Source organism: Burkholderia sp. AU30280 (assembly GCF_020420125.1).
Classification (GTDB): domain Bacteria; phylum Pseudomonadota; class Gammaproteobacteria; order Burkholderiales; family Burkholderiaceae; genus Burkholderia.
This window is the reverse complement of sequence record NZ_JAIZRY010000015.1, coordinates 170,461-212,548: the sequence shown is the minus strand read 5'-3', so window position 1 is coordinate 212,548 and position 42,088 is coordinate 170,461. Positions and strand designations below refer to the sequence as shown.

At 70.3% G+C, this 42,088-nt stretch carries 35 protein-coding genes and 3 pseudogenes (1 of these 38 cut by a window edge); 16 read left to right on the top strand and 22 right to left on the bottom strand.

Annotated elements, in window-relative coordinates:
* Both LGN17_RS29700 and LGN17_RS29695 read right to left on the bottom strand, forming a co-directional pair.
* Nucleotides 1-516: pseudogene (locus tag LGN17_RS29700) on the bottom strand (RHS family protein); the annotation flags it as partial.
* Nucleotides 517-830: 314 nt separating this feature from the next.
* Nucleotides 831-980, bottom strand: a pseudogene (locus LGN17_RS29695) (Tn3 family transposase); the annotation flags it as partial.
* 213 nt (nucleotides 981-1,193) lie between these two features.
* Here LGN17_RS29695 and LGN17_RS29690 point away from each other — a divergent pair.
* Nucleotides 1,194-1,391, top strand: coding sequence for a hypothetical protein (locus LGN17_RS29690; protein WP_226200627.1), 198 nt, complete (start codon nucleotides 1,194-1,196; stop codon nucleotides 1,389-1,391).
* Between the two features lie 196 nt (nucleotides 1,392-1,587).
* Here LGN17_RS29690 and iaaH read toward each other — a convergent pair whose 3' ends face one another.
* The 3 genes from iaaH to LGN17_RS29675 form a co-directional block, all read right to left on the bottom strand.
* Nucleotides 1,588-3,072 carry an indoleacetamide hydrolase gene (gene iaaH / locus LGN17_RS29685; RefSeq protein WP_226200626.1) on the bottom strand — a complete coding sequence of 495 codons (1,485 nt, stop codon included), beginning with the start codon at nucleotides 3,070-3,072 and terminating at the stop codon, nucleotides 1,588-1,590.
* A 110-nt stretch (nucleotides 3,073-3,182) separates the two neighbouring features.
* The gene (locus LGN17_RS29680; protein WP_226200625.1) at nucleotides 3,183-3,896 is read right to left on the bottom strand and encodes a helix-turn-helix transcriptional regulator; all 714 of its coding nucleotides are present in this window, start codon (nucleotides 3,894-3,896) and stop codon (nucleotides 3,183-3,185) included.
* A 306-nt stretch (nucleotides 3,897-4,202) separates the two neighbouring features.
* Nucleotides 4,203-4,640, bottom strand: a complete 438-nt coding sequence (locus tag LGN17_RS29675) for a hypothetical protein (protein ID WP_226200624.1) — start codon at nucleotides 4,638-4,640, stop codon at nucleotides 4,203-4,205.
* Between the two features lie 66 nt (nucleotides 4,641-4,706).
* Between LGN17_RS29675 and LGN17_RS29670 the strand changes: the two are divergent.
* Nucleotides 4,707-4,973 (top strand): annotated as a pseudogene (locus LGN17_RS29670) (SDR family oxidoreductase); the annotation flags it as partial.
* A 98-nt stretch (nucleotides 4,974-5,071) separates the two neighbouring features.
* Here LGN17_RS29670 and LGN17_RS29665 read toward each other — a convergent pair.
* Nucleotides 5,072-6,256 carry a sugar transporter gene (locus tag LGN17_RS29665; RefSeq protein WP_226200623.1) on the bottom strand — a complete coding sequence of 395 codons (1,185 nt, stop codon included), beginning with the start codon at nucleotides 6,254-6,256 and terminating at the stop codon, nucleotides 5,072-5,074.
* A gap of 214 nt (nucleotides 6,257-6,470) precedes the next feature.
* On the opposite strand from LGN17_RS29665, the gene LGN17_RS29660 reads away from it, so the two are divergent.
* Nucleotides 6,471-7,145 carry an HAD family hydrolase gene (locus tag LGN17_RS29660; protein WP_226200622.1) on the top strand — a complete coding sequence of 225 codons (675 nt, stop codon included), beginning with the start codon at nucleotides 6,471-6,473 and terminating at the stop codon, nucleotides 7,143-7,145.
* Nucleotides 7,146-7,251: 106 nt separating this feature from the next.
* Here the strand turns inward: LGN17_RS29660 and LGN17_RS29655 are convergent, their stop codons facing one another.
* Nucleotides 7,252-7,494, bottom strand: coding sequence for a DUF6566 family protein (locus LGN17_RS29655; RefSeq protein ID WP_226200621.1), 243 nt, complete (start codon nucleotides 7,492-7,494; stop codon nucleotides 7,252-7,254).
* 325 nt (nucleotides 7,495-7,819) lie between these two features.
* Here LGN17_RS29655 and LGN17_RS29650 point away from each other — a divergent pair, with 325 nt between their 5' ends.
* From LGN17_RS29650 to treY, 8 genes are all read left to right on the top strand, one after another.
* Complete coding sequence (locus tag LGN17_RS29650) at nucleotides 7,820-8,104, top strand: hypothetical protein (protein WP_226200635.1); 285 nt, start codon at nucleotides 7,820-7,822, stop codon at nucleotides 8,102-8,104.
* Nucleotides 8,105-8,246: 142 nt separating this feature from the next.
* Nucleotides 8,247-11,639, top strand: a complete 3,393-nt coding sequence (locus tag LGN17_RS29645) for a maltotransferase domain-containing protein (protein ID WP_226200620.1) — start codon at nucleotides 8,247-8,249, stop codon at nucleotides 11,637-11,639.
* Complete coding sequence (gene treS / locus LGN17_RS29640; protein WP_226200634.1) at nucleotides 11,639-15,052, top strand: maltose alpha-D-glucosyltransferase; 3,414 nt, start codon at nucleotides 11,639-11,641, stop codon at nucleotides 15,050-15,052. The genes LGN17_RS29645 and treS overlap by 1 nt, the downstream gene beginning before the upstream one ends.
* On the top strand, nucleotides 15,049-17,256 hold the full coding sequence (glgB, locus tag LGN17_RS29635) for a 1,4-alpha-glucan branching protein GlgB (RefSeq protein WP_226200619.1): 2,208 nt from the start codon (nucleotides 15,049-15,051) through the stop codon (nucleotides 17,254-17,256). The genes treS and glgB overlap by 4 nt, the downstream gene beginning before the upstream one ends.
* A gap of 32 nt (nucleotides 17,257-17,288) precedes the next feature.
* Nucleotides 17,289-19,415, top strand: a complete 2,127-nt coding sequence (glgX, locus tag LGN17_RS29630; protein WP_226200618.1) for a glycogen debranching protein GlgX — start codon at nucleotides 17,289-17,291, stop codon at nucleotides 19,413-19,415.
* Entirely contained in the window at nucleotides 19,412-21,283 is a 1,872-nt protein-coding gene (gene treZ, locus LGN17_RS29625; protein ID WP_226200617.1) for a malto-oligosyltrehalose trehalohydrolase, read from the top strand. Before glgX ends, treZ begins: the two co-directional genes overlap by 4 nt.
* A complete protein-coding gene (malQ, locus tag LGN17_RS29620; RefSeq protein WP_226200616.1) occupies nucleotides 21,280-23,496 on the top strand; it encodes a 4-alpha-glucanotransferase in 2,217 nt (738 codons plus the stop codon). The genes treZ and malQ overlap by 4 nt, the downstream gene beginning before the upstream one ends.
* Complete coding sequence (treY, locus tag LGN17_RS29615) at nucleotides 23,493-26,267, top strand: malto-oligosyltrehalose synthase (RefSeq protein ID WP_226200615.1); 2,775 nt, start codon at nucleotides 23,493-23,495, stop codon at nucleotides 26,265-26,267. The genes malQ and treY overlap by 4 nt, the downstream gene beginning before the upstream one ends.
* Here the strand turns inward: treY and LGN17_RS29610 are convergent.
* From LGN17_RS29610 to LGN17_RS29595, 4 genes are all read right to left on the bottom strand, one after another.
* Nucleotides 26,254-26,481 carry a hypothetical protein gene (locus LGN17_RS29610; protein ID WP_226200614.1) on the bottom strand — a complete coding sequence of 76 codons (228 nt, stop codon included), beginning with the start codon at nucleotides 26,479-26,481 and terminating at the stop codon, nucleotides 26,254-26,256. The genes treY and LGN17_RS29610 overlap by 14 nt on opposite strands.
* A gap of 214 nt (nucleotides 26,482-26,695) precedes the next feature.
* Nucleotides 26,696-27,010 (bottom strand): DUF1488 domain-containing protein, encoded by a 315-nt coding sequence (locus LGN17_RS29605; protein ID WP_226200613.1) that lies wholly within the window; start codon nucleotides 27,008-27,010, stop codon nucleotides 26,696-26,698.
* A gap of 4 nt (nucleotides 27,011-27,014) precedes the next feature.
* Nucleotides 27,015-27,152, bottom strand: a complete 138-nt coding sequence (locus tag LGN17_RS29600; RefSeq protein ID WP_226200612.1) for a hypothetical protein — start codon at nucleotides 27,150-27,152, stop codon at nucleotides 27,015-27,017.
* Nucleotides 27,153-27,261: 109 nt separating this feature from the next.
* The gene (locus LGN17_RS29595; RefSeq protein WP_226200611.1) at nucleotides 27,262-27,612 is read right to left on the bottom strand and encodes a hypothetical protein; all 351 of its coding nucleotides are present in this window, start codon (nucleotides 27,610-27,612) and stop codon (nucleotides 27,262-27,264) included.
* Between the two features lie 265 nt (nucleotides 27,613-27,877).
* Here LGN17_RS29595 and LGN17_RS29590 point away from each other — a divergent pair, with 265 nt between their 5' ends.
* Both LGN17_RS29590 and LGN17_RS29585 read left to right on the top strand, forming a co-directional pair.
* Nucleotides 27,878-28,123 carry a DUF3175 domain-containing protein gene (locus tag LGN17_RS29590; protein ID WP_413227059.1) on the top strand — a complete coding sequence of 82 codons (246 nt, stop codon included), beginning with the start codon at nucleotides 27,878-27,880 and terminating at the stop codon, nucleotides 28,121-28,123.
* 40 nt (nucleotides 28,124-28,163) lie between these two features.
* Nucleotides 28,164-29,483: a cation:proton antiporter gene (locus tag LGN17_RS29585; RefSeq protein ID WP_226200610.1), complete on the top strand. Its 1,320-nt coding sequence runs from the start codon at nucleotides 28,164-28,166 to the stop codon at nucleotides 29,481-29,483.
* A gap of 160 nt (nucleotides 29,484-29,643) precedes the next feature.
* On the opposite strand, the gene LGN17_RS29580 is transcribed toward LGN17_RS29585, so the two are convergent.
* From LGN17_RS29580 to LGN17_RS29565, 4 genes are all read right to left on the bottom strand, one after another.
* On the bottom strand, nucleotides 29,644-30,030 hold the full coding sequence (locus LGN17_RS29580) for a DUF3022 domain-containing protein (protein ID WP_226200609.1): 387 nt from the start codon (nucleotides 30,028-30,030) through the stop codon (nucleotides 29,644-29,646).
* Complete coding sequence (locus LGN17_RS29575) at nucleotides 30,027-30,188, bottom strand: DUF1328 domain-containing protein (protein WP_011349711.1); 162 nt, start codon at nucleotides 30,186-30,188, stop codon at nucleotides 30,027-30,029. The genes LGN17_RS29580 and LGN17_RS29575 overlap by 4 nt, the downstream gene beginning before the upstream one ends.
* Nucleotides 30,189-30,234: 46 nt before the next feature.
* Nucleotides 30,235-30,423: a DUF3008 family protein gene (locus LGN17_RS29570; protein ID WP_226200633.1), complete on the bottom strand. Its 189-nt coding sequence runs from the start codon at nucleotides 30,421-30,423 to the stop codon at nucleotides 30,235-30,237.
* Between the two features lie 77 nt (nucleotides 30,424-30,500).
* Nucleotides 30,501-31,961 (bottom strand): RNA polymerase factor sigma-54, encoded by a 1,461-nt coding sequence (locus tag LGN17_RS29565; RefSeq protein WP_226200608.1) that lies wholly within the window; start codon nucleotides 31,959-31,961, stop codon nucleotides 30,501-30,503.
* Nucleotides 31,962-32,381: 420 nt separating this feature from the next.
* Here LGN17_RS29565 and LGN17_RS29560 point away from each other — a divergent pair, with 420 nt between their 5' ends.
* Nucleotides 32,382-32,813: a CBS domain-containing protein gene (locus tag LGN17_RS29560; protein WP_089429609.1), complete on the top strand. Its 432-nt coding sequence runs from the start codon at nucleotides 32,382-32,384 to the stop codon at nucleotides 32,811-32,813.
* 109 nt (nucleotides 32,814-32,922) lie between these two features.
* Here the strand turns inward: LGN17_RS29560 and LGN17_RS29555 are convergent, their stop codons facing one another.
* The 4 genes from LGN17_RS29555 to LGN17_RS29540 all read right to left on the bottom strand — a co-directional run bounded on the left by LGN17_RS29555 (nucleotide 32,923) and on the right by LGN17_RS29540 (nucleotide 38,251).
* Nucleotides 32,923-35,229, bottom strand: a complete 2,307-nt coding sequence (locus LGN17_RS29555) for an ATP-binding protein (protein WP_226200607.1) — start codon at nucleotides 35,227-35,229, stop codon at nucleotides 32,923-32,925.
* A 38-nt stretch (nucleotides 35,230-35,267) separates the two neighbouring features.
* The gene (locus tag LGN17_RS29550) at nucleotides 35,268-36,635 is read right to left on the bottom strand and encodes a sigma-54-dependent transcriptional regulator (protein WP_226200606.1); all 1,368 of its coding nucleotides are present in this window, start codon (nucleotides 36,633-36,635) and stop codon (nucleotides 35,268-35,270) included.
* A 467-nt stretch (nucleotides 36,636-37,102) separates the two neighbouring features.
* On the bottom strand, nucleotides 37,103-37,567 hold the full coding sequence (locus LGN17_RS29545; protein ID WP_226200605.1) for a DUF1269 domain-containing protein: 465 nt from the start codon (nucleotides 37,565-37,567) through the stop codon (nucleotides 37,103-37,105).
* A gap of 45 nt (nucleotides 37,568-37,612) precedes the next feature.
* Nucleotides 37,613-38,251: a MarC family protein gene (locus LGN17_RS29540; protein WP_226200604.1), complete on the bottom strand. Its 639-nt coding sequence runs from the start codon at nucleotides 38,249-38,251 to the stop codon at nucleotides 37,613-37,615.
* Nucleotides 38,252-38,397: 146 nt separating this feature from the next.
* On the opposite strand from LGN17_RS29540, the gene LGN17_RS29535 reads away from it, so the two are divergent.
* On the top strand, nucleotides 38,398-38,616 hold the full coding sequence (locus LGN17_RS29535) for a DUF6566 family protein (RefSeq protein WP_175970559.1): 219 nt from the start codon (nucleotides 38,398-38,400) through the stop codon (nucleotides 38,614-38,616).
* Nucleotides 38,617-38,654: 38 nt separating this feature from the next.
* On the opposite strand, the gene LGN17_RS29530 is transcribed toward LGN17_RS29535, so the two are convergent.
* Together LGN17_RS29530 and LGN17_RS29525 are read right to left on the bottom strand one after the other, a co-directional pair.
* The gene (locus LGN17_RS29530; protein ID WP_226200603.1) at nucleotides 38,655-39,032 is read right to left on the bottom strand and encodes a DUF5594 family protein; all 378 of its coding nucleotides are present in this window, start codon (nucleotides 39,030-39,032) and stop codon (nucleotides 38,655-38,657) included.
* A 37-nt stretch (nucleotides 39,033-39,069) separates the two neighbouring features.
* Nucleotides 39,070-40,602 (bottom strand): FAD-dependent oxidoreductase, encoded by a 1,533-nt coding sequence (locus LGN17_RS29525; RefSeq protein WP_226200602.1) that lies wholly within the window; start codon nucleotides 40,600-40,602, stop codon nucleotides 39,070-39,072.
* A gap of 242 nt (nucleotides 40,603-40,844) precedes the next feature.
* Here LGN17_RS29525 and LGN17_RS29520 point away from each other — a divergent pair, with 242 nt between their 5' ends.
* Nucleotides 40,845-42,005, top strand: a complete 1,161-nt coding sequence (locus LGN17_RS29520; RefSeq protein WP_226200601.1) for an NAD-dependent formate dehydrogenase — start codon at nucleotides 40,845-40,847, stop codon at nucleotides 42,003-42,005.
* A 34-nt stretch (nucleotides 42,006-42,039) separates the two neighbouring features.
* Here the strand turns inward: LGN17_RS29520 and LGN17_RS29515 are convergent, their stop codons facing one another.
* Nucleotides 42,040-42,088, bottom strand: partial view of a PLP-dependent aminotransferase family protein gene (locus LGN17_RS29515; protein WP_226200600.1) — the 3' portion only. The gene runs 1,376 nt beyond the window's last position; 49 of the gene's 1,425 nt are visible here — the last part of the coding sequence; its start codon lies beyond the right edge, outside the window — the gene reads right to left on this strand; the stop codon is at nucleotides 42,040-42,042.

The following is a 42,088-nucleotide window of genomic DNA, read 5'->3' as shown; positions in this document are numbered from 1 at the left end:
GCTTTCCTTCAGAAACTCTTCGAGCCGCGCGATCGCGCCATCGGCGAAATTGCTCAGCTCGCCCATCAAGGTGGAACTGAAGTTGGCCGCCAGCACGTCCGCGACAGCCGCCGGAATCTCCTTGATTTCGTGCTTGACCGCCTGCCGGATCACCGCGAGCGTCGGGCGCAACGCCATGCGGGCAGGTCCCGTTCCCGGCGCCGGCAGCGAGCCGATCAGGTCGATGCCGAGCTCGGCCCAGGCGAGCGTCGATTCGAGCGGCGATCGCTGGCGGTTCCGCTCCTCGTACATCGTGACGACGTCGCCGCACAAGTCGACCGCGGCCATGATGTTGCCGAGCACGGGAAGCGAACCCGCCACCTGCTGCAGTCGGGCCAGCGTGACCCAGCCCCCTGAGATGTCCCGCAGCCACGCATCGAACCGGGCCGCTCCGGCGTGAAGATCGGCAACACCGATCTGATCAATCGGTACGATGGCGGTGTCGATAAAAGACTGGAGTGACTGCGGACTTGCCATGGCGGTGAACTTTTTTGTATTTCGGATCGGAAAGGGGCTGGTCAGTCGCCCTGGATTGTCTTCAGCGGATGTATCCGCGAAGGGGATGTCACACCCCTCCAGACGCACATCGGTGCATGCCCCCTTGATCGCAGTCTATCGGAGCACTCACAATCCCTTTCTCAAAAATAGTCAGACCGACACGGCTACTTCCGGCCCGCTGTCCGCCGCAACGACATACCTCCACGTTTTAAAGGCTCGGAGCATCCCGGTCAGGCTTCCGGTTGCGGGCGCAACGGTCTGAAGTTTCCCGCCTGAAGCTTCTGATTCTGCCGTCACACGTAGTCGCCGGTCAGATTGATGCGCTCCCGCCCCAGGGGCGACAGACACGGCAGCAGTGCGGTGTCGGCGGGTACGCCCCGGGCGTGCTTGGCGTGGACAGTCCGCTCGAGGTATACGGTGTTCCACAGGATGGTCGCGGCGGTGTTTTCCGGATGTGTTTCTCGTTGTATGTGTCGCCAATCATTGCCGAAAGCGCTGGATAGCTCTTCACGCTGCAGGGCACATAGAGCTTCACGTCGTATGCCTGCAACACGCTCAAGTATCAGGCGGTTTCCGGATATCAAGGGCTGAATTCGGCGATCGGCTCGGCCTGGAACAAGCTCACGAGCTATCCGAATGGTTCTCGGTTCCCGCTTTTGGCCGCGACCGTTTTCATTGCCGACGAAATGGCGATCAATCCGACAACGGAAGCACTAACCGCGGCCTGGTACTACGACAGCGTGGTCCCGGCAGCCGAAATCGACTGGGACATGCAATACGTATCGGATCCGAAGGCCAACCAGATCCCACATTCGCAAATGCAGTCCAACTACACGCGGGTGTTGTACCCGTGAGGCCATATGGCGTACGCAGACGACGCCAGCCGTCAACAGATGCACGACACGCTGGTCGGCTTCTGTGCGAAGGCCACCACCAGATCCATTCCGTTGATGCCCCGTCAGCCGCACCCGCGCGCGGCCACGAACGCGACAGCCGAGTCGATCGCATCCGGTCGCGATCGACTCGCCGAGCGTCCTGGCCGATCACGCGTCACGACGCGCCGTCACCGCCCGGGTAGCCGGCCAGCCGCCCCTCCACCCCGTACCCGTCGTCCGGCGCCGGCAACCGCCCGAGCACCCGCTCGACCTCCAGCGCGACCGCGATGAGTTCGCGATCGGTGCCGGCCGCCCCATCCAGTGCGAGACCGACCGGCAGCCCGGCCGCCGTCAGGCCGGCCGGCACGGTCATGCCCGGTACGCCGGCATTGCTTCCCGGCTCGGTATTCCGGATGTAAGTCGAGAACACCGAAGCGGTTTCGCCGTTGAGGATCATCGCGTCGCCCGACGGAATCGGGCAGGCCGCGGCGATCGTGGTCGGAAAGACCAGCGCATCGGCCCCGCTGTCGGCGAGGCACTGCCGATACGCGGCACGCGATCGCGTCCGGCGGTCGAGCGCGGTGCGATAAGCCGCTTCGCCAATACCGTCCGGGCCAGTGATATGACGGGCGATCTTCGCGACGTCCGGGCTCCCCACGTTCGCGACGATATCGTCGACCGACAGGTCGTAGCCGTTCTCGACCAGGTACGCGTGCATCGACGAACGGAATTCATACATCGCGATGACGGCCGGTTCGTCGTCGAAGAACCCCGGATAGTCGTTCAGGTCGAGGTCGACGCACTCGAATCCCGCCTGCGCCAGCTTCGCCACCGCGGCATTCGCCACCGCGTCGACATCCGGCGCGAGGCCGCGCCAGAACGTCGTGCGCGGGACCGCCAGGCGCACCGGGCGCGTCGCGCTGCGCGTCGGCATCGACGTCGGCGCGCCGGTGCCGGTGCCGGTGCCCGACAGAATCGCGTCGAGCAGCGCGATGTCCTCGACCGACCGCGCGATCGGCCCGACGGTGTCGCGCGTGCGCGAAATCGGCGCCACGCCGGCCGACGGGTAGCGCCCCACGGTCGGGCGAAGGCCGACGGCGCCGCACAGCGCCGCCGGAATCCGGACCGAGCCGCCGGTGTCCGTCCCGAGTGCGGCAGGCACCACGCCCGCGCCGACCAGTGCGCCCGAGCCGCTGCTGCTGCCGCCCGGGATCCGGTTGAAGTCGTACGGGTTGCGTACCGCGCCCGTCACGCGGTTGTTGCCCGATACGCCGAAGGCCAGCTCGTGCAGGTTCGCCTTGCCCGCGATCAGCGCCCCGTGCGCCAGCAGCCGCGCGACGACCGGCGCGTGCTGCGGCGCCACGCGGTTGTGCAGCGCCAGCGTGCCGTTGCCGGTCGGCAGGCAGGCGGTGTCGATGTTGTCCTTGATCGCGATCGGCAGGCCCAGCAGCGCGTGCGGGGCGGCCGACGTCGCGAGGTCGCGGTCGCAGCGGGCCGCTTCGGCGAGCAGCCGCGCGTCGTCGACGCAGGTAAAGCCGTTCAGGTAGCGCCAGCGTGCGTGCCGCTCGATCAACGCGTACGCGTACTCGACACAGGAAAACTCCCGGCGCAGGATCGCGTTCCGGGCTTCGGTGAGCGTCAGGGTTCCCACGGTGGGCATCGTCGTCGTTCCTCGTCACGGGGGATCGACACACGGTAGGGCGAACCGATTTTGACGCCCATCATCACAATGGATGACCCCGGCCGACGGCCGCGCGGCCACGCTGCCGCTTACGCCAGCGCGGCCGCTAGGCTCGCGCGGTTGGCGACGCCCTTCTTCGCCATCACGCGCCGCAGATGCGTGCGAACCGTCGACAGCCCGATGCCGAGCGTGCGCGCGACGTCCTTGTCGGGATAGCCGGCGGCGACGAGCCGCGCGACGTCGCTCTCGCGCTCGGTCAGCCCCGCGCACGCATGGCGCCGGCGCAGCAGCGCGCGCCGGAAAAACGGCTCGATGCCGTTCAGCAGCAGCTTGTCGCGCTCGGTGAAATCGGGCCGCCCCTGCGCCCGCCAGATCCGCAGGTCACCCACGTGGGTCGCGCCGTCGAACGCGTAGACGTTGATGCCGTGGTGCATGCCGTCGCGGCACAGGAAATCGTTGTAGAACTCGGTCTGCTCCAGCTCGCGCCGGCTCACCACTTCGTCGACGCAGGTCGCCACGCGGCGCGCGCACAGTTGCGACGTGACCGGATCGATATGCTGGAACCACGCTTCGTACCGGGCGATCTGCAACGGATCGACGTTGTACGAGAACCCGTTGCGCCACAGGCCGGTTTGTTCGTCGCAGTCGAACGACGCGGCGAAATCGGCGCGCAGCAGCTGCGTGATCGCGGGCAGCACGACCGTCCTCACGTCGACGATCGGCCCCAGCGCTTCCAGGCGGGCGACGATGTCGCCAAACAGCCGGAGTTCCTCCGGCGTGATATCGGACGCGGAAAGGTTCATGACGGACGGTTCCTCGGTAAGCCGGTGGAGAACACCTGCATCGAGCGCTTCGACGGGCGCTGTCGCGACGAAGGCCCGAGCGGGCACGGGTTCGTCACGATGCGCCATGTTACTCGGCAGATCGATGCAACGCGTATCTCGCATCGAATCCGACAGCGAGCGGGCTCATGCTTGGCACGGCCTGCCGACACCCGGGCAGTTCGCTCCGGCGCACGAGGCACGGCAGCCGGTTTCCCGGGAAGAACCACGGCCGGCCAACTGCGGCACGGCGGGCCGCGGCGTCATGGCGCAGACGTGAAGGCCCGCTCAGCGGCCGGCAGCCGTCATCGACGCCTGCCATTGCGCGGCCACGCCGGCGTAATCCCTGACCTTGAAAGCCGAGCCGTCCTGGACGTGAACCCAGCCGAGCGTGCGCTCGGCGAGCGGCTTGTCGAGGTCGTCCGGCGCGATCTTGACGATTGCCTGCGCACGTATGTGAACGAGACCGTCCGGATAGTCGGACGACGGGTTCGCCAGCGTCACCGTCACGAACGGCCCGAGATCCTGCAGTAGCCGAGCGGGCGGCGGATTGTCGGCCATCAACAACGCACCGCCCTTCACGCGGTCGTCCACGCGAATGGCCGTGCCGCCCGGCCGGCGCTGCGCCGCGGTCGGTTGCGACATCCACAGCACGTGATCCGGGTTGAGATAGACCACATCGGGGTCGCCCATCGCGTCGCGGGTTTCAATCCGGGGTATCGGCATACACGGTCTCCAGTCGAATATCGGGCACCGAATGTGGGTGCGTCGGCAACATGATGATGCCGCATTATGTCGGCTTGCCGCGTGTCTTGCGGCGATTCGAAGACCGCTTCGGTCGAACGGTTCAAGCGACGCGTGCGCGTGAACGCACAGTGCCCGGGGTGGATCGAAACGCCGTTCCCGCCTCGCGGCATCCGGCCGTCGGAAGACGCGCAACCGGCCTTTGCCGCATCGACACCGGCAGGACGCCGAGGCGCCGCCGAGGAGAGGCCAACGATCGTCGCGTTCCTCGCGTCGGACGATCCCAGCTATGTGTCAGGGCATGCGCTCGTCGCCGACGGCGGCTACCCGGTTGCAGGACCGGCGACGCGCGAGGCCGGGCCGTGGCCGCCTGCGCCACATGCCACATGCCGCACGCCGCAACCCGGCATCGGCTACGCCACCGCCTGCCTCGCATGCAGCCGCAACGCGAGCCACGCGATCCCGACCGCAACCGCGCCGACCACGCCGCCGAACGTGCCGACCCACGCCAGCCCGAAGTCGCTGGCGATATGGTTGCCGATCAGCGCGCCGGCGCCGATGCCGACGTTGTACAGCCCGGAGAAGATCGACACCGCGAGGTCGGTTCCCTCCGGCGCCAGCTTCAGCACCCATGCCTGCATGGCCAGCCCGAAGCAGACGATCGCCCCGCCCCAGACCAGCGTATGCACGGACAGCGTGACGATATTGAGCGCGCACGGGAACAGGATCAGCAGGCATCCCGCCAGCGCGACGATCGACCCGAGCAGGAAATCGTCCGGCCGGTGCGGATAGATACGGTTGAAGCAGATCGCGGCCGGTATGCCGGCGATGCCGAACAGGATCAGCACATACGTGATCCGGCTGCTGCTCGCATGGTTGACTCGCTGGACGAAGGGCTCGATGTACGTATACGACGTGAAATGCGCGGACACGACGAGCACGGTGATCGCGTACAGCGCCACCAGCGCGGGCTTGCGCAGGAACACGCCGACGCTGCCGAGCGACCCTGCGCCCTGGCTCGGCGATACCGGCAACGTCGCGCGCAGCAGCAGCAACGCGACGCCCGCCGCGCCGGCGATGATCAGGAACGTGACCCGCCAGCCGAACGTCTCGCCGACCACCCGCCCGAGCGGAATGCCGGCCACCATCGCGATTGCCGTGCCCATCGCCAGCAGGCTGAGCGCGCGGCTTTTCCGGTCGCTCGGCGCGAGCCGCACGGCCAGCGGCACGGAAATCGACCAGAACACCGCATGCGCGCACGCGATGCCCAGCCGGCCGACCATCAGCACCGCGAAATTCCATGCGACGCCGGTCACCACATGACTGCCGATGAACACCAGCAGCGCCCAGGACAGCAGCTTGCGACGCTCGACGTGACGCGTGACCAGCGTCAGCGGCAGCGACACGACGGCCACGGCCCACGCGTAGATCGTCAGCATCAGCCCGACGTCGGTCGGCTGCATGTGCAGGCTGTCGCCGATCGCGCTGAGCAGCGCGACGGGCACGAACTCGGTGGTATTGAAGATGAAGGCGGTGAGTGCCAGGGCCAATACGCCCCACCACGCATGCTTGGAACTGACGGCGTCCGGTGTGGCCATACCTGGAATCGACGAGACGAGGGTTGGGGGCGCGCGGCGCGGAGAACCCGGCCCGGCGATCGCGGCGATTGTACCAGCGGCGCATGACACGGCGCGGCGCGAGGTGGTGCGGGGCGGCCGCGGGACATGGTCATGACATGGCCGTGCGCCGATAATGTGCCGACACGCTTCTCGCGACCCGTTCGCCCGAACCCTTTTGAGCCAGGAGATTCCCATGCGCATTGAAACGTCTTTTCTGTTCGATCTCGACGGTACGCTCGTCGACAGCGTCTATCAGCACGTGCTCGCGTGGAAGGAAGCGCTCGATGCCGAGGGCATCGAACTGTCGGTGTGGCGCATCCACCGCAAGATCGGCATGAGCGGCGGCCTGTTCCTGAACCAGTTGCTGCGCGAGACGTCGGGCGATCTCGACGCCGAGCGCGTCGAGCGGCTCGCGCGGCTGCATGCGGCCGCCTATCAGCGGCTGCGCGCGCAGGTGCGGCCGCTGCCGGGTGCCCGCGAACTGCTGGCCGCGCTGTCGTCGGCGGGCATTCGCTGGGCGATCGCGACCAGCGGGCGGATGGAAACGGCCGCCATCAATCTCGCGGCGCTCGGCGTCGATCCGGCGAAGAGCGTCGTGGTCACGCGCGACCAGGTCAAGTATGCGAAGCCGGACCCCGACCTGTTCCTGACGGCCGCCGCGCAATTGAACGTGCCGATCGAACACACGGTCGTGGTCGGCGACAGCATCTGGGACATGCTGGCCGCTGCCCGCTGCCGCTCGCTCGGCGTCGGGCTGCTGTCGGGCGGATACGGCAGCGACGAACTCGAACGAGCGGGCGCGCTGCGCGTGTACGACGATCCGGCCGATCTGCTGCGGCATCTCGACGAGATTGCGGCGCGGCCCTGAAACGCCTGCTCCGCCGGCGGCGCCTGCGCCGGATCGCCGTCGGTTTCGTCAGGCCGCGAACGACCGGCCGCGCCCCCGCCATACCGGCGCGCGGCGGCCGCGCGGCTCAATCGTCATCGATGTGCTTGTCGACCAGATAGCGGCCGCGCTCGACGCCCGCGCGCAGCGCTTCGCTCTCGGTCATCCAGTCGGGGCCGTCGGCCGCCGGCACGAGCAGCTCGCGGCGCTCGTCGCCGACATACACCTGCACCTCGCCGCGCCACGTGCCGCTGTCGTTGCGCCGCGCCCACACGCGTATCTCATGCCCGCGATACGGGTCGCGGATCTGGGCATCCTGTCGATTTTGCACGGCGGCCTCCTGTGCCTGTCTGCGCTGACGATGCAAAAAATGCGCGCCGCGTGATCGCCGCGCACCCGTCGGCCCGGTGCGCATGCGCCGTGCCCGGTACCCGCCAGCCGGCACGCCGCTTGCGCGACGATAGCGCGTCGAACCGCCGCCGGCACGCGCCGCGAGCCGGAGAAGCGGTTCACGACCCTGCGACCGGACGACGATCGGCGCACCGGCGCCTTCCCGTCTCGCGGATCGAACGTCCCGACCCTTCGCCAAGGAGCCTCGTGTGAATCAAACGACCGATCTGCTCTCCTATCTCGTCACGAACCAGCTGGCCGCGCGCATGCGTTCCGGCGCATGGCCCACGACCGATCAGGTCGTCGATGCGCAGCGCGCCTGGCTCGCGTGCCATCACGCCGAATGCGGATGGCTTGCGCGGGTCAGGATCGCGGACGCGTCCGCGACGATCGCGCAAGGAATCTACGACATCGCGGTCGCGAACCGCGATCCCGACAGCGGCAAGCACGAGCGGCTCGACGCCGATTCGCCGGAACTGCACGCGCTGCGCGAACGCTGCGATGCGCTGTTGCAACGCATCGACGACGACCGTGACATCGGCCCGCCGTGACCGCGCGCTACCCGATCGTGTAAAAACGACAGTCCGTTGTCGTCGGCATCCCGCGCAGGCCCTGCCGCACGGGAATCCACCCGGCAGGCACGTGCGTTGCGGCGAACCGGTGTCACCGACCGCCGCCCCTGTGCCCCGTGCCATGAACGCCACGCCGATCTTCGCTCCGCATATCCAGTTCTGCGACGCCCGCCTCGTCGGGCCGCTCGACGCATGGCCGCAGACGTTCGCGCATGCCGCGGGCATGGGCTTCGATCACGTGCTGGTCGGCGCCTTCTGGGCCGCGAGCGTCGCCGGCTTTCCGCGCCACGTGGCCGATTTTCGGCGTCCGGCCCAATCGTTCGCGACACGCGCGGGCGCGCTCGAAACCTTCTCGCGGCTCGCGCAGCTCGCACAGGGCCACGGGCTGCGCCTGCTGCTCGAAGTCGTGCCGGACCGCATCGCGCGCGAGAATCCGCTGCGCACCGAGCACCCGGACTGGTACGTCGAGCGCACGCACGACGATGCGCTGATCGATCCGCGCGGCGCCGCGCACGCGCAGGATGTCGCTCACGCGAACCTCGGCGACGACGCGGCGCGCGACGCGCTGTCCGCGTGGTGGTGCACGCACCTCGCCGCATTCGCCGATGCGGGCGCGGCCGGGTTCCTCATCGACGCGCCGCATCATTTGCCGGCCGGCTGGTGGCCCGGCTGGCGCGCGGCGCTGCGTCGCGCGCGGCCTGACGTCGCGGTGCTCGCCGGCGTGCCCGGCCATGCGCGCGACGCGCTCGCGCGGCTCGAAGGCGCCGGGTTCGACGCGGTGTTTTCATCGGTGCGCTGGTGGGACCTGCGCGCCCCGTGGTTCGTCGACGAACATCGGCTGCTGCGGCGCATCGGCTCGCCGATCGCGTTTCCGGACGCGTTCGACGGCGCGCGCCTCGCCGACGACTGGCCCGACGCGCCGGATGACACCGTCGCTCGCGCGTATCGCCGTGCACTGTGGACGGCCGCGGCCGTCGGCACCGGCTGGCTCGTGCCGATGGGCTTCGAGCGTGGCATCACGGTGCCGCTGATGGCGCGCGACGCCGATGCGGCGCGCTTCCACGCCGCGTGCGACGGCGCGCGCTTCGACCTGTCGGGCGCGATTGCCGATGCGAACGCGTGGCGCCGCGCCACGCCCGTCGCGGCCGCGCGCGGCGAGATCATCCAGTTGAGCGCGCCCGGCGCACCGGCGACCGCGCTGCTGCGCGGCGCCGGCCCGTCGCTCGAACACGACGAAGCGGCGCTGCTGATCGCGTTGAATCCCGATCTCGACGCGGCGGTGACGGTCGATCCCGCGACGATCCTGCCCGGCGTGCCGGGCGGATTCACGCGCGTCGTCACACACGGCGGCGCGCAAACCCGCCCGCCGGCCGCACTCCAGCCGTTCACGCTCGCACCCGGCGCCTGCGCGCTGCTGCATGCGTGGCAGGCGCCGCCTGTCACGACACGCCAGGACGCCGCACTCGAGCGCGCGGCGCTGTCCGCCGCGCTCGCGGCCGACCGGATCGCGATCGAGCGCGTCGAACCGTCGGTCGACGGCGGCCGCTTCGCGGTCAAGCGCGTGATCGGCGAAACGCTCGTCGTCCACGCATCGATCTTCACCGACGGGCACGCGCATCTCGCGGCCGCGCTGCAGTGGCGCGCCGCCGGCGACGACGACTGGCGCGAAATCCCGTTCGAAGCCGAACCGAACGACGGCTGGCACGCGCGCGTCTCGCTCGACCGGCTCGGCCGCCATGAATTTCGCGTGCTCGCGTGGCGCGACGACTGGGCGTCGCTCGTCGACGATGTCGCGAAGAAACACGCGGCCGGCCAGGACGTGACGCTCGAACTGCGCGAAGCGCAGCTGCTGCTCGCCACCGCGCTCAAGCTCGCCGACCCGCTCGATGCGCGCGCGCTCACGCGGATGGAACGGCTCGCCGCCGAATTCAGGGACGCGCCGGCCGACGCGCGGCTCGCGCAGCTCGGCGCGGCGCCGCTCGCCGACGCGTTCGCGGCGCTGCGCTACCGTCCGTTCGTCACGCACGACACGACGACCTTCCCGGTCGACGTCGAGCGCCGCGCGGCGCGCTTCTCCAGCTGGTACGAGATGTTTCCCCGCTCGGCGAGCGACGATCCGCATCGGCACGGCACGTTCGACGACGTGATCGCGCATCTGCCGCGCATCCGCGACATGGGCTTCGACGTGCTGTATTTCCCGCCGATCCACCCGATCGGCACGACCGCGCGCAAGGGACGCAACAACAGCCTGAAGGCCGGCCCCGACGACGTCGGCAGCCCTTACGCGATCGGCTCGCCGGACGGCGGCCACACGGCCGTGCATCCGCAGCTCGGCACGCTCGACGCGTTCCGCGCGCTGGTCGATGCCGCGCGCGGCCACGGGCTCGAGATCGCGCTCGATTTCGCGATCCAGTGCTCGCCCGACCATCCGTGGCTCGCCGCGCATCCGGGCTGGTTCGCGTGGCGGCCGGACGGCTCGTTGCGCTTCGCGGAGAATCCGCCGAAGCGCTACCAGGACATCGTGAACCCCGATTTCTACGCGCCGGACGCGCTGCCCGACCTGTGGCTCGCGCTGCGCGACGCGGTGCAGTTCTGGGTCGACGCGGGCGTGCGGATCTTCCGCGTCGACAATCCGCACACGAAGCCGCTGCCGTTCTGGGCGTGGATGATCGGCGACGTGCGCGGCCGGCACCCGGACGTCGTGTTCCTGTCCGAAGCGTTCACGCGGCCGGCGATGATGTATCGGCTCGCGAAAATCGGCTTCTCGCAGTCGTACACGTACTTCACGTGGCGCGAGTCGAAGCGCGAATTCATCGACTACCTGACCGAGCTGACGACCGGCCCCGCGCGCGAATTCTTCCGGCCGAACTTCTTCGTCAACACGCCCGACATCAACCCGCGCCACCTGCAGAACGCGCCGCGCACGCAGTTCGTGATCCGCGCGGCGCTCGCGGCGACGCTGGCCGGATCGTGGGGCCTGTACTCGGGCTTCGAGCTCGGCGAATCGGCGCCGCTGCCGGACAGCGAGGAATACGCGAACGCGGAGAAATACGAGCTGCGCGCACGCGACTGGAGCAAGGCCGCGCATATCGGCGCCGAGGTCGCGCGGCTGAACCGCGCGCGGCGCGCCCACCCTGCGCTGCAGACACATCTCGGCCTCACGTTCGCCGACGCGGACAACGACTCGGTGCTCGTGTTCGTGAAGGCGACGCCCGCATTCGACAGCGTGGTCGTCGTCGCGATCAGCATCGACCCGTGGCATCCGCAGGTCGCGAACTTCACGCTCGATGCGTCGCTGTGGCGCGGCTTCGGGCTCGTCGACGGCGAACCGCTCGACGCGCTCGAGCAGGACGCCGCGCATGCGGAAAGCTGGCGCGGGCATCGCCAGTACGTGTCGCTCGATCCGCACGTGCGGCCGTATGCGATCTGGCGGCTCACGCCGTCTCCAGGCGCCGCGCGGGCGGCGGCGCGCGAACCGGGCGAGGCCCGGCCACCTTCGGGAGGGCACGGATGATGAAACGCGAAGATTCCCTCGACGACGTACGCCGCGCGCAATTCCCGTCGCTCGCGCCGGCCGGCACGCCGCGCCGGCGCCGTGCGCGCCGCCGCGCGCCGGCGCTCTGCGCGGACGATCCGCTGTGGTACAAGGACGCGATCATCTACCAGGTGCACGTGAAGTCGTTCTACGACTCGAACAACGACGGCATCGGCGATTTCCCCGGCCTGATCGCGAAGCTCGACTACATTGCCGAACTCGGCGTCGACACGGTCTGGCTGCTGCCGTTCTACCCGTCGCCGCGCCGCGATGACGGCTACGACATCGCCGACTACCGCGACGTGCATCCGGACTACGGCACGCTCGCCGACGTGCGGCGCTTCATCCGCGAAGCGCATGCGCGCGGCATTCGCGTGATCACCGAGCTCGTGATCAACCACACGTCGGACCAGCATCCATGGTTCCAGCGCGCGCGCCGCGCGAAACCGGGCTCGAATCACCGCGACTACTACATGTGGTCCGACACCGACACGAAATACGCGGGCACGCGGATCATCTTCCTCGATACGGAAACGTCGAACTGGACGTACGACCCGGTCGCCGGCCAGTACTACTGGCACCGCTTCTATTCGCACCAGCCCGACCTGAATTTCGACAACCCGTCCGTCGTGCGCGAGGTGATGCAGGTGATGCGCTTCTGGCTCGACCTCGGCATCGACGGTCTGCGGCTCGACGCGGTGCCTTATCTCGTCGCGCGCGAGGGCACCAACAACGAAAACCTGCCCGAGACGCACGCGATCCTGAAACGGATCCGCGCGACGATCGACGCCGAGTATCCGAACCGGATGCTGCTCGCCGAAGCGAACCAGTGGCCGGAAGACGTGCAGGAATATTTCGGCGACGAGGACGAATGCCACATGGCGTTCCATTTCCCGCTGATGCCGCGCATCTACATGTCGATCGCGAGCGAGGACCGCTTCCCGATCGTCGACATCATGCGGCAGACGCCGGAACTCGCACCGAGCAACCAGTGGGCCGTGTTCCTGCGCAATCACGACGAGCTGACGCTCGAGATGGTCACCGACTCCGAGCGCGACCTGCTGTGGCAGACCTATGCGAGCGACCGGCGCGCGCGGCTGAACCTCGGCATCCGGCGCCGGCTCGCCCCGTTGATGGAACGCGACCGGCGCCGCATCGAGCTGATCAACTCGCTGCTGCTGTCGATGCCGGGCACGCCGGTGATCTATTACGGCGACGAGCTCGGGATGGGCGACAACATCCACCTCGGCGACCGCGACGGCGTGCGCACGCCGATGCAGTGGTCGTCCGACCGCAACGGCGGCTTCTCGCGCGCCGACCCCGAACTGCTCGTGCTGCCGCCGGTGATGGGGCCGCTGTACGGCTATGACGCGGTCAACGTCGAGGCGCAGACGCGCGACCCGCATTCGCTGCTGAACTGGACGCGCCGCATCCTGTCGACCCGCCGCGCGTCGCAGGCGTTCGGGCGCGGCACGATCCGCTTCCTGCGCCCGGAGAACCGCAAGGTGCTCGCGTACCTGCGCGAGCTGGACGGGCACGATCCGGTGCTGTGCGTCGCGAACCTGTCGCGCGCGTCGCAGGCCGTCGAGCTCGACCTGTCTGAATTCGCGGGGCGCGTGCCGATCGAGATGACGTCGGATTCGCCGTTTCCGCCGATCGGCCAGCTCCCGTATCTCCTCACCTTCCCGCCGTATGGCTTCCTGTGGTTCGTACTCGCCGAGCACGGCCGCGAGCCGTCGTGGCGGCACCCCCAGGCGGAGCCGTTGCCCGAATACGTGACGCTCGTGATGCGGCGCGGCGATGCGCGGCCGGACGTCGAACAGCTGCCCGTGCTCGCGCACGATGCGCTGCCGTCGTGGCTCGCGCGGCGGCGCTGGTTCGCCTCGAAGGATCGCGCGGTCGGCACGGCCCGGCTGAAGGTCGTCACGCCGGTGCCGGGCGAACCGTTCCAGTATGCGGAGGCCTGGGTCGAATCCGGCGAGCCGGGTGACGTCGAACGCTACGTCGTGCCGCTCGCGACCGCGTGGGGGGGTGAAACCTCGCAGCCGCTGTTCGCGCAGCTCGCGCTGGCGCGCGTGCGGCGCGGCCATACGGTCGGCTACCTGACCGACGCGTTCGCGCTGCCGGCGTTCGCGCGCGGCATGCTGCGCAAGCTGCGCGACGCTGCGGTGGTGCCGACCTCCGACGGCGGCCGGCTCGCGTTCCTGCCGGAAGACGCGCTCGCCGCACTCGATCCCGGCGACGACGCCGAAGTGCGCTGGCTCGCGGCCGAGCAGAGCAACAGCTCGCTCGTGATCGGCGACGCGATCGTGCTGAAGCTGGTACGCAAGGTCGCGCACGGCGTGCATCCGGAAGCGGAAATGAGCCGGCACCTGACGCGGATCGGCTACCCGAACACCGCGACGCTCGCGGGCGAAGTCGTGCACGTCGATCCGGACGGCGCGCCGCACACGGTCGCGATCCTGCAGCGCTATGTCGACAACCAGGGCGACGCGTGGACGCGTTCGTTCGACTTCCTGCGGCGCGCGGTGGACGAGCTCGCGCTGCCGGCCGCGGACGACGACGAGACCGCCGAAGCGGACGAGGAACCCGATGCGCTGCTCGGCTATGCGGCCTTCGCGGGGATCATCGGCACGCGGCTCGGCCAGCTGCACGTCGCGCTCGCGCAGCCCTCGGACGATCCCGCGTTCGCGCCGGAGCATGCGACGCCGGAACACGTCGAAGGCTGGCGCGCGGACGCGATCGCGTCGTTCGAGCACGCGCTCGACGTGCTGCACACGCGGCTCGATGCGCTCGATCCCGCGATGCGCGCGGCGGCCGACACGCTGCTCGCATCGCGCGACGCGGCCGTGCGCGCGCTCGGCGAACTCGTGCCGCGCACGCTCGATGCGCAATGCATGCGGATCCACGGCGATTTCCATCTGGGCCAGGTGCTCGACGTGCAAGGCGACGCGCTGCTGATCGACTTCGAAGGCGAGCCGGCGCGCTCGCTCGAGCGCCGCCGCGCGAAATCGCATCCGCTGCGCGACGTGGCCGGCCTGCTGCGTTCGCTATCGTACGTGAGCGCGATCGCGCAGTTCGCGATCGAGAAGGCGCCGCCGCAGGCGGCCGGCCGCAAGCGCGCGCTGTTCGACCGCTTCGGGCAGGCCGCCACCGACCGCTTCGTCGAATGCTATCGCGCGGCCGCCGAACGGGCGCCCGCGCGTTTCGTCGACCCGCGCTACGCCGATCGCCTGCTCGCGCTGTTCCTGATCGACAAGGCGTCGTACGAGCTGTGCTACGAAGCCGCGAACCGGCCCGACTGGCTGAGCGTGCCGGTCGGCGGGCTCGCCGCGCTGGTCGAACGGCTGCTCGACGACGGCGCCGCATCCGACGACGGAGGCGCGTCATGACCGAGACGCTGTTCGAACGATCCGATATCGATGCGCTGCTCGCCGGCCGCCATCCCGATCCGTTCGCGTGCCTCGGCCCGCACGGGCAAACCGGCCGGGTCGTCGTGCGCGCGCTGCTGCCCGGCGCGAAAAGCGTGCTTGCGCTGTCGCCGGAAGGCGCCGAACTCGGCACGCTCGCGTGCGTCGATCGCGCCGGCTGCTTCGCGGGGACGATCCCGCGCAACGGCGGCGCGCCCCACTACCGGCTCGCGATCGAGTGGCCTGGCGCACGGCAGGTGATCGACGATGCATATGCGTTCGGCACGCTGCTCGACGACGCGGTGCTCGCGCGCTTCTCGGCCGGCGACCCGGCCGCCGTGCTCGACTGCCTCGGCGCGACGCCCGCGCGCATCGGCGACACCGACGGCGTGCGCTTCGCGGTCTGGGCGCCGAACGCGCAGCGCGTGTCGGTGGTCGGCGATTTCAACGGATGGGACGGCCGCCGCCATCCGATGCGGCTGCGGCGGCCGTCGGGCGTGTGGGAGCTGTTCGTGCCGGGCATCGGCGCGGGCGAGCGCTACAAGTACGAGCTGCGCGCGGCCGACGGGCGCGTGCTGCCGCACAAGGCCGATCCCTGTGCGCGCGCGACCGAAGCGCCGCCGCGCACGGCGTCGGTCGTCGCCGACGTCGCGGCGCTCGATGCGTTCGCCTGGCACGACGACGGCTGGATGCGCGCGCGGCCGCACGCCGACCGCTACCGCGTGCCGTGGTCGATCTACGAGGTGCATCCGGAGTCGTGGCAGCGCGTGCCCGAGGAGATGAACCGCAGCGCGACGTGGGACGAGCTCGCCGAGCGGCTGATTCCGTACGTGCAGGGGATGGGCTTCACACACGTCGAGTTCATGCCGATCGCCGAATACCCGTTCGGCGGCTCGTGGGGCTACCAGCCGCTTGCGCAGTTCGCGCCGTCCGCGCGTTTCGGGCCGGTCGACGGCTTCGCGCGCTTCGTCGACCGCGCGCATGCGGCCGGCATCGGCGTGCTGGTCGACTGGGTGCCCGCGCATTTCCCCGACGATCCGCACGGCCTCGCGCAATTCGACGGCACGGCGCTGTACGAACATGCCGACCCGCGCGAAGGGCTGCATCCCGACTGGCACACCTGCGTGTTCAACGTCGGACGCACGGAAGTCGGCGCGTTCCTCGCCGCGTCGGCGCTCGCCTGGGCGCGCCGGTATCACGTCGACGGCATCCGCGTCGACGCGGTCGCGTCGATGCTGTACCGCGACTATTCGCGCGCCGAGGGCGAATGGGTGCCGAACGTGCACGGCGGCCGCGAGAACCTCGAATCGGTCGCATTCCTGCGCATGCTGAACGACACGCTGCACGGTGCGGCCGCACCGGCCGGCGTCGTCACCGTCGCGGAGGAATCGACCGCGTGGCCCGGCGTCACGGCGCCGACCGTCAATGGCGGGCTCGGCTTCGACTTCAAGTGGAACATGGGCTGGATGCACGACACGCTCGCGTATCTGCGCGAGGACCCGATCCACCGCCGCTATCACCACGACCGGATGACGTTCGGGCTGATCTACGCGTTCTCCGAGCGCTTCGTGCTGCCGCTGTCGCACGACGAGGTCGTGCACGGCAAGGGCTCGCTCGTCGCGAAGATGCCCGGCGACGCGTGGCAGCGGCTCGCGACGCTGCGCGCGTACTTCGGCTTCATGTGGGCGCATCCCGGCAAGAAGCTGCTGTTCATGGGCAGCGAGTTCGCGCAATGGGCCGAATTCGCGCACGACGCGACGCCGCACTGGGATCTGCTCGACGCGCCCGCGCATCGCGGCGTGCAGCGGCTCGTGCGCGACCTGAACCGCGCGTATGCGGCCGAACCCGCGCTGCATGCGCTCGACTGCTACGCAGCCGGCTTCGCGTGGCTGATCGGCGACGACCGCGACAACAGCGTGTTCGCGTTCGTGCGCCGCGACGACGCGGGACACGTCGTGGTCGCCGTCTGCAATTTCACGCCGGTGCCGCGCGCAAGCTACCGCATCGGCCTGCCCGCGCCCGGACAGTGGCGCGAACTGATGAACACCGATGCCGCGCCGTACGGCGGCACCAACGCCGGCAACGACGGCGCCGTGTGGGCCGAAGCCGTGCCCGCGCACGGCGAAGCGTGGTCGGCGACCCTGCGCCTGCCGCCGCTCGCGACGCTGTGGCTGCGCCCTGCCTGATTGCCCGCGCCCCCGACACGGAGATCCGCCTCATGCCGACCGCCCTGCCCGCCCGTCTCGAATCCGGCCGCAGCTACCCGCTCGGCGCGACCTGGGACGGCCTCGGGACCAACTTCGCGGTGTTTTCCGCGCACGCGCAGCGCATCCAGCTGTGCGTGTTCGATCCGACCGGTCGCAAGGAGCTCGCGCGCCTCGACCTGCCCGAATGCACCGACGAGGTGTGGCACGGCTACCTGCCCAACGCGCATCCGGGCACCGTGTACGGGTTCCGCGCGGACGGCCCGTACCAGCCGCAGCACGGCCATCGCTTCAACCCGACCAAGCTGCTGCTCGACCCGTACGCGCGCAAGCTGGTCGGCCAGTTCCGCTGGTCGGACGCGCTGTTCGGCTATCGGGTCCATTCGAACCGCGCGGACCTGTCGGTGGACCGCCGCGACTCGGCGCCCGCGATGCCGAAGTGCGTGGTGGTCGACGAGGCGTTCGACTGGCGCGACGACCGGCGCCCGCGCGTGTCGTGGCGCAACACGGTGATCTACGAAACCCACGTGCGCGGCGCGTCGATGCGCCGCGCCGGGTTGCGCCCGCCCGAACGCGGCACGTTCGCGGCGCTCGCGCATCCGGCGTTCATCGATCACCTGCTGTCGATCGGCGTGACGACGGTGGAGCTGCTGCCCGTCCACGCATTCCTGCAGCAACGCGCGCTCGTGAACCGCGGGCTGCGCAACTACTGGGGCTACGACACGGCCGCGTTCTTCGCGCCGGAGCCCGCGTATCTCGCGACGCGGCGGCTCGACGAGATGCGCATCGCGATCCGCCAGCTGCATGCGGCCGGCATCGAGGTCGTGCTCGACGTCGTCTACAACCATACCTGCGAGGGCAACGAGCTCGGCCCGACGCTGTCGTGGCGCGGCCTCGACAACGCGAGCTACTACCGGCTGATGCCGGACGACCGCCGCTTCCATGTCGACGAGACCGGCTGCGGCAACACGCTGAACCTGTCGCATCCGCGCGTCGTGCAGATGGTGATGGATTCGCTGCGCTACTGGGCCACCGCGTTCAACATCGACGGCTTCCGCTTCGACCTCGGCGTGACGCTCGGCCGCGAGGAACACGGCTTCGATCCCGGCGCGGGGTTTTTCGATGCGTTGCGGCAGGACCCGGTGCTCGCGCAGCGCAAGCTGATCACGGAGCCGTGGGATCTCGGCCCCGGCGGCTACCAGCTCGGCCGCCACCCGCCCGGCTTCGCCGAATGGAACGACCGCTTTCGCGACACCGTGCGGCGCTTCTGGCGCGGCGACGCGGGCCAGCGGCCGGAGCTCGCCGCGCGGCTCGCGGGCTCGGCCGACCTGTTCAACCGCCAGCGGCGCCACACGTGGGCCTCGGTCAATTTCATCACCGCGCACGACGGCTTCACGCTCGCCGATCTCGTGTCGTATTCGGCGAAACACAACGATGCGAACGGCGAGGACAACCGCGACGGCCGCGACGACAACTGCAGCGCGAACTGGGGGGCCGAAGGGCCGACCGACGACGCGGCGATCCGCGACTTGCGCGCGCGCGTCGCGCGCTCGATGCTCGCGACGCTGTTCACCGCGCTCGGCACGCCGATGCTGGTGGCCGGCGACGAATTCGGCCGCACGCAGCACGGCAACAACAACGCGTACTGCCAGGACAACGAGCTGTCGTGGCTCGACTGGGATCTGGCGCGCAGCGACGAAGCCGTGACGCTGATGCGCTTCGTGTCGCGGCTCGCCGCGCTGCGGCGCATGTACCCGGTGATGTCCGCGCCGCGCTATCCGTCGGGCGACCACGACGCCGCGCCGGGCATGGCGGAGATCGACTGGTTCGACGAGCGCGGCGTCGCGATGACCGTGCCCGCGTGGCAGGACCGCGAGCGCCGCGCGTTGACGATGCGGCGCGTCGGCACGGGCCGCACCGGGCGCACCGAGGCGCTGCTCGTGATGCTGAACGCGTCGTCCGAGACGGTCGTGTTCGCGCCACCCGCACCGGCGCTCGACTATCGCGTGCTGGTCGACACGGCCACGCCGGACGCCGGCCCGCGCACGTGGCCGGCCGACGGGCTCGACGTCGCCGCGCACGCGGCCGCGATCGCGGTGGCCGCCGTGCCGCCCGACCTGTCCTCGGGAGACTCGCCATGAGATCACGCTCCGCCCGTCCATCCGGCCCGCACGCGTTCGACATGTCGTTCGGCGCGACCTGCGTCGATGGCGGCCGCACGCGCTTCCGGCTGTGGGCGCCCGCGAGCCGCACGGCCGCCGTCGAGATCGAGGGTGAACACACGCCCGCGATCGCGATGACCGCGGTCGGCGACGGCTGGTTCGAGGTCGTCGCGCCCTGCGGCCCCGGCACGCTGTATCGCTACCGGGTCGACGGCGATCTCGCGGTGCCCGATCCCGCGTCGCGCTTCCAGCCGGGCGGCGTGGCAGGCCCGAGCCAGGTCGTCGATCCGGCTGCGTACCGCTGGCGCCACGACGCGTGGCGCGGCCGCCCGTGGCACGAGACGGTGCTGTACGAGCTGCATGTCGGCGCATGCGGCGGCTACGCGAGCGTCGAGCGGCGCCTGCCGGAGATCGCCGCGCTCGGCGTGACCGCGGTCGAGCTGATGCCCGTCAACGCGTTCCCCGGCATGCGCAACTGGGGCTACGACGGCGTGCTGCCGTTCGCGCCCGATGCGTCGTACGGGCGGCCCGACGAACTGAAGGCGCTGGTCGATGCCGCGCACGGGCTCGAGTTGCAGGTGTTCCTCGACGTCGTCTACAACCACTTCGGCCCGGAAGGCAACCTGCTGCCGCGCTATGCGCCCGCGTTCTTCCGCACCGACCGGCAGACCGCCTGGGGGCCGGCCATCGACTTTTCGTGCGCGCAAACGAGCGCGTTCTTCATCGAGAACGCGCTGTACTGGCTCGACGAATTCCGTTTCGACGGATTGCGCATCGACGCCGCGCACGCGATCGACGACGACACATGGCTGCGCGAACTCGCGCGCCGCGTGCGCGCGTACGCGGGCGACACGCGTCATGTGCACCTCGTGCTCGAGAACGAACGCAACGCGGCCAGCCTGCTCGGGCCCGGCGGTTTCGACGCGCAATGGAACGACGACTTCCACAACAGCGCGCACGTGCTGCTGACCGGCGAGCGCGACGGCTACTACCGCGCGTACGCCGACGCGCCGCTGCGCCATCTCGCGCGCACGCTCGGCGAAGGCTTCGCGTACCAGGGCGAACCGTCGCCGCTGCACGACGGCGCCGCGCGCGGCGAACCGAGCGCCCACCTGCCTCCGACCGCGTTCGTCGCCTTCCTGCAGAACCACGACCAGGTCGGCAATCGCGCGTTCGGCGAACGGCTGCGCACGCTCGCGAACGAAGACGCGGTGCGCGCGGCGACCGCGCTGCTGCTGCTCGCGCCGTCGATCCCGCTGCTGTTCATGGGCGAGGAGGACGGCAGCACGCAGCCGTTCCAGTTCTTCACCGACTATCGCGGCGCGCTCGCCGACGCGGTGCGCGAAGGCCGGCGCCGCGAATTCGCGGCTTTTCCGGCCTTCGCCGACGCCGCGCATCGCAGCGCGATTCCCGATCCGAACGACATCGCGACGTTCGTGCGTTCGACGCTGCACGGCAGTCGCGACGAAACCACGCCCGACGCCGACGCATGGCGGCGCTTCTACCGCAGCGCGCTGGCCGTGCGCGCGGCGCTCGTGACGCCGAACCTGCCCGGCGCACGCGCGCTCGGCGTCGAGTTGCTCGCGGGCGACGGCGACCCGCAGGCGCTCGTCGCGCGCTGGCGCCTCGGCGACGGCAGCACGCTGACGATCGCGTTGAACCTCGGCTCGCACGACGCGGTGCTGCCCGCGCTGCCGGTCGGCAAGATCGTGTTCGAGACGCCGCCGCGCGCACGCGACCGGCTGCGCGACCTGCGGCTGCCGCCGCGCGCGGGCATCGCGTGGCGCGACGGCAACGTCAACCACGATGCGCGGCAGCACCGCGCGAACGGACAGGGCCGATCATGACGACCGACGTGTCGATCGCCGAACTCGCGCGCGCGGCCGGCCTGGAATCCGACTGGACCGATGCGGGCGGCATCGCGCGGCGGGTGGACGACGGCGCGCTCGCCGCGCTCGTCGACGCGCTCGGCTGGCCGTGCGGCACGGCGAGCCAGCGGGTGGCGAGCGCCGCCGCGCTCGCCAACGCGAACGCGGCACCGCCGCGCGTCGTCACCGGCGACGCGGGCCGGCCGCTGACCCTGCCGGCCACGATCGCGCCGCCGGGCGCGCGCTTCCGGATCACGCTCGAAACGGGCGGGCATGTCGACGGGCGCGTCGGCGGCGCGTGCGAACACGGCACGCTGCCGCCGCTGGCGATACCCGGCTATCACGCGCTCGACGTCGGCGACCAGCGCATCGGGCTCACGATCGCGCCACCGCGCCCGCAACCGTTCGACCCGCGCGCGGCGGACGCGGGCGGCCACTGGGGCATCGCGGCACAGCTCTACAGCCTGCGCCGCGCCGGCGACGACGGCGCGGGCGACTACACCGCGCTGGCGCGGCTGGCCGCGCATGCCGCACGGCACGGCGCGCAGGCGGTGGCGATCAGCCCGACACACGCCGGCTTTCCGGCGCTGCCCGCGCACGACAGCCCGTATTCGCCGTCGTCACGGCGCTGGCACAACGTCGCGTATCTCGATTGCGACGCGGTGCCGGGCGCCGCGGCCGCGCATCGCGCGCCCGGTGCGGCGGCCGACGCGCCGCTGATCGACTGGCCGCGGGTGCTGCCGCTGAAGCTGCGCCACCTGCGTGCGTGCTTCGACGCGTGGCGAGCCAGCGACGACCCGTCACGCGGCGCGTTCCAGCGGTTTCGCGCGGCGGGCGGCGCGGCACTCGAGGCGCATGCGCGTTTCGACGCGCTGCAGGCGTTCTGCATCGAACGCGGCGTCGGCGCGGACTGGCGGCATTGGCCCGCGCCATGGCGCGAGCCGGGATCGGCTGAAGTCGACGCGTTCGCGCACACCCACGCCGACACGGTCGCGTTCCACACGTTCCTGCAATGGTGCGCGTCGCGCGCGCTCCGCGACGCGCAGCACGCGGCACGCGGCGCGGGCATGGCCGTCGGGCTGATCGCCGATCTCGCGGTGGGCTCCGACCGCGCGGGCAGCGACGCGTGGGCGCATGGCGCGACGCTGCTGCGCGGCGTGTCGCTCGGTGCACCGCCCGATTTGTTCAACGCGGCCGGCCAGGCGTGGGGCGTGACGACCTGGACGCCCGCCGCATTGCGCGCGGACGGCTTCGCGCCGTTCGTCGAGCTGTTGCGCGCGGCGTTCGCGCATGCGGGCGGCATCCGCATCGATCACGTGCTCGGCTTCGCGCGGATGTGGATCGTGCCGAACGGCGGCTCGCCGCGCGACGGCGCGTACCTGCGCTATCCGGTCGACGATCTCGTGCGGCTCGTCGCGCTCGAGGCGGCGCGTCATCGCGCGCTCGCGATCGGCGAGGATCTCGGCACGGTGCCGGCAGGCTTGCGCGAGCGGCTCGGCGCACAGGGCATCGCCGGGATGCGCGTGCTGTGGTTCGAGCGCGATGCCGGCGGCGCGTTCCGGCCGCCGGCGGAATGGGATCGCGACGCGATCGCGATGTCGTCGACGCACGATCTGCCGACCGTGGCCGGCTGGTGGCGCGGCGTCGATCTGGCATGGCGCCGGATCGCGGCCGAGGCCGCGGAGCAGTCCGGCGATGTGGAGGCGCGCAACGCGGCGCCGCCCGCGCCGGACGAGGCAAGCACGCACGATCCGCACCACATCGCGCCCCGCCCGGCCACCGCGCCCGACCCTGCGCCGCGTCCGGAACCCCGCCCTGCCGCGCCACCGCCCGCCGTCGATCCCGACGTCCTCGCCGCGCATGCGGCGCGCGCCACCGAACGCGCGGCGCTGTGGCGCGCGCTGCAGCAGGCAGGCTGTGCGCCGGCCCGCGCCGCCGCCCCGCGCGCCGACGCGCCACCCGTCGCCGCGATACTCGCGTACGTCGCGCGCAGCCCGTCGCCGCTCGCGATCGTGCCGCTCGAGGATCTGCTCGCGCTGGACATGCAGCCAAACCTGCCGGGGCCGCCCTGCGGGCACCCGAACTGGCGGCAGCGCCTGCCACGCGCGATCGACACGCTGTTCGACGCCGACGTGCGCGAGCGCATCGCGGCCGTCGTGCGTGCGCGCCGTACGCGGGAGCCCGGCCGATGACACCACGCGCGACGCTGCGCCTGCAGTTGCATGCGGGCTTCACGTTCGACGACGCGGCCGCGCACGCCGGCTACTTCGCGCGGCTCGGCGTGAGCCACCTGTACCTGTCGCCGGTCGCGACGGCCGAACCCGGTTCGCGACACGGCTACGACACCGTGGATTACGGCACGCTCAACGCCGAACTCGGCGGCGAAGCCGGTTTCGTCCGGCTCGTCGCCGCGCTGCGCGCGCACGGGCTGGGCGTGATCGTCGACATCGTGCCGAACCACATGGGCGTCGGCGGCTCGTCGAACGGCTGGTGGAACGACGTGCTCGAATGGGGGCCCGCGAGCCCGTACGCACGCCACTTCGACATCGACTGGCATCCACCCGACGCAGCGCTCGACGGCAAGGTCCTGTTGCCCTGCCTCGGCACGCCGTACGGCGAGGCACTCGCGGCCGGCGACATCACGCTCGACGTCGATCCGGCCGCCGGACGCTTCTTCGTGTCGTGCCCCGGGCGACGGCTGCCGGTGGCCGCCACCACCTATGCGGACATCCTGCGCATCGCGAATCGCGCGGACCTGAACGCGCTCGCCGAACGCTTCGACGCCGCGCCGCACCGCGACAGCGCACGACTGGCCGCCGCGCACGCGGCGCTGCGCGATCACGCGGCCGCGCACGGCCCGCATGCGCTCGACGCGGTGCTGCGCGGCGCCGATCCGCGCCGTGCGCGCTCGCGCGCGTGCCTGCACCGACTGCTCGAACGCCAGCACTACCGGCTCGCCTGGTGGCGCACGGCCGCCGACGAGCTGAACTGGCGGCGCTTCTTCGACATCGCGACGCTCGCGGCCGTCCGTGTCGACGACGACGCGGTGTTCGATGCCGTCCATGCGCTTCCGCTCCGGCTTCATGCGGCCGGCTGCATCGACGGCCTGCGCGTCGATCACGTCGACGGCCTCGCCGATCCGCGCGCGTATTGCCGGCGGCTGCATGAGCGACTTGCCGCGCAACGCGGCGCGCGGCCGTACGTCGTCGTCGAGAAGATCCTCGCGCCCTGCGAGACGCTGCGCGCCGACTGGGCCGTCGACGGCACGACCGGCTACGACTTCATGAACGACGTCGGCGCGCTGCTGCACGATCCGGCCGGCGCCGCGCCGCTGGCCGCGCACTGGGCGCACGTGTCGGGTTCGTCGCGCACCTTCGCGCAGGAAGCGCTCGACGGCAAGCGGCGCGTGCTGATGCGGCAGCTCGCCGTCGAGCATGTGCGCGCCGCGCGGGCGTTGCATGGCATTGCACGCGCGGCGCCCGCGACGCGCGACGTCAGCCTGATCGCGATTCGGCGCGTACTGGGCGAACTCGCGGTGCAACTGCCGGTGTACCGGATGTATCCGGCGCGCGACGAAGCGCCCGCCGACGCCGATCGCCGCGTGCTCGGGCATGCGTACGAACGCGCATGCACGGCCGTCGATCCGGCCGACCGGTTCGCGCTCGATCACGTCGCCACCTGGCTCGGGTTGCCGGTCGCACGCGTGCCGCGCGCGGACCCCGCCGCGCTGCACGCGGCACGCGTCGCATTCGCGCAGCTCACCGCGCCGCTCGCCGCGAAGGGTGTCGAGGATACGGCCCACTATCGTTACGGCCGGCTGCTGTCGCGCAACGAGGTCGGCGCCGACGCCGGTGACTTCAGCCTGTCGCGCGGCGCGTTCCATGCGCGCAACCGGCACCGCGCGCGCACCGTGCCGCACGGGCTTGTCGCCACCGCCACGCACGACCACAAGCGCGGCGAGGATGCACGTGCGCGGCTGGCCGTGCTCAGCGAATTGCCCGACGCGTGGCGCGCGGCGTCGCTCGACTGGTCCGCGCTCAACCGGCCGCATCGCGGCGGCGCGCATCGCGATCTCGCATGGACGCCGGGGCCGGCCGCCGAGGCGATGCTGTATCAGACGCTCGTCGGCTGCTGGCCGCCCGGACTCGCGCCCGACGATGCGGCGGGGCTCGCGGCGCTGGCCGAACGCGTCGCGCAGTGGCAGACGAAGGCGCTGCGCGAGGCCAAGCGGCACACCGACTGGCTCGCGCCCGATATGCGCTACGAGCGCGATTGCGCGGCATTCGTCCACGCGATCCTGACGCCGAGCGGCGCCGGCGATTTCGCGCACCGGCTGCATGCGTTCGTCGCGCGGATCGCGCCGGCCGGCGTCGTCAACAGCCTGACTCAGGCCGTGCTGCGGATGGCGTCGCCCGGCGTGCCCGACCTGTATCAAGGGACCGAATCATGGGATCACTCGCTCGTCGATCCGGACAACCGGCGCGACGTGCCGTTCGCGGCGCTCGCGGCCGAACGGGTCGACGGGCCGGTCGCGTCGTACCTGCCGGCATGGCCCGACGCGCGCGTGAAGCGGGCGCTGGTCGAGCGCATGCTCGCGCTGCGCGCGCGGTGGCCGGCGGCATTCGCGGACGGCGCGTATGTGCCGCTGCGCGTGCGCGGCCCGCTCGGGCGTCATGCGGTGGCGTTCGCGCGGTGCAACGATGAGGCCGCCGTGGTGGTGGTCGCGACGCGGCTCGCGTGCCCGCTGCTTGGCGAAACGCCGGAATTGCCGCGTGTGGCGCCCGCGCAATGGGGCGATACGGCGGTCGTGCTGCCACGCGATATCGACGGGCCATGGACGGATTGCCTGAATACGCGGGACGCGATCGACCTGTCGGGATGCACGCTGCCACTCGGCCGCTGCCTGGCTGCGTTGCCCGTCGCGGTGCTCGTCGCCGCGCGCCCGCCCGTCACGCATCGGTGACGTCGGGCTCGCTCGCGTCGTTGCGCTGCACGCACCGCACGACCGACAGCCCCTCGGCGGTCAGCGCCGGCCGACGCTCGCCCGACGCGTCGTCGTACTGCATCACGACCAGGCGCCGTGCGACCAGCGCGACGACCTCCTCGCGGTCGGTCTGGATTTGCTCCGGTGCACGATGCACCAGTAACAGCGTGGCGAATTCATGGGCGGACAGCATGCTCGTTCCCCGTTGGCGGCTGCGCGCGGTGCGCGCGGGCACGAAAACACTCATGCAGGGACCGTGCCGGTTTGCACAGCACGCCCGCCGCTCGAGCCACCTGCGCGCGCCGCGATGCGGCACCGGGCGGCAGCCAGCGGCCGGTGCAAAGTTTTCAATGTCGTGTAACGCCGAACGCGGGTCGGAGCACCGCGCGCCGGGAACGCGAGTCGGGTCAGGACCGCCGCGCCCCGGACAGGCCCGCCGGCGCGCGGAAATCGCCGCTGTGCAGCACCACGCCGCTGTTGCCGTCGGCCAGTACTTCCGCGCAGACGGCTTCGATCCGCGCGCGGCCATGCTCGAACGCATCGCGCAGATCGGCCTCCAGCGCGGACTGCGCGCCGAAATGGTCTTCCAGCGCTTCGACCGTGATCGCGCAGGTTTGCGGTTCGCCATCGATGTCGACGACGAAGCACACTTGCAGCGCCGCACCGTCGAACACGGGCGGCTCGTCGACCAGCGTCACGCGACGGGTGGAATCGGCCGGCATCGTCTCAGGCGCCCCGTGCCGCGACACGATCGGCCCGCGCGCCTTCGGCCGCGAGCACGCGCCGCGGCGCACCGCGTTCGGCTTCGTCGAAGCCGTCGACCGCGAGGATCGCGGCCTTGCAATGATCCAACCTGCCGCTCATGAGCGCCTCCTTCAGCGTGGCGGCACGCATCGTGCCGTACCGGTCGTGCCGCAAGCGGCGTGCCTGCCAATCCGTCCGCGCGCAAGTCTCGGCAGGCCGATCGACGCGGTTACTGCAGACGACACGCGGCGTCGAGCATCGCGTCGGTCAGTTCGATCGTCAGCGTCGCGTGTTCGCCGGGCACGCGGTCGAGCAGGTCCTGCACCGTGTCGTGCAGGATCGCGTGCACGCGCATCCGCGTACCTTCGTCGAGATTCGCGTAGCGCTCCATCGTGTCGCAGTCGAGCACAAGCACGACCGAATGCCCGTCGGTCTCGGGTGGCGGGTCGGCCGCCGGCGCCCACGCCGCCTGAAACATGATGCTGCCGGTTGCGACGTCGACATGGACTGTCGTATCGAGATCGTCGGCGTCGTTGTCGATCTCGTCGTTCTCCAGCCAGATCCTGGAATGCGATTGCATGATGTCCTCCTGCGTGATGGCGAGATGGCGGGATGGCATGTCCTGCCCGTGTTCTCCAGCAACGCCCGTGCCGCCCTCGGCACGGGTTCATCGCATGGGTGAAATGCGTCGCGCGGCACGCGGTTTGCGGCGCCAACGCCCGTATTACGTCCCCGCGAACCCCATGGAGCCCACGCAATGTCTTCTGCCATCGCTTCCCGCACGCACGGCAAGCGCCTGACGCGGCATCGCCCCGCGACACCGCAAGCGCGAGTTCAACGGCGTCATGCAAAAAAGCACAGTGCTCGACGTCGAGCCTGGCATCCTCAAGTCCGGCGATCCGGCCGCGATCGCTGCGTCGCTGAAGCATTCGGCCGAACACGGCCGCCGCCGCGCGTCGCCGTTCCAGTCGGCGATATCGATGCCGAACGTCGACATGAATCGCGCGGGCCGAAACCTGCCGAAAACGCGCCGCACGACACGCGAACGCGCAAGGCGGCAACCGCGCGAAGCGTTCGGCCTCGAGCCCTGACGGCGCGCGGGCACGCAATCGGCCTGCCGGGACGGCGCACATGCACGAGACGCTCTGGTACCTGATCGTCGGCGCGGTGCTGATGGGCATGGGCGTCGCGACGTCCGCGCTGCGCCATCTGCCGTGCAGCGCCGCGATGATCTACCTGGCGCTCGGCGTCGCACTCGGCCCGTCGGGCGCCGGCCTGCTGCAGCTCGACATCGGCCGCGATGCACGGCTGCTGCGCGAGATCGTCGAGATCGCGCTGCTCGTTTCGCTGTTCGCGATCGGGCTGCGGCTGCGCGTGCCGCTCACCGACCGGCTGTGGCACGTGCCGTGCCGCCTCGGCCTGCTCGCGATGGGCGTCACCGTGCCGCTGCTCGCCGCGTGCGCGATGCTCGCATTCGGGCTCGACTGGGGCCCCGCGCTGCTGCTCGCGGCGATCCTCGCGCCGACCGACCCCGTGCTCGCGCACGACGTGCAGGTGCACGACCCGGGCGATCGCGACCTCGTGCGCTTCGCGCTGTCCGGCGAAGGCGGCCTGAATGACGGCATCGCGCTGCCGTTCGCGCTGGCCGGGCTCGCGCTGTGCGGCGCACCCGACGCGACGCACGGATGGCCGCCGCTATCGGGCGCGTTCGCGCTCGCCGCGCTATGGGGCATCGCCGGTGCGGCCGCGATCGGCGGCGGCCTCGGCTGGATCACGACGAAGACGATCGGCTGGCTGCGCACGCGCCACGCCCAGGCGCTCGGCCTCGAAGGCTTCTTCGCGCTCGCGCTGATCGTGCTGTCGTTCGGCGCCGCGCAATTCGCGCATGCGTTCGGGTTCATCGCGGCGTTCGCGGCCGGGGTCGCGATGCGTCGTGTCGAACATCGCGCGAGCGGCAACCGCGCGCCGCGCGAAGTGATCGGCCAGATCGATTCGGCCGACGTCGTCGCCACCGAGAAGCATCCGGAGAAAGCGCATGCGTACATGGCCGAATCGGTGCTCGGCTTCACGGTCGAACTCGAACGGATCGCGGAGGCCGTCGTGATGACGATGATCGGCAGCGTGCTCACGACGCTGCCGGGCCCGCTGCTCACGTGGGGCGCGGCCGCGCTGGCCGTCTTGCTGTTCGTCGCCGTGCGGCCGCTCGCGGTGCTCGTCACGCTCGCCGGTTCGCGCGCAACGCATGCCCAGCGGCGGCTGATGGCGTGGTTCGGCATCCGGGGAATCGGCTCGTTCTACTACCTGTTGTTCGCGCTCGAACACGGGCCCGCCGACACGGTGCGCCCGCTCGCGGCACCCGTGCTGGCCGTCGTGTCGGCCTCGGTGATCGCGCACGGGATCACCGCCACGCCGCTGATGAACTGGTATCACCGTCTGCAACATCGGCGCTGACGGGTTCGTGACGATGCGCGCGGCCACGCAATCGGACCGCCACGCGGGTGGCGGCGCCGGCGTATTTGAGCGAAGAATCGGCATCGACATGCGCTCGCCGCGTTCGGGATGCAACGGTCAGGCGGATCGCCCCGCCGCCCTCTCGCATGCGGCTCTCGTGTCAGGGCGCGCGCAGCGCCGCGTCGAGTTCGGCGCGTGTCACGTCAAGCGCGACGTTGCATTCGATCGCCGCATCCTCGACGCACGGCTTGCGCTCGTCCACCGCGCGCCGCGCGCTGTCGCACAGATGCGTGCGCACGCGCAGCCGGTCGGCCGCGCCAAGCGAGGCATAGCGCGTGATCACGTCCGGATCGAACCGCAGATCGACCGCGCAACGCCATTCGCGCGCACGCTCGTCGGCCGGCGCGCGCACCCACGACACCTGGATCGTCAGCCGCCCGGACACGTCGTCCGCATGCACGACGACGGCCGACTCCGACGGGAAACCGTTCGCGAGCGCGTGCTCGAGTTCCGCGATGCGCTGCGACCGGTTGGGCGCGCCGCTCATCGTCGCACGACGCCCAGCAGCAGCGTGACGAGGAAGATCACGACGAAGATGTAGAACAGGATCTTCGCGATCTCGGCCGCGCCGGCCGCGATACCGCCGAAGCCGAACACGGCAGCCACGATCGCGATGATGAAGAAGATGACGGCATATCGAAGCATGGAGACCTCCTGGATGGCTGCAGTTGTCAGTACACGTCGTCGCCGTTCACGCATCGCGCTGGTGCTCCGGTTTGCCGTGTCTCGGCGTCGACGCCATTTTTTCGAGTTCCTTTTCGCGCATCGACCTGGCCATCGATTTCGCCGGCGGCTTGAGGTCCTTCATTTTCGTCTTGCCGCGTTTGGCCGACAGCGCGGCCCCCGCGGCACGCTGCCGAGCTTGCGATTTTGCTGGCATGGTTGCGCTCCTGTCGTGGGCGCGCGCGTCGACGCGACGGTCGGCACGCGCACGCGATGGGCCCGCCCGGGCAGCCGTCATGCGGCATCGCGGCGGCGCAGGTCGGCCGGTGGAATCTTCATCGCCTGGCGATACTTCGTCACCGTGCGACGCGCAAGCAGGATGCCGCGACCCGCGAGGTTGTGCGTGAGCGCGACATCGGACAGCGGATCGGTGTGCCGCTCGGCCGCGATCATGTCGCGGATCAGGACCTTCGCGGCCGCCGCCGAGCACACGCCCTTGCCGGCCGCCTCGAGCTTGCGCGGGAAGAAATGCTTGAACTCGAACGTGCCGTGCGGCGTGGCCATGTACTTGTTGCCCGTCGCGCGCGACACGGTCGATTCGTGCAGGTCGAGTTCCTCGGCGATGTCGCGCAGCACGAGCGGCTTCATCGCGATCTCGCCATAGCGGAAGAAATCGCGCTGTCGCGCGACGATGCATTCGCCGACGCGCTGGATCGTGTCGAAGCGCTTCTGCACGTTGCGGATCAGCCAGCGCGCTTCCTGCAACTGCTGGCCGAGCGGCGAATCGCGCTCGCCGCTCGACTGCGCGAACAGCGTCGCATAGCGTTCGTGCAGCCGCGCGCGCGGCAGCACGGCCGGGTTGATCGTCACGATCCAGTCGTCGCGCACCTGGCGCACGATCACGTCGGGCACCACGTAGTCGCCGCGCGTGCTGCCGTAATGATTGCCGGGGCGCGGGTCGAGCCCGCGCACCAGCGCACAGGCCGCCTGCAGCGTCTGCGGGTTGCAGCCGATCCGCCGCTGGATCTCGGCCGTCTCGCGGCGCGCCAGCCGCTCGAGATGCTCGCGCGCGATCGCTTTCGCTTCCGCGAGCGCCGGCGTGCCGGCCGGGATCGCGTCGAGCTGCAGCACGAGACACTCGGACAGCGAGCGCGCGGCGATGCCGGGCCGGTCGAGCATCTGCACGAGCCGCAGCGCGACCGCGAGATCCTGCTCCGACAACAGCAGCGCGGGGTCCGCCGCGACCAGCAGCTCGGCCAGCTCCTGGCGCAGGTAGCCGTCGTCGTCGAGCGCGTCGATCACGATGCGCGCGGCTTCGCGGTCACGCCGGTTCAGCGGATAGAGCCGCAACGCATCATGCAGCTGCTGATGCAGCGACGGTTCCGCGGCCAGCCATTCACCGGGCGACAGGCCGCCCGACTCGTCGCCCTGCCGGCTCGTGCCGCGCATCGTGGGCGCGGCCGTCAACGACACTTCGGACACCTCGGGCACTTCGGGTGCCTCGCCGTCCGGCTGGCGAGCATCGTCAGCCTGGGGCGCCGCTTCGGGCGCGGCGGCTTCGGCCTGCGGCCCCGGTGCGTCGGCGGCAGGCTCCTCGTCGCCCTGGCCATCCTCGAGAAACGGATTCTGATCGAGCGCCTGCCGCAGTTCCTGTTGAAATTCGAGCGAGGACAACTGCAGCAACCGCAGCGACTGCTGAAGCCTCGGCGTAAGTGCCAGATGCTGTCGCATCTGCAGCGCGAGCGAGACGGACATCGATGATCCTCCTGACGTTTAGCGGGTTTCGTTTCGTATTCAGCCAGGATTCACGCAGTATCCGTGCCAGGCGGGCCGATCGCCTCACGTCGCGGTTCGCGCGGGTTCATACCCCGTCTTGCATCCCGTCAAGGCGGCTTTTTTACAAGCCGGCGGCAAGTTTTGGGCACGCATTTCGCGCACCTCGCCGCCATGCGCAAGCCGTGAGCCGAATCGGTACGGCATCGGCGGCGGGTCGCCCTGCGTGCCTTTCGGGCCCGGTGGCGGCACATCGGCCGGCTCGCCGCCCGATACGCATGACGAAAGGCCGCGGCGAGAACCGCGCGGGCACAGCGGCGAATGACCGGCCGCGCGTACCGGACGGCATGCGGCTTGCTGAATCCGCGGAAGAACCACCCATCCACCCGCAAGGAGAACGTCATGCATCGCGTCAACGAAATCATGTCGCAGGACGTCGTGCGCATCGCGCCGACCGATTCCATCCGCCATGCCGCGCAACTGATGGAGCGCTACGACATCGGCGCCCTCCCGGTGTGCGACAACAACCGGCTGGTCGGGATGGTGACGGACCGCGACCTCGCGGTGCGCGCGATCTCGGTCGGCAAGCCGCCGGAGACGCGGATTCAGGAGGTCGCGTCGGGCCCGATCGAATGGTGTTTCGAAGACGATTCGCTGGACGAGATCCAGCATTACATGGCCGACGCGCAGTTGCGGCGCCTGCCGGTCGTCGATCACGACAAGCGTCTGGTCGGCATGCTGTCGCTCGCGGACATCGCGACGCGCTCGGCCGGCCCGGCGCGCGACGACGTCGCGAACACGCTCGAAGGCGTGTCGCAGCCGAAGCGGACGTGACGGAGCATCGATGGCCGCGCGCGATGCGGCCTGCACGCGTCCGGTCGAGGTCAGCCCCGCATCGCGGGCACGGGCCGTCGCGACAGCGGAAGAATGAATGGCCGCAGCGTCAGACGTCGTGCTTCGTCACGCGCACGATCTTGTCCGCCAGTTCGCGCACGTCGACCGGCTTGCACAGATAGCCGTCGAACCCGGCCTCGAGCGCCCGGCGTTCGTCGGCCAGGCCCGCATGCGCGGTCACGGCCAGCACCCGCACCGTGGGCGGCGCGCCGCCGCCGTTCATGCCGGCGTGCCGCAACGCGTCGAGCAGCCAGAAGCCGTCGCCGTCGGGCATCGCGAGATCGGACAGCACGACGGTCGGCCGCAGGTCGGCGGCCACCGCGAGCGCTTCGCGGCCTGTCGATGCGATCGCGACGGCCGCGCCGAACGTCGTCAGCGCGGCGGTGAGGCTCTCGCGCGTGGTCGCATCGTCGTCGACGATCAGGATGCGTTGCGTATCGAGCATCGGCGGGTCGCGATGATCGTCCGCGCGCGCATTCCCCCACGCCATCGCGCCGATCGGCTGCCAGCCGACCGGTAGCGTCACCGTAAACGTCGCGCCGCGATTGCGGCCTGCACTCTTGACCGTCACGCTGCCACCGTGCAGCTCGGCGATATGCCGCACGATCGACAGGCCCAGGCCGAGCCCGCGCCGCGACGACGCGGGCGAATCGTCCGCGCGGCGGAACATGTCGAACACGTTGGGCAGGAACGCCGGCACGATGCCCTGCCCCGTGTCGGAGACGGTCAGCACCACCCGGGCGTCGTCGCGCACGAGCCCGACCGTCACGCTGCCGCCGGCCGGCGTGAACTTGAGCGCGTTCGACACGAGGTTCGACAGCATCTGCCGCAATCGCTCGGCATCGCCCGACACGACGCAGGTCGATGCCGCACAGTCGAATTCGAGCATGATGCCGGCCGCCGACGCGGCCGTCTGGAACGCGCCGACCGAATCGGAGAACAGCCGCACGACGTCCACCGGCATCGCGTCGAGCTGCAGCTTGCCGGTCGCGAGCGACGACGCGTCGAGGATGTCGCCGACCATGCGCGTGAGCGAGCGCGCGCTGCGGTCGATCGCATCGATCGCCTGCCGCTGCAGCGCGTTGTCGCCCGCATTGCGCAGCACCTCGACCCAGCCGTAGATCACGTTCAGCGGCGTGCGCAGTTCGTGCGACACCGTCGCGAGCAATTCGTCCTTCAGGCGGTTCGATGTCGCGGCCTGGTCGCGCGCCACGCGCGCGCCCTGCAGCGACCGTTGCGCGCGCAAGTCGCGACGGCGCTGCGCGCCGGCTTCGCGCAGCGTCAGCGAAAACGCGACGCAGGCGCGCGCGTCGCCGCGCACCGGGCACGCCGACACGGTCGCACGAAAGCGCCGGCCGTCACGCCGGACGCACAGCAGGTCGATCGGCCCGACCGCTTCGTGCATGTCGTCGAACGCCTGGGCGAGCGGCTTGCGCTTCAGCCAGCGCATCGCGACCAGCGATTCGAATGCACGGCCGCGCGCATGGTCCTCGTCGTAGCCGAACATGCGCTGCGCGGCCGGGTTCCAGCTGACGATGCGGCCGTCGGTGTCGATGCCGACGATCGCATCCGGCGACGCGTCGACCACGGCGCGCTGCAACCGCGACGCATCGGCCTGCGAGCGATCCGCACCGGCGTCGCGCAGCAACAGCACGGCGCCGTCGACATTGCCGTCCGCATCGCCGAGCGGCCCGGCGACCTCGACGATCGGCACCCGCTCGCCGCCCGCCGCCTGCAGCCAGTGGCGATCCGACACGACACCCGCGCCGCCGCGCGCGAGATCGAGCGGTGTCGACTGCACGCGCCGGCCGTCCCGATCGACGATCCGCAGCACGTCGCGCGCGGCCTGTCCCGTCGCGTCGTCCGGACGGCAACCGACGAGCGCGGCCGCGGCTGCGTTGATGTAGGTGAGCCGCCCGTTCGTATCGGTGGCGATCACGCCATGCGGCAAGGCCTGCAGCACGGCTTCGAGCCGCCGGCGGGCAGCCGCTTCGCGGCGCAGCGCCGCGTCGTTCGTGAAGCGCGCATGGCGCAGCATCGACGCGACCGCGCAGGCCAGCGCGCCGACCAGCACGAACGTGCCGAGCCGCACGAGCCGCTCGGGCAGCGGCTCCGAATAGGCCGCCGGATCGGACAGGAACAGCGTCCACACGAGCAGGCCGCTGACCACGGTCGAAACGACGCCGAACAGGAACGATGTCGCCCATGCGGCGCCCGCGAGCAGCGGGTAGTACAGGACGAGCGGCAGGTTCACGCCGCCGAAGCGGATCGCGAGCGCCTGCAGCACGGTCGCGATCGCGACCAGCATCACGGCCGTGACGAAGTTGCCGGCACGCATCCGCGACATGTCGAACATCGGTCGCGCTGCTGGCGGCTTGTGCGGTCGGCGCGGCATCAGGATTCCGGCTTGTCCGCTTCGCCTTCGAGCTGCGCGAGCCGGTTGTAGATCGTCTTCAGGCTGACGTCGAGCACCTCGGCCGCCTGCGCCTTCACGCCGCCGCATTGCGCGATCGTGCCGAGGATCAGCCGCCGGTCGACTTCCTCGAGCGGCGTGCCGAACGGCACGGTCACGCGATCCTCGTGCGAATCGGCCAGGTTCGACAGTTCGTCCATGATCGGCGGCGGCAGCGAATCGATCACGTCGGCGTCGCTGAAGATGCTCGCGCGCTGCACGAAGTTGCGCAGCTCGCGCACGTTGCCCGGCCACGCGTAGGTCTTCAGCGCTTCGCGCGCGGCCGGCGCGAAGCGCAGGTTCCGGCCGCTGTCGGCGTTGAACTGCTGCAGGAACGCATCGGCCAGCATCGGGATGTCGTCGCCGCGCTCGCGCAGCGACGGCAGCGGAATCGGGAACACGTTGATCCGGTGAAACAGGTCGGGCCGCAGCTTGCCGTCGGCCATCGCGGCTTCCGGATCGCGATTGGTCGCCGCGACGATGCGCACGTCGACGTCGATCTCGCGCGTCGAGCCGAGCCGCGTGACGCGCCCCGTCTCGAGCACGCGCAGCAGCTTGACCTGCGACTCCAGCGGCATCTCGGTGATCTCGTCGAGAAACAGCGTGCCGCCGTCCGCGCGTTCGAAGAAGCCCTTGTGCTGGCGCTCCGCGCCCGTGAAGCTGCCGCGGTCGTGGCCGAACATCTCGCTCTCGACGAGGTTCGCGGCAATCGCGCCGCAATTCACCGCGAGGAACGGGCCGCGGCGGCGCAGGCTCAGGTCGTGCACCGTCTGCGCGGCCAGCTCCTTGCCGGTGCCCGATTCGCCCGTCAGCAGTACCGACGCCTCGGTGCGCGCGACCCGGCCGATCGCGTCGTAGACCGCCTGCATCGCGGGCGAACTGCCGAGCATGCGGCCGAAGCGGCCGAGCCGCTGCAATTCCGAGCGCAGCTCGGCGATCTCCTCGTGCAGCGCCGTGGTGCGCGGCACGCGCGCGAAGATGCTGTTCAGCCGCTGCATGTTGAGCGGCTTCACCAGATAGTCGGTCGCGCCGCGCCGCAACGCGTCGATCGCGGTTTCGAGGCTCGCGTGGCCGGTGGTCAGCACCATTTCGCAGTGCGAACGCTTGGGCAGCGCATCGAACAGGTCCATCCCGTTTCCGTCGGGCAGCACGAGATCGCACAGCACGAGATCGGGGGTATGGGTCGTGACGAGCGTGCGCGCTTCTTCGAGCGTCGCGGCCGTGTCGCAGGCGAGCTGCTGCGTGCGCGCGAGCGCCGCAAGCATCGTCCGCGTGTCGGCGTCATCTTCGACGATCAGGACGTAGGGCATCGTGCCTCCTTGTGAAGCGGCCCGGCACGCGTCTCCGCCGGGACCGCGGCGGGTTGCAGCGAAGTCCGGCCATCGGTCGCACCACGATACGGCATGATCGATGCTCTCGTGCCGACTGGCTGTCCTCCCGTGAAAAGCAGTCCATCTCAGTATAAGAGAGGCATGTCGCGCATTCGCCGATCATCGAATAAATCTATCCGCGCACGTCACCTGCATTGCCAGATTCAATGCGCCGCAATCGGTAAGAACGCCATCGTTTTCGAGCGGATCATGCGGCGAGAAGCCGTCTCGATCGCGTCTTTTGCACACTTCGACATCCTATGCGGTCAAACTTTCCGGTCTGACTTTTCGCATGTCGAAATCCGTCGACGACGACAGGGGGTGACGCGACGGCTTGTGTTCGATCAGACCCTGCCGCGTCACGCGCGTCGCATCGAGCCCCCCGCGCGACGGCGGCAGCGAGTCAGTCAGTCGGACGCGGCCTGACTACCACCGTCGCGCACTTTCGAAATCGCTTCGACGAGTTTCAGTTCGTCGTCGATCGACAGCGTCGTGTCGGTCACTTCTCCACCAAACGGTGCGAGCGCCGTACTCAGCGCCTCGATATCGAGCTGCGTCGCGGCCAGCCCGAGCGACACGGTGCCCGGGCGCGCCTTGCGCGCGACGCGATCGATCAGCGCGTCGTCCACCGGCCTCTCGCGCCATGCATCGAGCGACGATTCGATGTGCTCGACCACGCTGTCGAGCAGCGATCCGGGCGGCGTGCGGCCGGGGTCGACCGCATGCGCGCGTAACTGCCCATCGGTCGCGCACTCGACGAGCGCCGCACCCGACAGCGCGACGACGTGCCGGTCGCGCAACGTATCGAGTTCGGCGAGCGCGCGATGGGCGGCCGCGAGGTCGGGATAGGACAACACGATCAGCGTATTCATCAGCCACTCCATGAAATCAGGCGGCCGCGTTCGGATGCGCCGCGCTCAATGCGGCAGCCCGAACGCGGCCTTCAGGCTCGCGACGATCATCTGCATCGCGATCGCCGCGAGAATCATCCCCATCAGCCGTTGTGTCACCGCCGTCACGCGCGGCGACAGGTAATGGCCGATCAGCGGCGCCGACCACAACGAAACGGCCAGCAGCACGAGAAACGCGGCAAGCCCGAGCGCGAACGCGAATGCCTGCCCGGTCGATAGCGCGCTGTGCCCGAGCACGATCATCGTCGCGATCGTGCCGGGGCCGACGAGCAGCGGGATCGTCAGCGGATAGATCGCGACGCTCTCGTCCGCGGCCGGCACGGCGCCTTCGTGATCGCCCGGCGAATGCTGGCGGCTCGGCGCGCCGTGCAGCATCGACAGCGCGATCAGCAGCACCAGCAGCCCGCCCGCGAGGCGGAAGTCGTCGATCGTCAGGCCGAACCCATGCAGGATCGCGCCACCCGCGACGGCCGACACGATGCAGCCGACCGTCACGCCGATCGCAGCCGTCAGCGCGATCCTGCGGCGCACGCCGTCCGCCGCGCCTTCCGTCAGCGACAGGAACACCGGGATGTTCGCGATCGGGTTCATGATCGCGAACAGCGCCGCGAACACCTTGATGGAAAAGGTCAGGTCGAAGGCCACTGGTTCGCTCCCGTTGCGCGCGCCGAAGCGCATGTGGAATCGTATGTCGAATCGCGCGCTGGTTCCGCTTCGTTTCCGATGCACGGCGCGCGCCATGCTGCTACGATCGACGCACCGCGTTCACGCACGACCGAGGGCCCCGACCGATGCAAGCCACCGACACCTTCATGGATCACGAGATTCGCGTCGATGCGACGCGCAACGCGAACGGCGCGTGGGTCGCCCAGGTGCGGATCTTCCGCGACGGCGCGCCGGTCGACCTGCCGGCGCCCGAACTCGTCACCCCCGAATGGCTCACGTGCGACGAAGCACTGCGCGGCGGCATCGACCAGGGCCGCGTGATGATCAAGACACGCGACCGCTAGCGGCAACCGGTTCATCGGCGCGCATCGCGCGGCGCGTTTCACGCATCGAAATCCAGATCGCCGATCAGGATCTCGCGATCGCGCTGGGTTCGCGTGCTGAAATCGACCGGCAATGCCAACTGCCAGCGTTCGATCGTGACCGGCAGCGCCGCGAGATAGCGGTCGAAGCGGCTGCGGTCGGGCTCGGCCAGCAACGCATCGATCGCATCGTCACGCCACGCGAGCCGCGCGTTCAGCCGATTCGGCAATCCGACTGTCGACGTGAGGCCGATCACCTCGACACAGGTCGGGCCGCCCTGCCCGTCGTGCGGCACGACGTCCACCCTCACTTCGCCAGGCTGATACAGGCCGAGCACACGCGCCGCGATGCGCGGCGCAAACTCGGTTTCGAAACGTGCACGGACATCGGGATTCATCTCGCCTCCGGGTTCGAATCATGTCGTCAAGCCGCTGTCACGCGGCTGCAATCTGCTGCTCGAATGCCGCTTCCGCCTTCAGGCTGTCGAGATCGCGGCCGATCGTCGCGACCGCGAGCCGCGTGTTGCCGCGCCAGTACGCGATCGAGCAGTCGTGCGCGCCGAGGTCGCCATCGATCTCGACGCGATCGAATTGCTCCGCATGCCCGACGTAGTTGATCGTCAGGTCGTAATGCTGGCTCCAGAAGAACGGCACCGCGTCGAACGGCCGCTGTTGCCCGAGCATGTTGCGCGCGGCGGCGATGCCCTGCCGCTCGGCAACTACCCAGTGCTCGACGCGAATCCGCTCGCCCGTCAGCGGATCGGGCCAGCGCGCGATGTCGCCGGCCGCATAGATGCCGGGCACACTCGTCTGAAGGAAGCGGTCGACCGTCACGCCGCGCTCGACGGCCAGCCCCGCGTCCTGCGCGAGCGCCACGTTCGGGTGAACACCGATGCCGACCACCACGAGATCGGCCGGCAGCACGTCGCCCGTCGACAGCGTCACGCTATCCGGCGTGATCCGCACGGGCGTCGCACCGAGATGGAACACGACGCCGTGCGACTCGTGCAGCGCCTGGATCGTGCTGCCGAGCGCTTCGCCGAGCACGTGCGCCATCGGATGCGCATCGGGCGCGACGACCTGCACGTCGAGCCCGCGCGTGCGCAACGCGGCGGCCGTTTCGAGCCCGATGAAGCTCGCGCCGACCACGACGCAGCGGCGCGCCGCTTTCAGCTTGCCGATCAGCGCGTCGCAATCGGCACGCGAGCGCAGCACGCATACATGCGGCAGATCCGCGCCGGGCACGGTCAGCCGGTTCGGCTCGGCCCCCGTTGCAAGCAGCAGCGCACCGTAGCCGACGCGGCTGCCGTCGGCCAGTTCGACCGCCTGCCGCGCGGGATCGATCCGCGCGACACGCGTGCCGCACCGCACATCGATGCGATGGTCGGCATAAAACGACGGCGCACGCAGCGGCAGCCAGTCGGCGTCGGCCGTGCCGGCCAGATAGTCTTTCGACAGGTTCGGACGGTCGTACGGCAGATCGGAATCGGCGGTCAGCAGCGTAACGGGATGCGGATAGCCTTCCTGCCGCAGCGTCACCGCGGCCGCGATCGCCGCGGCGCCGCCGCCGACGATCACCACCGACGCGGGCAATCCGGCCGCATTCAGCACAGGCGGCGCGGCGGCCGGCCGCGCGTCGAGCACGACGGCGCGGCCGTCGCGGCGTTCGACGCGCCAGCACGGCAGCCCGTCGAGCGCCGGCGCGCGCAGGAGCTCGCCGGTGCGCAGGCAGAACGCCGCGTGATGCCACGGGCAGCGGATCGTGTCGCCCTCGAGCAGGCCGTCGGCCAATGGCGCGCCGTAGTGCGGGCACTGCGCGCCCACGGCATACAGTTCGTCGGCGCGGCGCACGAGCAGCACCGACGCATCGCCGACATGGCCCTCGATCATGGCACCGTCGGCGAGATCGTCGAGCGCGATGCCTTGCGTGAGATCGGGACGTGAAGGCGAGGAGTCGCTTCCGGACATGACATCGCTCCCGCAGAGTCAGGTAACGATCCCATTATCGGCGTCCCTCATGAAAAGAACAGGTACAGACGTCCCCGCAGCGCACGCAAACACCCACTGTAGCTTGCGTGCGATCCATGACGGGCGTAGAACGTCACCAACGTTGCGACGCAACACACCCGCTGCCCGCCGCGCACGTCGCACGTCGCGCGCCGTACGCAATCCGCGTGCCGCCTTCACCCCGTCACCAGGAGTGCTACCCGATGGCCACCGTCCTGTGCGTGCTCTACCCCGACCCCGTGGACGGCTATCCGCCGCGCTACGTGCGCGACGCGATTCCGGTCATCACGCGCTACGCGGACGGTCAAACCGCGCCGACGCCGGCCGGCCCGCCCGGCTTCCGGCCCGGAGAACTCGTCGGCTCGGTGTCCGGCGCGCTCGGGCTGCGCGGCTATCTGGAGGCGCACGGCCACACGCTGATCGTCACGAGCGACAAGGACGGCCCCGACTCCGAATTCGAGCGCCGGCTGCCCGAAGCCGACGTGGTGATCTCGCAGCCGTTCTGGCCCGCGTACCTGACGGCCGAACGGATCGCCCGCGCGCCGAAGCTGAAGCTCGCGCTGACGGCCGGCATCGGCTCCGATCACGTCGATCTCGATGCCGCCGCGCGCGCCCGCATCACCGTCGCCGAAGTCACCGGCTCGAACAGCATCAGCGTGGCCGAGCACGTGGTGATGACAACGCTCGCGCTGGTGCGCAACTTCTTGCCGTCGCATGCGGTCGCGCAGCAAGGCGGCTGGAACATCGCCGATTGCGTGTCGCGCAGCTACGACGTCGAGGGCATGCATTTCGGCACGGTCGGCGCGGGGCGCATCGGGCTTGCCGTGCTGCGCCGGCTGAAGCCGTTCGGCCTGCACCTGCACTACACGCAGCGCCACCGGCTCGATGCGTCGGTCGAGCAGGCACTCGGGCTCACGTATCACGCCGATGCCGCGTCGCTCGCGAGCGCCGTCGACATCGTCAACCTGCAGATCCCGCTGTACCCGTCGACCGAGCACCTGTTCGACGCGGCGATGATCGCGCGCATGAAGCGCGGCGCGTACCTGATCAACACCGCGCGCGCGAAGCTGGTCGACCGCGACGCGGTCGTGAATGCCCTCACGTCCGGGCATCTCGCGGGCTACGGCGGCGATGTGTGGTTTCCTCAGCCGGCGCCGGCCGATCACCCGTGGCGCACGATGCCGTTCAACGGGATGACGCCGCACATCTCCGGCACGTCGCTGTCCGCGCAGGCACGCTACGCGGCCGGCACGCTGGAAATCCTGCAATGCTGGTTCGACGGCAAGCCGATTCGCCGTGAATACCTGATCGTCGACGGCGGCACGCTCGCGGGAACGGGCGCGCAGTCGTACCGGCTGACGTGATGCCGCGCGCGACACGCGACTCGCGGCGGACCGTTCAGTCGAGGCAGTGGGCGGCGAGCTTGCCGACCATGATCACCGCCTGC

Excerpts from the sequence above, each read along its gene's own strand:
- LGN17_RS29590 (WP_413227059.1), top strand. The coding sequence starts at position 27,878 with ATGCAAAAAAGCACAGTGCTCGACGTCGAGCCTGGCATCCTCAAGTCC.
- LGN17_RS29535 (WP_175970559.1), top strand. The coding sequence starts at position 38,398 with ATGCAAGCCACCGACACCTTCATGGATCACGAGATTCGCGTCGATGCG.
- treY (WP_226200615.1), top strand. The coding sequence starts at position 23,493 with ATGACACCACGCGCGACGCTGCGCCTGCAGTTGCATGCGGGCTTCACG.
- treZ (WP_226200617.1), top strand. The coding sequence starts at position 19,412 with ATGAGATCACGCTCCGCCCGTCCATCCGGCCCGCACGCGTTCGACATG.
- LGN17_RS29575 (WP_011349711.1), bottom strand. The coding sequence starts at position 30,188 with ATGCTTCGATATGCCGTCATCTTCTTCATCATCGCGATCGTGGCTGCC.
- LGN17_RS29610 (WP_226200614.1), bottom strand. The coding sequence starts at position 26,481 with ATGCTGTCCGCCCATGAATTCGCCACGCTGTTACTGGTGCATCGTGCA.
- LGN17_RS29565 (WP_226200608.1), bottom strand. The coding sequence starts at position 31,961 with ATGTCCGTCTCGCTCGCGCTGCAGATGCGACAGCATCTGGCACTTACG.
- LGN17_RS29545 (WP_226200605.1), bottom strand. The coding sequence starts at position 37,567 with ATGAATACGCTGATCGTGTTGTCCTATCCCGACCTCGCGGCCGCCCAT.
- LGN17_RS29555 (WP_226200607.1), bottom strand. The coding sequence starts at position 35,229 with ATGTTCGACATGTCGCGGATGCGTGCCGGCAACTTCGTCACGGCCGTG.
- glgX (WP_226200618.1), top strand. The coding sequence starts at position 17,289 with ATGCCGACCGCCCTGCCCGCCCGTCTCGAATCCGGCCGCAGCTACCCG.
- LGN17_RS29605 (WP_226200613.1), bottom strand. The coding sequence starts at position 27,010 with ATGCCGGCCGATTCCACCCGTCGCGTGACGCTGGTCGACGAGCCGCCC.
- LGN17_RS29585 (WP_226200610.1), top strand. The coding sequence starts at position 28,164 with ATGCACGAGACGCTCTGGTACCTGATCGTCGGCGCGGTGCTGATGGGC.
- LGN17_RS29645 (WP_226200620.1), top strand. The coding sequence starts at position 8,247 with ATGAACGCCACGCCGATCTTCGCTCCGCATATCCAGTTCTGCGACGCC.
- LGN17_RS29530 (WP_226200603.1), bottom strand. The coding sequence starts at position 39,032 with ATGAATCCCGATGTCCGTGCACGTTTCGAAACCGAGTTTGCGCCGCGC.
- LGN17_RS29520 (WP_226200601.1), top strand. The coding sequence starts at position 40,845 with ATGGCCACCGTCCTGTGCGTGCTCTACCCCGACCCCGTGGACGGCTAT.
- LGN17_RS29665 (WP_226200623.1), bottom strand. The coding sequence starts at position 6,256 with ATGGCCACACCGGACGCCGTCAGTTCCAAGCATGCGTGGTGGGGCGTA.
- LGN17_RS29675 (WP_226200624.1), bottom strand. The coding sequence starts at position 4,640 with ATGCCGATACCCCGGATTGAAACCCGCGACGCGATGGGCGACCCCGAT.
- LGN17_RS29680 (WP_226200625.1), bottom strand. The coding sequence starts at position 3,896 with ATGAACCTTTCCGCGTCCGATATCACGCCGGAGGAACTCCGGCTGTTT.
- LGN17_RS29600 (WP_226200612.1), bottom strand. The coding sequence starts at position 27,152 with ATGAGCGGCAGGTTGGATCATTGCAAGGCCGCGATCCTCGCGGTCGAC.
- LGN17_RS29650 (WP_226200635.1), top strand. The coding sequence starts at position 7,820 with ATGCGTTCCGGCGCATGGCCCACGACCGATCAGGTCGTCGATGCGCAG.
- glgB (WP_226200619.1), top strand. The coding sequence starts at position 15,049 with ATGACCGAGACGCTGTTCGAACGATCCGATATCGATGCGCTGCTCGCC.
- iaaH (WP_226200626.1), bottom strand. The coding sequence starts at position 3,072 with ATGCCCACCGTGGGAACCCTGACGCTCACCGAAGCCCGGAACGCGATC.
- LGN17_RS29660 (WP_226200622.1), top strand. The coding sequence starts at position 6,471 with ATGCGCATTGAAACGTCTTTTCTGTTCGATCTCGACGGTACGCTCGTC.
- LGN17_RS29595 (WP_226200611.1), bottom strand. The coding sequence starts at position 27,612 with ATGCAATCGCATTCCAGGATCTGGCTGGAGAACGACGAGATCGACAAC.
- malQ (WP_226200616.1), top strand. The coding sequence starts at position 21,280 with ATGACGACCGACGTGTCGATCGCCGAACTCGCGCGCGCGGCCGGCCTG.
- LGN17_RS29550 (WP_226200606.1), bottom strand. The coding sequence starts at position 36,635 with ATGCCCTACGTCCTGATCGTCGAAGATGACGCCGACACGCGGACGATG.
- LGN17_RS29570 (WP_226200633.1), bottom strand. The coding sequence starts at position 30,423 with ATGCCAGCAAAATCGCAAGCTCGGCAGCGTGCCGCGGGGGCCGCGCTG.
- treS (WP_226200634.1), top strand. The coding sequence starts at position 11,639 with ATGAAACGCGAAGATTCCCTCGACGACGTACGCCGCGCGCAATTCCCG.
- LGN17_RS29525 (WP_226200602.1), bottom strand. The coding sequence starts at position 40,602 with ATGTCCGGAAGCGACTCCTCGCCTTCACGTCCCGATCTCACGCAAGGC.
- LGN17_RS29580 (WP_226200609.1), bottom strand. The coding sequence starts at position 30,030 with ATGAGCGGCGCGCCCAACCGGTCGCAGCGCATCGCGGAACTCGAGCAC.
- LGN17_RS29560 (WP_089429609.1), top strand. The coding sequence starts at position 32,382 with ATGCATCGCGTCAACGAAATCATGTCGCAGGACGTCGTGCGCATCGCG.